The following is a 44,900-nucleotide window of genomic DNA, read 5'->3' as shown; positions in this document are numbered from 1 at the left end:
CCCGGGGGGGGCGGGGCACGGCGCGCAAACGAACCGTCGGAGCCCCCTCATCCGACCCTTCGGGCCACCTTCTCCCCGCTGGGGAGAAGGAGAGAAAGGCGACGTCGAATTCCATACGAGGCGGCCACGCGCCGCCCTGCAACACGATTTTCAACGGTGGTATCGACCATGGATAGCCGAAGCCGGCTGCAGGAGCTTTTGCCGAAGCTCGTGCTGGCACCCAGTTTCCTCATCGTGCTCGTCTTCGTCTACGGCTTCATCGCCTATACGGGCTTCCTGTCGCTGACGGACAGCAGGATGTTGCCGTCCTACAATTTCGTGGGGCTGAGCAACTATTACAAACTCTGGGCCCTGCCGCACTGGTGGCGGGCGGTTTCCAATCTTGCGATCTTCGCCTCGCTTTACATCGTCATCTGCTCGGTGCTCGGGCTGGCGCTCGCCATCCTGCTCGACCAGAAGATCCGCGCCGAAGGCATCCTGCGCCCGATCTATCTCTACCCGATGGCGCTCTCCTTCATCGTGACCGGCACCGCCTGGAAATGGTTCCTCGATCCCGGCATCGGGCTTGAGAACACCATGCATCTCTGGGGCTGGGAAAGCTTCGCCTTCAACTGGATCAAGGACCGCAACTACGCGATCTACTGCGTCGTCATCGCCGCCGTCTGGCAATCCTCCGGCTTCGTCATGGCCATGTTCCTCGCGGGGCTACGCGGCGTCGACAACGAGATCATCAAGGCCGCACAGATCGACGGCGCCTCCACCGCCACCATCTACCGCCGCATCATCATTCCGCTGATGCGTCCGGTCTTCCTGTCCGCCTTCGTCGTGCTCGCCCACCTCGCCATCAAGGCCTACGACCTCGTCGTGGCGCTCACCGGCGGCGGCCCCGGCCAGGCGACCGAACTGCCGGCGACCTTCATGTATTCCTACACCTTCACCCGCAACCAGATGGGCATCGGCGCCTCCTCGGCGATCATCATGCTGGTCATGATCTTCTCGATCATCATCCCCTACCTCTATTCCGAAATCCGCGGAGGCAAAGGCCGATGAGCGTTTCCAGCCCCGACAATGTCATCTCGCACAACAGGCTGACGCGCGCGCTGATCTACACCGCCCTCATCCTGTTCGCCGTCTATTACCTGCTGCCGCTCTATGTGATGCTGGTGAACTCGCTGAAGCCGCTGGAGGAAATCCGCCAGGGCGGCATGTTGAACCTGCCGCAGCAATGGACCATCGAGCCGTGGATTTCCGCCTGGTCGACGGCGCAGATCGGCGTGCAGCCAACCGGGCTGCGTCCCTTCTTCATCAATTCGATATTGATGGTCGTGCCGGCCGTGGCGATCTCCACCATCATCGGCGCGCTGAACGGCTACGTGCTGACCAAGTGGCAGTTCAAGGGCTCGAACGTCTTCTTCGGCCTGCTGCTTTTGTCCTGCTTCATCCCGTTCCAGATCGTGCTCATTCCGATGGCGCGCATTCTCGGCATGCTGGGCCTCGCCGGTTCGATCTGGGGCCTGACCTTCGTGCACATCATCTACGGCATCGGCTTCACGACGCTCTATTTCCGCAACTACTATGAGAATTTCCCGACCGAACTGGTGCGCGCGGCGCAGATCGACGGGGCGAGCTTCTTCCAGATCTTCTACCGCATCCTGCTGCCGTCCTCCGGCCCGATCATCGTCGTCTCGGTCATCTGGCAGTTCACCAATATCTGGAACGACTTCCTGTTCGGCGCCTCCTTCTCGGGCGCAAACACCACGCCGATGACGGTGGCGCTCAACAACCTCGTCCAGTCCTCGACGGGTGTGAAGGAATACAACGTGCATTTCGCGGGCGCGATCCTCGCCGCATTGCCCACTCTGATCGTCTATGTCGTCTCCGGACGCTATTTCGTGCGCGGCCTGATGTCCGGCGCCGTGAAAGGATAGCCCATGTCGTTCCTGAAAATCAGCAATCTGCGCAAGTCCTATGGTGCGCTGGAAATCCTCAAGGACATCAATCTGGAGATCGAGCAGGGCGGCTTCCTCGTGCTCGTGGGTCCCTCCGGCTGCGGCAAGTCCACGCTGCTCAACACGATCGCCGGCCTGGAGCCCATCACCTCCGGCGACATCGCCATCGATGGCCGCTCGGTTGCGGGCCTGCATCCCTCCAAGCGCGACATCGCCATGGTGTTCCAGTCCTACGCGCTTTATCCGAACATGACGGTGGGCGGAAACATCGCCTTCGGCATGGAGATCCGCGGCGTGCCGAAGGAGGAGCGCGACAAGGCCATCAAACAGGTCGCCGACATGCTGCAGATCGGCCATCTGCTCGACCGCAAGCCCGGCCAGCTTTCCGGCGGCCAGCGCCAGCGCGTCGCCATGGGCCGGGCGCTGGTACGCGATCCCAAGCTCTTCCTGTTCGACGAGCCGCTGTCCAACCTCGACGCCAAGCTGCGCGTCGACATGCGCACGGAAATCAAGCGCCTGCACCATCGCATGAAGACCACCATCGTCTACGTGACGCACGACCAGATCGAGGCGATGACGCTCGCCACCAAGATCGCCGTCCTGAAGGACGGTGTGTTGCAGCAGTTCGGTTCACCGGCCGAGATCTACAACAATCCGGCCAACACCTTCGTCGCCGACTTCATGGGCTCGCCCGCGATGAATCTCCTCTCGGCGCGCATTGAACAGAACGGCTCCGGGATGGCCGTGTCGCTCGCCCGCCACCAGGCCGAGCCGCTGGTATTGTCGGTGCCGAACGCCCCGGGCGGACTTGCCGCCTACAAGGGCAAGGACGTGATCTTCGGCATCCGTCCCGAGGCGCTGACCGACCCTGACGGTGCGGACCGCAACGCCCGTACCGTCGGCGAAGGCGATTGCCTGATCGAGGTGGTGGAGCCTGCGGGCGCCGACACCTTCGCCGTCACCCATCTCGGCGGCAAGGAGATCGTCGCGCGGCTTCGCGCCGACGTGCGCATCGCCGCCGGCCAGACGGCGCGCCTTGCCTTCAACCTCGACAAGGCCGTGTTCTTCGATCCCGCCAGCCAGCTTCGCATCGCCTGAGAAAAACCATGACCACGCAGCCGGACATCGTCATCATCGGATCGGGCATCGGCGGCTCCACCATGGCCGCCGCCCTGGCCCCGACGGGCGCCAGGATCGTCATTCTGGAGGCGGGCGACCATCTGCCCGATCGCCCGGAGAACCGCGACCAGCGTGCGATCTTCCAGCGCGGCCATTTCCGGCCGAAGGAGATGTGGTACGAGGCCGACGGCACCGCCTTCAATCCCGGCAACTATTATAATGTCGGCGGCAACTCGAAATTCTACGGCGCGGTCCTGGTGCGCTACCGCCGCGAGGATTTCGAGGAGATGCGCCATCGCGACGGCGTTTCTCCGGCATGGCCATTCCCGTATGACGAGCTGGAGCCGTGGTATTCCGCCGCGGAAAAACTCTACAATGTGCGCGGCGCGTTGGGCGAAGATCCGACGGAGCCGCCCCATTCCGCGCCCTATCCCTTTCCGCCCGTGCCGGACGAGCCGGCCATCGCCAAGGTACGCGCGAGAATGAAGGCGAACGGCCTTCACCCGTATTCGCTGCCGCTCGGCGTCGATATCGACCGCTGGCTCGCCAAGGCGAAGACGCCATGGGATGCACACCCCAACTGCAACGACGGCAAGATGGATGCCGAGAGCACGGCGCTGGCCGAGGCGCTGAAATATCCCAATGTCGAGCTGCGCACCAACTGCCGGGTGACGCGGCTTGCCACCGCCCCGCATGGCCGCACCATCTCGACGGTGCATTACATGCGCGGCGATCAGGCAGAGAGCATTTCGCCGAAACTGGTGATCCTGTCGGCCGGCGCGGTGCAGTCCGCCGTGCTGCTGCTGCGCTCGGCCTCGGAGGCCTTCCCGAAGGGGCTTGCCAACAGCTCCGACCAGGTCGGCCGCAACTTCATGAACCACAATTCGAGCGCCGTGATCGGCGTTTCTCCGTTCTATCGAAACACCTCCGTCTATCAGAAGAGCTTCGGCTTCAACGACTATTACCTTTCGGATGGCAACGGCGGCCCGCCGCTCGGCAATGTCCAGCTCCTCGGCCGCGTGTCGGGCAAAATCCTGAAAGCCAACCTGCCCTCCGCGCCGGAATGGCTGCTGGAGCAGGTCGCCGCCCGTGCCATCGATTTCTACGCGATGAGCGAGGATCTGCCGCATCCCGAAAGCCGCATCACGGTCGATGGCGAGAAGATCGTCATGAAATGGACGCGGACCAACTGGCAGGCCCATCTCGACCTTGTGACCAAACTGAAGACCGCGCTGAAGCAGGCCGGCTTCCCCATAGTGCTCGCCCGCGCCTTCGACAAGCGCACGCCCTCGCATCAATGCGGCACGGTGCGCATCGGAAATGACCCGGCGACGGCCCCTCTCGACATCTGGTGCCGCGCCCATGACCATCCGAACCTCTTTGTGGTGGATGCCTCCTACCTGCCGACCTCGGCGGCGGTGAACCCGGCGCTGACGGTCGCCGCACAGGCCCTGCGTGTCGCCGATCACATCCAATCGAGGGATCTGGCCGCATGACGACCCCGGACCGTCCCGTCGCCATCGTCACCGGCGGCCGCCGCGGCATCGGCCTCGGCATCGCCCAGGCCCTGGCATCCGAAGGCTTCGACATTGCCATAACGGGCATCGGCGATGGCGATGTGACGACGGACAACGTGATCGCCGGCCTTGCCACACTCGGCGCCCGTGCGATCTACCTCAAGGGCGACCTTGCCGATCTCTCCGGCCATGCGGCGACTGTCGCTGCCATTGAAGACCGGCTCGGCGCGATTGCCTGCCTCGTCAACAATGCCGGCATCGCCTCCGTCGTGCGCGGCGATTTCCTCGATCTTTCCCCGGATCACTTCGACACGATCGTCTCGACCAACCTGCGCGGCACCGTCTTCTTCACCCAGGCCGTGCTGAAGACGATGCTAGGCTCCAAACGGGCCGCCGGCCCCCGTTCGATCATCAACATCACCTCCGTCTCGGCCGGCCTGACCTCTCCCGAACGGCTCGATTACTGCATGACGAAGGCAGGCCTCGCCGCCTTCAGCCAGGGGTTGGCGCTGCGGCTCGCGGATACCGGCATTTCGGTCTTCGAAATCCGCCCCGGCATCATCCGCTCCGAGATGACATCAGGCGTCTCCGCCAAATACGACGCGCTCATCGAAGGCGGCCTGGTGCCGATGAAGCGCTGGGGCGAGCCGGACGATGTCGGCTCCGCGGCAGCAGCGCTGGCATCCGGCAAATTCGCCTTCGCCACCGGCTCGGTGATCAATCTCGACGGCGGGCTGTCGATCGGCCGGCTGTAAGCACGCGGGGTTACCCCTCACCCCGCCCTCTCCCCGCAAGCGGACGAGGGAGACGAGAGGGCGCGACATATTTCTTTCGCCCCGCTTGCGGGGAGAAGGTGCCGGCAGGCGGATGAGGGGCGTCTCTCCCGGCACCGCGATGAACCATTCTGAGGATTGACGCATGACCTACGACTACATCATCACCGGTGCCGGCCCGGCGGGCTGCGTTCTGGCGAACCGGCTTTCCGAGGATCCGAGCGTTCGCGTGCTCCTGCTCGAAGCCGGCGGCGGCGACTGGAACCCGCTGTTCCACATGCCGGCCGGCTTCGCCAAGATGACCAAGGGCGTCGCCAGCTGGGGCTGGGAGACCGTGCCGCAGAAGCACATGAAGGGCCGGGTCCTGCGCTATACGCAGGCGAAGGTCATCGGTGGCGGCTCCTCGATCAACGCGCAGCTCTATACCCGTGGCAACGCCGCCGATTACGATCTCTGGGCCAGCGAAGACGGCTGCGAGGGCTGGAGCTACCGGGAAATCCTGCCCTATTTCAAACGTGCCGAGGACAACCAGCGCTTCGCCGACGACTACCATGCCTATGGCGGGCCGCTCGGCGTCTCCATGCCGGTCTCGGCGCTGCCGATCTGCGACGCCTATATCCGCGCCGGCCAGGAACTCGGCATTCCCTACAACCACGATTTTAACGGCCGCCAGCAGGCCGGCGTCGGCTTCTACCAGCTCACCCAGCGCAACCGCCGCCGCTCCTCCGCGTCGCTTTCCTACCTCTCGCCGATCAAGGATCGCCGCAACCTGACGATCCGCACCGGTGCCCGCGTCGCCCGTATCGTGCTCGAGGGCACGCGCGCCGTCGGCGTCGAGGTGGTGACGGGTAACCGCGTGGAGACGATCCGGGCGGAACGCGAAGTGCTCGTCTCGTCAGGTGCCATCGGCTCGCCGAAACTGCTGCAGCAATCCGGCATCGGCCCGGCGGACCATCTCCGCGCGGTCGGCGTTCAAGTGAAGCACGACCTGCCGGGCGTTGGCTCCAACATGCAGGACCATCTCGATCTCTTCGTCATCTGCGAATGCACCGGCGACCACACCTATGACGGCGTGGCCAGGCTGCACCGTACGCTCTGGGCCGGCCTGCAATATGTGCTGTTCCGCTCCGGACCCGTCGCCTCGTCGCTCTTCGAGACCGGCGGCTTCTGGTATGCCGATCCTGAGGCGCGCTCGCCGGATATCCAGTTCCATCTCGGCCTCGGCTCCGGCATCGAGGCCGGCGTCGAAAAGCTGAAGAATGCCGGCGTGACCTTGAACTCGGCCTACCTGCATCCCCGCTCCCGCGGCACCGTGCGGCTCGCCTCGGCCGATCCCGCCGCCGCACCGCTGATCGACCCGAACTACTGGGAAGACCCGCACGATCGCAAAATGTCGATCGAGGGCCTGAAGATCGCCCGCGAGATCATGCAGCAGGCTGCGCTGAAACCCTTCGTCATGGCGGAACGGTTGCCGGGGCCGAGATTCGTCACCGACGAAGACCTCTTCGATTACGGCTGCGCAAATGCCAAGACGGACCACCATCCGGTCGGCACCTGCAAGATGGGCACGGGTGCAGATGCCGTCGTCGGGCTCGACTTGAAGGTCCATGGGCTTGACGGCCTGCGCGTCTGCGATAGCTCCGTCATGCCGCGCGTTCCCTCCTGCAACACGAACGCGCCGACGATCATGGTGGGCGAAAAGGGTGCCGATATCATTCGAGGCCTGCCGGCGCTGCCGGCCCAGGTTTTTCAGCATGAGCGCAACGATGCACGCCCCAGAGCGCGCGCCAATATCCGATAGGAAAGACCATGATACGCCACTGCGTTTTCATCCGCTTCAAGCCGACCATCTCCACCGCCTACAAGACGGAACTGTTCAACGAGATCGATGCCCTGAAGGACCGCCTGCCGGGCATGCTTGCCGTCCACATCGGCACCAATGTCAGCCCCGAAGACGGCATGGACAAAGGCTTTTCCGACGGCTTCATCGTCGATTTCGCCGACGGTTTCTCGCGCGACACCTATCTCGATGACGCGGAGCACAAAGCGACCGGTGGCCGGCTCGTCGCCGCCGCCGAGGGCGGTATTGCCGGCATCCTCGTCTACGATCTCGAAACGGACGACTAGAGCGTTTCCGCATTGTCCGACGCCGAAGCGATCCCGCTTGGGCTGGAAATGCTCTAGACCCGACCAGCCCGGCGTGCGAGCGCACGTTCGACGGCCGAGAAGGCATCGTAGATCAGCACCGCCAGCACCGCGACGACGACACCGCCCTGCAGCACGAAGGCCAGGTTGTTGGATTGCAGCCCGGCGATGATGACCTCGCCCAATGTCTTTGCCGCGACCGTGGAGCCGATGGTGGCGGTAGCCAGGCTGATCGTCACGGAAAGGCGAATGCCGGCCAGGATGACAGGCAGCGCCAGCGGCAGTTCCACCCGCGTCAGCTGCTGCCAGGCCGTCATGCCCGTGCCGCGCGCCGCCTCGACGATCGCCTTCGGCAGCGTGGAAAGACCAGTCATGGCATTCTCGAAGACCGGCAGCAGGCCATAGAGAAACAGGGCGATCAGCGTCGGTTTCTCACCGAAACCGACGATCGGAACCGCCAACGCCAGCACGGCGACCGGCGGAAAGGTCTGGCCGATATTCACAAGGCTGCGCGAGAGCGGCAGGAACTCCGCGCCCACCGGTCGCGTCACCAGCACGGCAAGCCCGACGGCAACGAGGGTTGCGGCGAAGGTTGCGGTGAAGACCGTGGCGAGATGCGACAGGGTCAGCGAAAGCAGGCTGCCCTGATTGTAGATCGCCGGCGCGTTCGCCTGCACCAGCGGCTTCAGCAACGGCTCGAAAAGTTCCGGCCGCACCAGAAAGGCAATCAGCAGGATCAGCGCTGCGAGCCGCAGCAGATTGGGCAGGAACCGCTTCATTGCGGCCTCGCGGCACGCCGGGCAAGACCGGCAAGCGTGACACGCCCGAGCGAGGCGCCATCCGCGCCGACCACCGGCAGGGCCTCGCGGCCCGACCAGAGCAGCGAAGACAAGGCCTCGCGTTGGCTGACCGAAGCGGCGATCGGCTCGCCTTGCGCCTCGCCCGCCTCGGCGGCATCCGCCGCGGTGCCGATGGACAGCAGCCGGAACGGCCGCTCCTCGGCGCCGATCAGGGTTTCGACGAAATCCGTCGCCGGGTTGACCAGCATCTCCTCCGGCGCCGCGCACTGCACGATCCGGCCCTTGTCCATCACGGCGATCTTGTCGGCGAGATGGAACGCCTCCTCCATGTCGTGAGTGACGAGAACGATGGTGGTGCCGAAATGCTTCTGGATCGCCAGAAGATCGTCCTGCGCCTTGGCGCGAATGACAGGGTCGAGCGCACCGAAGGGTTCGTCCATCAGGAGGATGTTCGGCTCGGCGGCGAGCGCACGCGCCACGCCGACCCGCTGCTGCTGACCGCCCGAGAGCTCATGCGGATACCGCGGGCCGAAGGCGGCGGGATCGAGCTGGAACAGCGTCAGCAGCTCCTCGACCTTGGCGGCGATGCGCTTCTTGTCCCAGCCGAGCAGTGTCGGAACCGTCGCGATGTTTTCGGCGACCGTGCGATGCGGGAACAGGCCGTGGCCCTGGATCGCGTAACCGATGTGGCGGCGCAGTTCGTAGCCGGGGATCGAGCGATTGTCCGCGCCGTCGATGCGGATCATGCCCTCGCTCGGTTCGACGAGGCGGTTGATCATGCGCATCAGCGTCGTCTTGCCGGAGCCGGACGTGCCGACGATGACGGTAATCGTGCGCGGCTCGACCGTCATCGAGACAGTGTCGACGACCGTGTTGTCGCCGTAGCGCTTGGTGATGTTCTCGATCTCGATCATGCCGCCCTGCCGCGTTTGGAATTGGAACGTTCGGTCGCCGCATCGAGCACCACGGCGGCGGCGAAGGCGAGCGCCACGGTCGGCACCGCGCCGAGCAGCACGAGATCCATGGCGGTCTGGCCGATGCCCTGGAAGACGAAGACACCGAAACCGCCGCCGCCGATAAGCGCCGCGATGGTCGCGAGGCCTATGTTCTGGACAAGCACGATGCGGATGCCGGTGAGAATGACAGGGAAAGCCAGCGGCAGCTCCACCCCGAAAAGCCGCTGGCGGTCTGTCATGCCGATACCGCGGGCAGCATCGTTGGCGTCACGCGGCACGCCGGCAAGACCGACCACCGTGTTGGCGACGACGGGAAGCAGCGAGTAGAGGAAAAGCGCCACGAAGGCCGGAGCGGCGCCGATGCCGCGGATGCCGAGTGCAGAGGCTCCCGGCACGTTGAGCGCGATCCAGCCGAGCGGCGCGATCAACAGGCCGAAAAGCGCGATGGACGGGATCGTCTGGATGATATTCAGCCCGTTCAGCACGCCGGCGCGCAGCGAGGGAACGCGGTGGCAGAGAATGCCGAGCGGAAGGCCGACGAGGCACGCCGCCGCAAGCGAGCCAAGCGCCAGAACGACGTGACGCCCCGCCTCCAGCCAGAAGGTCTCGGCCCGGCTGCCGTATTCCTTGAGGATCGAAAGCCCGTCCCAGATGCCGGACACGAGAAGGCCCGCGACCGTGGCGGCGACGGCCAGCAGCAGCGCGATCCGGGCGAGCGGCGAAAGCCGCAGCCGCGCCAGCGCATCGGCCGTCAGCAACGCGAAAGCGAAGCTCGACAACCAGAAGCCGGAGGCCGGCGAGACACGGGCATAGGTGTTCTCGGGCGGCGTCAGATGCCCGGCGGAGACGCCGATGAGGACGGCCAGGGCAAGCAGCGCGACAAGGCCGAGCACCAGCCGGAAAAGCGTCGGGGTTTTCAGGATGATGAGAGCGATGGCAACCGCGATGAAGGCAAGTAGCGCCGCGCCGTAGCCCGCCGGCAGCGCCTCGATAATCCACCGCGCCTCGCCCGGCACGATACGGTTTGCGCGGAAATTAGCGAAGGGCGCCAGAAAGCCGCCATAGGCCAGCAATGCGGCGATCACCACGCCGAGCTTGTCGATCCTGAACCCCATGCGCCCCTTTCGGATAGGCCCTCCGCCCGGGCGGGCGGAGGGCAAGTCGGATTACTTGATGAAGCCGTTCTTCTTCAGGAAGTCCTCGGCAACCGCCTTGGCCGGCTCGCCGCCGACCTGCACGCGCCCATTAAGGTCCTGCAATGTTACGAGATCGAGCTTCTCGAAGACAGGCTTCAGCAGCTCCTCGATCTGCGGGTTGGCCTTCAGCACCTCCTCACGGATGATCGGTGCCGGCTGGTAGACCGGCTGCACGCCCTTGTCGTCCTCGAGAACGACGAGGCCCGAGGGTGCGATGCCGCCGTCGGTGCCATAGACCATGGCGGCGTTGGCACCGTTCGTCTGGTTGGCAGCCGCGGCGATGGTCGCGGCCGTGTCACCGCCCGAAAGCGTGATGAGCTGATCCGGCTTCAGCGTGAAGCTGTACGTCGTCTGGAAGGCCGGCAGCGCCGCGGCGGAGTTCACGAATTCGGAGGACGCCGCCAGCACGATCTTGCCACCGTCGGCAACGTATTTGCCGAAATCCGTCATGGTCGCGAGCTTGTTGGGCTCGGCAACATCCTTGCGCAGCGCGATCGCCCAGGTGTTGTTGGCCGGCGAAGGCGTCAGCCAGACGATCTTGTTGGCATCGAAATCGAGCGTTTTGGCGAGCTCGTAGGCCTTGCTCGCATCCTTCCACGCCGGGTCGTCCGCCTTCTCGAAAAAGAAGGCGGCATTGCCGGTATATTCCGGATAGATGTCGATCTCGCCGGCGGTGATCGCCTGCCGCACGACGGGCGTCGCGCCCAGCTGAACGCGATCCGTCGTCTGGATGCCGTTGGCATTCAGAACGGCAAGGATGATGTTTCCGAGAACGCCGCCTTCCGTGTCGATCTTCGACGAGACGACGACCTGGGCGTTTACTGCACCGGCCGTAAGGCTGAGGGCGAAAGCTGCTCCGATGAACTTGACGACTGGGCGCATGTGAAACCTCTCCGTATTGCAAAAACCCGTGACGGCATTTTCATCACGTTCGGGAATGCCCGTCCCGGCAAAGCATTCCATATATGGCAGCAAATGACAAAAAACAGACCGCTCCGGAACGTTCGGACGAATGTTTGTGCAACCTTCCAAACAAAAGGAAAATCAGGCGCTCGCCGGTGATGCAACTGCCTGGCTCGGCAGAAGTGAAATGAGCGTATCGGCAACCACGCTTCCATCGTGCTGGCCCCGCTGCCAGGCGTCCTCGAATTCCCCTACAACCGCCTCCGCGCCCAGCCGCGCGCAGGTCTCCTCCAGCGCGCCGTTGCCGAGATAGGCGAAGGCGCCCGCGCTCTTTTCGAAGGGCAGCAACTGGCGGTTCGCCAGCACATGTGTGAAGAGGCGCATCTCCGAGCCGCCCTGCGCGTGCCACACCTGCGCCGTCACATCCAGCATGCGCGCCAGGTCCATTCCACGCGTCTCGCGACATTGCAGGATGTTGCCGATGAAGATGCGTCTTGCATGTACATTGCGGACGATGGCCGCAACGATACCGTCCACCAGGAAATGCGGAAGCACGCTCGTGAAAAAGCTGCCCGGCCCGAAGACGATGGCGTCAGCGCTTTCGATGCTCTCGATCACCGCGTCATTGGCCGGCGCGCCATCGTCTCCCGCCGATAGCACGATCTCGCGGATGCCCGCCGCGCCTTCTTCATCGGTCAGCGCTGTCACGCGATGCTGCCCGTCGACCACCCTGCCGTCCTTGAGCCGGGCCGAAAGCGTGACACCCGGCGAAACCGTCGACGGCCAGACATGGCCCGTAATGTCGCAGAGCTTGCGGAACACGAAGATGGCCGTGTTGATATCGCGGTTATGGGCAAGATGCGCCCCGGTCAGGATGAAGTTGCCGATGCTGCCATTGCGCAGGTCGAAGTCATCGCCGACTGCGGACTGGAACGTGCGCAGATAGTTCAGGATCGCACCCCGCAGGCCGGGCTCCATTCGCTCCAGCAGCGGGTGCCGCCCCTCCGCATAAAGGGCGAACTCGGTGCGGGCGTCCTCCAGCGCACCGGTGGTAAGCCGCGCATTGCAAAGCTTCACCACGTCGCCGGATCGCCCCTCGCCATAGGCCATGGTGATCAGCGCCTGCCTGATATCACCGACAGCAAGGAGGCCGAGGCTTTCGCGGATGACCTTGGAACTGCCGCCGCTATCCCAGGCGGGCACGATGCGCGTCAGCCGCACCGGCTTGGAACAGAGCGCAAGGTTGGTCGAGCGGCAGGCCGTGCCGCCGGAAAAGAGAACGATATGCGGCAGGCGGCCCTCGGCCATGCGGTCTCCCATACGTTTCGGCTCATCGCGCTGTGTTGAACGCCGCACCGATCAGAACCTTGGTATAGTCCGCCTTCGGCGCGCTGGAAATGGCATCCGTCAGCCTCTCCTCGACAATCCTGTAGCCCTTTGAGGATGAAAGCGGACCGGGCCCATCGTCTGCGACCACCCTGGAAACGGCAAACGCAGAGCCCATATCTCGTTTCTCCGCGCCGTCCGAAAAGAGTTGCGCGCGACAGGGAATGAGAAAAATATTTGCATTTGCCGAAACTATTCGCAGTTTTCTGCCCATCGCTTTGCAATGTTTTCTGCGATTGATCGCCCATCGAACATCCAAGCCAGAAACGGAGTCCCGAGATGAACTGGTTGAAGACACTTGCCGCCGCCGCAGCCCTTCAGGCGGCCGTCCTGGCCCCGGCCCATGCCGGCGAAAATCTGGCCGCCATCCAGTCGGCCGGCGCGCTGAAGATCGGCACCGAAGGCACCTACGCGCCCTTTACCTACCATGATACGGACGGCAAGCTGGTCGGCTTCGACGTCGAGATCGGCGAAGCCATCGCCAAGAAGCTCGGCGTGAAGGCCGAGTTCCTCGAAGGCAAATGGGACGGCCTGATCGCCGGCCTCGACGCCAACCGCTACGACGCCGTGATCAACCAGGTCGGCATCACCGAGGCGCGCAAGCAGAAATACGATTTCTCCGAGCCCTACATCGCCTCCAAGGCCGTTCTGATCGTTCGTGGCGACGACGACAGCATCAAGGGCTTCGCCGACCTCAAGGGCAAGAAGTCCGCCCAGTCGCTGACCAGCAACTTCGGCAAGATCGCTGAAGGTGCCGGCGCGGAACTCGTCGGCACCGACGGTTTCGACCAATCCATCCAGCTCGTGCTGACCGGCCGCGCCGACGCGACGATCAACGACAGCCTGTCCTTCCTCGACTTCAAGAAGCACAAGCCCGACGCGAATGTGAAGGTCGTCGCCGAGCAGGCCGATGCCGATTATTCCGGCGTGATCATCCGCAAGGGCGAGCCGGAACTGCTCGAGGCGATCAACAAGGCGCTGGCCGATATCAAGGCCGACGGCACCTACAAGACGATCTCCGACAAGTATTTCGGTCAGGACGTCTCCAAGTAATTCTGCCCAGGCCGCTTCGCGGCGGTCCTTTCCTCGCATATAGATAGGCGTTCCGACTGGCCGGGGATTTCCCCCGGCCAGTCGCATTTCCGGAGGTTTCGCCGTGCCGCCGTGGCTTCAACTGATGCTGGACTCGCTTGCGCCCCTGCTCTGGGCCGCGCTCGTCTTCACCATTCCGCTCACCCTTCTTTCCTTCGTGCTCGGCCTGGCGCTCGGCCTGCTGACGGCCGTCGTCCGGCTCTTTGCGCCACGCCCCTTCTCCGACATCGCCCGCTTCTATGTCTGGGTGTTTCGCGGCACGCCGCTTCTGGTGCAGCTCTTCGTCATTTTCTACGGCCTGCCGAGCATCGGCATCCTGCTCGATGCCTTCCCCGCCGCACTCATCGGCTTCACCCTGAATGTCGGCGCCTACACCTCCGAGATCATCCGCGCCGTCATTTCCTCCGTACCGCGCGGTCAGTGGGAGGCGGCCTATTCGATCGGCATGACGTGGTCGCAGGCCATGCGCCGCACGATCCTGCCGCAGGCGGGCCGCGTCGCCGTGCCGCCGCTATCCAACACCTTCATCTCGCTGGTGAAGGATACGTCTCTCGCCGCCGCCGTCACCGTGCCGGAGCTCTTCCAGACGGCGCAGCGCATCGTCGCCACCACCTATGAGCCGCTGATCCTCTATATCGAGGCAGCCCTGATCTATCTGGCGCTGAGCTCGGTTCTTTCGGCGCTGCAAGTGCGGCTGGAGAAGCGTTTCGCCCGCTATGGCGGCTTCCTGGAGGCCAGGACATGATCGAACTCGAACACATCGAAAAGCGCTTCGGCGACAACCTTGTCCTGCGCGACATCAGCCTTCAGCTGGCCGAAGGCAGCGTGACGGCCCTGGTGGGACCCTCGGGCGGCGGCAAGAGCACGCTGCTGCGCTGCATCAACCTCTTGGAAATCCCGACTTCGGGTTCGATCCGCCTCGGCACCGAGAAGATCGATTTCGTCCCCGGAAAACCGGTGGGCTGGGATGCCATCCAGAAGCTGCGCCGCCAGACCGGCATGGTGTTCCAGAACTTCCAGCTCTTCCCGCACCAGACCGCCATCGGCAATGTCATGGAAGGTCTCGTCACCGTATTGAAATGGCCGGCCGACAAGGCCCGCGCCCGCGCGATGGAACTCCTGGAAAAGGTCGGCATGGCACACAAGGCGGATGCATGGCCGGCAACGCTTTCCGGCGGCCAGCAACAGCGCGTGGCGATTGCGCGTGCGCTTGCGCCATCGCCCCGCGTCCTGCTCTGCGACGAACCCACCTCGGCGCTCGATCCCGAGCTCGCCGAAGAGGTGGTCGAGGTCCTGAGCCGCCTTGCGCGCGAAGGCACGACGATGGTGATGGCCACCCATGACCTGCGCCTTGCCTCGCGGGTGGCCGACACGGTGGTTTTCCTCGATGGGGGCGTCGTGGTGGAACAGGGCGGGCCGCGCGGCATCTTCTCGACGCCGCAACAGGAACGCACGAAGAAGTTCATTGCATCCTTGAGCGCGCCACACAGTTACGACATCTAGAGGACACGCCGCCTCACGTTACGGTAGCGATGAAATTACCTTGTAACAGTTGCATCGGCCGGGCGATTCAAGCAGAGTGGTCTGGATTATTATGACCACGACATGCCCCGGGGCATGATCACGGTGGAGAAAGCTCTCATGAACAAGAAGACCCCCAATCCGATCGACGTGTTCGTCGGGTCCCGTGTACGCCTGCGCCGCCTGATGGTCGGCATGAGCCAGGAAGCCCTTGCAGACCGCCTCGGCGTGACGTTCCAGCAGGTGCAGAAGTACGAGAAGGGCACGAACCGCATCAGCGCCAGCCGTCTCCAGGCCATTTCGGATGTCTTCCGTGTGCCGCCGAGCTTCTTCTTCCAGGATGACGACACTGCGGGTGCGACCACGGGCGCCGGCCACGATACCGGTGACGTCTCCACCTTCGTCTCGTCGAAGGAGGGCCTCGACCTCAACCGCGCCTTCCTGAAGATCGAGGACGCAGGCGTGCGCAAGTCGATCATCTCGCTCGCCACCGCGCTTTCCAAGGCCAGCGAACTGTCGGGCGAACGCACGGAGACCGCGCCGGAACAGCGGATCTGATTGCCGCATGCCGGCCCGGCTGAAGACGCTTGGCCATCTACGCCTGCTCGATGAGAGCGGTGAGGATATCGTCTTCCCGGAAAAGGCGCTGCTGATCCTGAGCTATCTTACAGCGCGCGGCCTGCCGGACATACCGCGGGCCGACGCTGCCGCCCTGTTCTGGGACGACACCAATCCGGCTGCCGCCTATGCGAGCCTGCGGCAGACTCTATCGCGCGTGCAGAAGCGCCAGCGCGAACTTGCGCGCAGCTTCCTCACGATTACCGATGGCACGATCGCGCGCGGCCCAGAAGCCATCGAGAGCGATCTCGATGCGATAGACGGCAATGCCCCGCTCACGCTGCTTGCCGAACGGCTCACCGAAGACTTCCTGAAAAACATTCGGCCGGTCACGCAGACCCTGGCCAAGTGGATTGCCCTGCAAAGGGCCTCCCACATGGCCCTGCTGCGAGACGCCTTGCTCGATAGAAGCCGGCAGCAGGCCGATGCCCCGCGTCAGGTTCGGTCCGCCGCGGCGTTGCGGCTGCTGGAAACGAATCCCGACGACGATGAGGTCCGCAGCGTCCTGACAGGCCGCGTCGTTACGCGCCCTGCCATCATGACTGTGCAGCAGCCCTCCGCTTGTTTGCCCGTTCAGGACCATATCGAGGTGGTGCCGGCCCGCCAGAACCCGCCGCGCATCGTCCTGCTGCCGCCTGCCACGAACCACTCGTCGCGCGCGGCCACCGGGTTTTCCGAAGCCCTCATCGAGGATGTGACGATCGGGCTTTGCGCGTTGCGGTCCATATCGATTATCGCGCCGCACACGGCCGCACAGATTGCCGGCCAGACGGATCGCGCGGCGACCTATGAGCGCCACAAGATCAGCTACATCCTCGAGACCCGGTTGCGGGACGAAGGGGCCGGCCACACGCTCTTTGCCCAGTTGATCTTCTTCGGCAGCGACGAGGTGATCTGGGCCGAACGATTCCCGCTGTCATCGGATGGCCTCCTGCGGTCGCGCCAGATGATCGCCCACCGGATCGCCGGCGCAATCGCCACGGGGATCGAGGACAACGAACTGGTGCGCAACGACTACGAGGGCGATGCGAATGCCTATCGCAACTTCCTGCTCGGCCAGGGTCAGCTGAAAAACCTCGACCTGCGGGATATCCGTCGCGCCCGCAAGAGCTTTCGCGACGCCCTGCAATTGCAATCCGGCTTTGCGCCCGCGCTGAGCGGCCTTGCCCGCAGCTTCTTCCTCGAATGGCTGGTGACGGCCCGGGGCGACGAGGCGCTTCTCCATCAGGCCGAAATGCACGCGCAGGATGCCATTCAAGCCGATGACCGTCTGCCATCCGGATACCGTGAACTCGGCGTCGTCAAACTCTATTCCCGGCAGTTCGATGAAAGCGCGCACTATCTGGACCGCGCCGAGGCGCTCAGCCCGCATTATGCCAATGTCATCGCGAGTTATGCCGACACGCTTGTCCAGGCTTCGCGGCCGGATGACGGGTTGAAGAAGATCGAGCACGCGATCGAACTCAATCCTCTCCCGCCCGACGAATATTTCTGGACGGCCGCGGGCGCCGCCTATTCGCTCGGACGGTATGAGGAGGCGCTCGCCTATATTTCACAGATGAAGGACAAGGATCCGGTACACCGGCTTTCGGCTGCCTGCTGGGCCATGCTCGGCGACATCAAGAAGGCGCGGCTCTTCGTTCGGCGTACCTATGACATCAATCCGAATTTCGATTTCGATGCCTGGATGGCGGTGGTGCCGATCAAGGAAGAATGGCACCGGCAGCACTACCGCGAGGGCTTGAAAAAAGCAGGTTTCAAGTAGGCGTTTATCACCAAGTGAAAAGGAAAGATTTAAATGGCTAAAATCGTTGTACTCGGCGTGGAAGGTGACGCCGGTCTCTGGATTGCGGATCTCGATGCCGGAACCGTATCCAAGATCACGTCGCCCGCAACCGGCGACCTGAAGGCGGCCGACGATCTGCGCAAGGCCGGCGCCGTCGTCGTCAAGGGCGTCAATCTCGCAGCGCTCGCCAAGTCGGCCGATTCCGTTTCCGGCGGCTTCCTCGACGTTTCCGGCGGTTTCCTGGACAACTAAGCCGGTGCCGCATTATTCGGACCGCATCTGCGGCCCCGAACAGACCTGGAGCCGGATCGAGGCCTTGCTGCCTCGGTTCGGCATCACCCGCATCTCCCGCCTCACGGGGCTAGACCACCTCGGCATCCCCGTCTGGAATGCCGTGAACCCGAACGCCCGCTCGATCGTCATCAATCAGGGCAAGGGCATTTCCGATATCGATGCGAAAGTGTCCGCCGCCATGGAGGCGCTGGAACGGGCGATCGCAGGCGAGCCGCTCGCGCCCAGCCGCTTCGCCGCGCGGCGGGATTTCGCCGAGGCGGGTGAAACCTGCCTGCCGCTCGATATCTTCATCTCGACCGGTCGACCGTTCCTGAGCGAGGACGAAACGCTGGACTGGCTCGCAGGCCGCGATGTCGTGACCGGCGAGCGTATCTGGGTTCCGAAGGAAGCAGTCTGCCTGGACAGGACCGACTTCACACCGCGCTTCTGGCAATCCTCCGATGGCCTGGCGTCGGGCAACTCGGAAACGGAGGCGGTGCTACACGGCCTGCTCGAACGCGTCGAGCGCGATGCCGATCGCCTGTGGCGCCTGCTGCCGCGGGAAAAACGCCTGTCGACCGCCATCGATCCTGCCGCTTTCGCCGATCCCGTCATCGACGACCTTATCAGCCGTTTTCACCAGGCGGGGCTGGCCTTGCGGCTGTTCGACGTGACCAGCGACCTCGGCATTCCCACCTATGCTGCCGTGCTTGGCAATGCCGGGCTCACCGGCAAAAGGCAGCCGCTCTTTCATGATGTGACGATCGGTTACGGCACGCATCCCGTCTCGACCCGAGCCGCGATCCGCGCGCTTACCGAAGTCGCGCAATCACGCCTTACCTATATCAGCGGCGCACGCGACGATCTGTTCGCGGAAACGTTCAACCGGCCGCTGGCCGCCGAAACGCTCGCCCTGTTCGACGCCGCGCCGGGGGCGCCCACCCATTACGCCGCGCCGGAGGGCGACGCCGCAGCGCTGCTCGACTGGGTTCTGGAAAAGCTTGCCGCGGCGCAAATCGCGCCCATCATCGCCGTGCCGCTCGGCGATCCCGCCTTGCCGATCTCCGTCGTCAAGGTCGTCGTGCCGGGCCTCGAGAGCCCGGAAGGTGCGAGACGCCAGAGCATCGGCGTCCGGGCGCTGTCCCGCATGGCCTTTGCACCATCATGAAAATCCTCTTCGCCGGCCCCAGCCTGCCGGATGCGGCCAAGCTCTGCGGCGACGTCATGGAGGTCCGCCCGCCTGCCGTTCACGGCGACGTTCTGGCGGCCGTGCGCGCCGGCGCAACGGCAATCGGCATCATCGACGGCGGCTTCGAACATGTCGCGCCCGTCTGGCACAAGGAAATCCTGTATGCCTTGCAGGAAGGCGTTGCCGTCTTCGGCTCAGCCAGCATGGGCGCCCTGCGCGCCGCCGAATGCGCTGCCTTCGGCATGGTGGGCATAGGACGGATCTACGAGGATTATGCGAGCGGACGCCGGTTGGACGATGCCGATGTCGCGCTTCTGCATGGCCCGGCGGAACTCGGATATCCCGCGCTTTCCCTCCCGCTCGTCAATGTCGATGCGACGCTCGACCGGCTGGAGGCGGATCGAACGATCGCCGGGCCTGAGGTTGCAAACCTTCGCGACGCCGCGCGCCGGATTTTCTACAAGGACCGCACATGGTCCGCGATCCTCAAGGCGCGTGAAAACGGGATGTCGTGGACGGCAACGACACAACTCCTGACCGAGCGGACCGTGAACCAGAAACGCGCGGACGCCCTGGCGCTGGTGCGGAAAATGACACTTTGGGCGGGCGAGAAGGCCGAAAAACGCGGTGATTGGGTGTTCCGCGCCACGTCGCTGTGGCGTATGGCGGCAGATCAATCTTAAACCGCTTTCGTCATACAATTTCGCATTCCGCGTGTGTCACGCCGGAGTCACGCGCCAAAGCCGGTCGCCACGCCTATACTCACAGGCAGGGGTAAAGTTCGACGCGGCGGGGGCCAGCACATATGAAAATCGATACGATCGAAATGGAAGACCGCAGCGCGGAACTGATGGCGCTGGCGCGAATGCTCGCCTTCGCCGTGGAGACCGCCAAAGGCCTCGACGTCGAGGCCGTCGAATATTGCCTCGATACGGCACTGCGGGCCGTGCTGAACGAGATCGACGAACCGTCCCGCATCATGCTGACGTCGAACGACATCATGCTGATGAACCGGTCCGCCCTCTGCTGAGCACGAATGCAAAGGCCGGACCGGCCGCCCATACCGCGATAAAGACTTGTCACGCCCTTTCCTAGGCCGGCCGTACCGTTTATCGGAGGCACGCGCGCATTCCGGCGCGCGGATGGAGAGCGGTATGACGGAGATGCCCGGATGAGCGCGCTTGCGGCCTATGGCGGCCTTTTCCTGGCCGCCTTCATCGCCGCCACCATCCTTCCGGCACAATCCGAAGCGGTGCTCGTCGGCCTTCTTGCCGCCGGCAGCCATTCACCCAGCCTTTTGATCATCGTCGCGGGAACGGGCAACGTGCTCGGCTCTGTCGTCAACTGGCTGCTTGGCCGTGGCATCGAGCGATACCGCCATGCGCGCTGGTTTCCGGTCAACGCCGCAAGCCTCGAGCGCGCCGGCAACTGGTATCGCAAATACGGCTGGTGGAGCCTGCTTCTCAGCTGGGCACCGATCATCGGCGATCCCCTGACTGTCGCGGCCGGCATCATGCGCGAGCCGTTTTTTCGTTTCCTGCTCGTCGTCTCCATCGCCAAGTTCGGCCGCTACCTCCTGCTCGCCGCCATCGTTCTCCACTGGCTCTGATTTTTTTTGGCAGCCGATGGAATGGAAGCCGCGCGGCTCTCGTATATTGGGGCATGAACGCAAAGACACCCGGCTTCAACGTGATCGGACAGCTTGCGGCGCTCAGGCGCTACGCACTTTCGCTCGTCCGCAATCCGGATGATGCCGAGGACCTCGTGCACGACGCGCTGGTGAAGGCCTATGAACGGCAGGGCACGTTCCGCACCGGCGCGAATGTCCGCAACTGGCTGATGTCGATCCTGCACAATGCGCATGTGGACCGCTTGCGCCAGCGCCGATCGATGCAGCGCCGCCACGATGGCGCGGCCGAAATCGCAGAGACTGCGATACCGGCCAATCAGGATCATTCGGTGCGCCTCACGCAGCTGCGCAACGCCTTCTTCACGCTTCCCGAAGAGCAACGCGCGGCCCTGCACCTCGTCGCCATCGAGGAGCTTTCCTACCAGGAAGCGGCGACCGCCCTCGGCATTCCCGTGGGAACGCTGATGTCACGCGTTGCCCGGGCGCGCGAACGCCTGCGCACATTCGAACAAAGCGGCCCGTCCGCGACCGTCACGCATCTCAGGATTGTCGGAGGCACTGGCGATGACCAGCAATGACCCCATCCTCGAAGCCGATCTCAACGCATATGTCGACGACCAGCTGGCCGTCGGACGGCGCATCGAGGTGGAGGCCTATCTGTCGGAACGCCCGGCCGTCGCCGCGCAGATCATGAAGGACCTGCGCGTGCGCGACGAGCTGCGCCTGGCGCTTGCAGACCACCGCACCGTGATCCGGCAGGAGACGCGCGAGGCCGCGCGCCAGCTGGAGCGTTCGCTGTCACGCCGCCGCATCCTTGCGGTCTTCCGCCGGGCTGCCGCGATCGCGCTCTTCGTCGCGGCAGGCTGGGTCGCGCATGCCGTCTTCGGCCCCTTCGGCGCGACCGAGGTCATCGCCTCGGTGCAGCCGCCGGCCTTCGTGGAGGAGGCGGTGCGCGCCCACCGGACGACGCTTCTGCGCGACACGATGGCATCGCAGCCGGAGACGGAAACGTTCGACCGTGCGGAGATCCGCTCGGCCACCGCCATCGTCCTGCCGGACCTGCCGAAAGGCTGGACCGTCCTCGATACGCAGGTCTTCCCCTCGGCCTATGGCCCGAGCGTCGAGCTGGTGCTTCAGCCGGAGGCGAACGAACGCCTCTCGCTCTTTGCCGTGCGCCCGGGCTCGTTTGCCGTGCAGCATGTCCTGCTGTTCCACGCCGACAATGCCAAGGCCGCCTACTGGCAGATCGGCGACGTCGCGTATGCCCTGGTGTCCGAAAGCCGCAAGGCCGACGACCTGACGCAAACCGCGCGCGAACTTTCGCGCACGCTCTACTGATCAACCGTTTCCACAAGGAGATATGAGATGGAACCCGTACAACAGCGATTTGGCTACGGCGCACAGGCGCAGTCCGCTGCCCTCTTCGACGAGGGCCTGCGCCAGCACATGCTGCGCGTCTACAACTACATGGGCGCCGGCCTTGTTATCACCGGCCTCGTTGCCTTCATCGTCGGCTCGACGCCGGCGCTCTACGTGCCGATCTTCTCGTCGCCGCTCAAGTGGGTGGTGATGCTGGCGCCGCTCGCCTTCGTCTTCTTCTTCTCGTTCAAGATCCAGACGATGTCGGCCAGCACGGCACAGATAACCTTCTGGGCGTTCTGCGCCGTCATGGGCCTCTCGCTCGCATCGGTGTTCCTCGTCTTCACCGGCATGAGCATCGCGCGCACCTTCTTCATCGCCGCAACCATGTTCGGCGCCACGAGCCTTTACGGCTATGTGACGAAGCGTGACCTGTCGAAGTTCGGCTCGTTCCTGATCATGGGCCTGATCGGCGTCGTGATCGCTTCGATCGTCAACATCTTCCTGGGCTCCAGCGCCCTGCAGTTCGCGATCTCCGTGATCGGTATCCTCGTCTTCGTCGGCCTGACGGCCTGGGATACGCAGAACATCAAGGAACAATATGCGGAGAACATCGACCAGGAATCCCAGCAGAAGATGGCCGTGTTCGGCGCGCTCTCGCTCTACCTGAACTTCGTCAACATCTTCCAGCTGCTGCTGAATTTCACGGGCGAACGCGAGTAGTAACCAGAGCGGCTGACTCTTGATCAGCGGGTCTGATTGAACGGCGAGGCATAACCTCGCCGTTTCTTTTTGCCCGCAACCAGGACACACTCACTACCGTCATCTTCGGGTCATGCCCAAGGACGACGGGGGAGGCTGCATGCATCATTTGCACGCCAATCAGTAAGCATCACCTTACACAAATAACCCCGTTGACAAATCGGCCCATAGCGTTTTTGCTTAAGGCATTCACCAGGGGGGTCCCGACAAGGGGCTGAGATACTGCTGGCTTTCGCAGCGCAGTGACCCGTTGAACCTGATCCAGTTCATACTGGCGTAGGGACGGTGCAAGCGCTGTGGCAGGATATCCGTGAAGCCGGATTCCGTGTGCGGCGTCCTTCCATCATTCCGGCTCTAGGACTGGGTCTCCAAACCGAACTTGGAGCCTCACGATGAATATTGCCGCCCAGAAGCTTACCCCAACCGTCACGACCGGCGCCCTGCCCGCCTCGCGCAAGATCCACATTGCCGGCGAACAGTATCCCGAAATCCGCGTGCCGATGCGCGAGATTTCCCTCCACCCGACCTCCGGTGAACCGCCCGTCATCGTCTACGACGCCTCGGGCGCCTATACCGACCCCGACCACATCGTCGCCATCGAAAGCGGCCTGCCGCGGCTGCGCGAAAGCTGGATCTCCGCACGTGGCGATACCGAAGACTATGACGGCCGCCACATCCGCCCGGAAGACAATGGTTTTGCCACCGGCGAGCGGCTGACCCCGGAATTTCCGGTCCGCAACCGCCCGCGCCGGGCGAAGGATGGCAAGGCCGTGACCCAGCTTGCCTATGCCCGCGCCGGCATCATCACGCCGGAGATGGAATTCATCGCCATCAGGGAAAATCTCGGCCGCAAGGCCGCGAAGGATGCGCTCGTCCGCGACGGTGACAGTTTCGGCGCGCATATTCCCGATTTCGTCACACCGGAATTCGTCCGCCAGGAGGTCGCCAGCGGCCGGGCGATCATTCCCGCCAACATCAACCACCCGGAAGCCGAGCCGATGATCATCGGCCGCAATTTCCTGGTCAAGATCAACGCCAATATCGGCAATTCGGCCGTTACCTCCTCCATGGCCGAAGAGGTCGAGAAGATGGTCTGGGCGATCCGCTGGGGCGCCGATACGGTCATGGACCTGTCGACCGGCCGCAACATCCACAACATCCGCGAATGGATCGTTCGCAACGCGCCGGTTCCGATCGGCACCGTGCCGCTCTATCAGGCGCTCGAGAAGGTCAACGGCATCGCCGAGGACCTGACCTGGGAAGTCTTCCGCGACACGCTGATCGAGCAGGCCGAACAGGGCGTCGACTATTTCACCATCCACGCCGGCGTGCGGCTGCATTACATCCCGCTGACCGTCAACCGCGTCACCGGCATCGTCTCGCGCGGCGGCTCGATCATGGCCAAGTGGTGTCTTCATCACCACCGCGAGAGCTTCCTCTACGAGCATTTCGAGGAAATCTGCGACATCTGCCGCGCCTATGACGTTTCCTTCTCGCTCGGCGATGGCCTGCGCCCCGGCTCGATTGCCGATGCCAACGATGCTGCGCAGTTCGCCGAACTCGAAACGCTCGGCGAGCTCACGCAGATCGCCTGGGCCAGGGATTGCCAGGTCATGATCGAAGGCCCCGGCCATGTGCCGATGCACAAGATCAAGGAGAACATGGACAAGCAGCTGAAGACCTGCGGCGAGGCGCCGTTCTACACGCTCGGCCCGCTCACCACCGATATCGCGCCCGGCTACGACCACATCACGTCCGGTATCGGCGCGGCGATGATCGGCTGGTTCGGCACGGCCATGCTCTGCTACGTCACGCCGAAGGAACATCTCGGCCTGCCCGACCGCAACGACGTCAAGGTGGGTGTCATCACCTACAAGATCGCCGCCCATGCTGCCGATCTCGCCAAGGGGCATCCGGCGGCGAAGATCCGCGACGACGCGCTGTCGCGCGCCCGCTTCGAATTCCGCTGGGAAGACCAGTTCAACCTCTCGCTCGACCCGGAAACGGCCCGCTCCTACCACGACGAGACGCTGCCCAAGGAGGCGCACAAGGTGGCGCATTTCTGCTCCATGTGCGGTCCGAAATTCTGCTCCATGCGCATCTCCCACGACATCCGTGCCGAAGCGCAGAAGGAGGGACTGGAGGCGATGGCGGCGAAGTTCCGCGAGGGCGGCGACCTCTACATGCCGCTTGGCACGACATCTGCGGGAGAATGACCATGCGTATCCTGGTCAAGGGGGCCGGCGTCGCCGGCCTCACCGTCGCATGGCAGCTTTACCGCCATGGCTTCGACGTCACCGTGCAGGAAAAGGCCGGCGCTGTCGGCACCGGCGCATCCGGTTTTGCCGGCGGCATGCTGGCGCCGTGGTGCGAGCGCGAGAATGCCGAAGAACCGGTGCTCTCGCTCGGGCGGATGGCGGCCGACTGGTGGGAGGCCGCCCTGCCCGGGCAGGTCCAGCGTCGCGGAACGCTCGTGGTCGCCGGCGGGCGCGATACGGGCGAACTCGACCGATTCGCCTCGCGCACCACCGGCTGGGAATGGCTGGACGAGGCGGCGATCGGCGCGCTCGAACCGGATCTCGCCGGCCGGTTCCGCAAGGCGTTGTTCTTCCGCTCAGAGGCGCATCTCGATCCGCGTCGGGCGCTCTCCGGCCTGACTGCAGCGCTTGAGGAGGCGCGCATGCGCTTCCTCTTCGGCGACAGCAAGGACAAGGGCGCTTTCGACCGTATCGTCGATTGCACCGGTGCCGCCCGCATCGGCCAGTTGCCGGACCTGCGCGGCGTGCGCGGTGAGATGCTCTATCTCGAGACCGGAGAGATAAACCTCTCCCGTCCCGTCCGCCTCCTCCATCCGCGTCACCCGATCTACATCGTGCCGCGCGAGAAGAACCGGTTCATGGTCGGCGCGACCATGATCGAGACGGATGATGCCGGCCCGGTGACGGCCCGCTCCATGATGGAACTGCTGAACGCCGCCTACGCGCTGCATCCAGCCTTCGGCGAGGCGCGCGTGGCGGAAACCGGCACGGGTATCCGCCCCGCCTACCCCGACAACCTGCCGCGCGTCACGGCGCTCGGCGAGACCATCCATGTCAACGGCTTTTACCGCCACGGCTTCCTGCTGGCGCCCGCCATGGCGGGCGAGGTCGCCCGGCGCCTGCTGGCGGAAGCCCCGCAACCGGAGAGGCTGGCATCATGACCTTCATCATCAACGGCGAGGAACAGGACGTGGCGGCGACGACGCTCGCCGCCCTGCTCGATGTCCTCGAATACGAGGGCGAATGGCTCGCGACAGCGGTGAACGGAGAGCTCGTCCACCGCGAGGATCGCGCCGCCTTCACGCTCGGCGAGCGGGACCGGATCGAGATCCTCTCCCCCATGCAGGGAGGCTGACATGCTGAAACTCTACGACGTTACCGTCCGGTCCCGTCTTCTGCTGGGCACGGCCCGCTACCCCTCGCCCGCTATTCTTGCCGAAGCCGTGCGGCGCTCGAAGACGGAAATCGTCACCGTATCGCTGCGCCGCGAGACGGCAGGCGGCAAGGCGGGCGGCGCGTTCTTCGAGATGATCCGCGCGCTTGGCGTTCGCGTTCTGCCCAACACGGCGGGATGCCACAGCGTGCAGGAGGCCGTGCTGACGGCCAAGATGGCGCGCGACGTGTTCCGCACCGACTGGATCAAGCTGGAGGTCATCGGCCACCACGACACGCTCCAGCCGGATGTCTTCGGTCTCGTCGAGGCGGCACGCATCCTGACGGCCGAAGGGTTCCAGGTTTTCCCCTACATGACGGACGATCTCGTGGTGGCGGAAAAACTGCTGGAAGCCGGCTGCCGTGTGCTGATGCCCTGGTGCGCACCGATCGGCTCGGCCATGGGGCCGGTCAATCCGCAGGCGCTGCGCAGCTTCCGGGCGCAATTCCCCGACGTGCCGCTGATCGTCGATGCCGGCATCGGCCGCCCCTCACATGCGGCAACCGTCATGGAACTCGGTTACGATGCCGTCCTGCTCAACACCGCCGTTGCGAACGCCGGCGACCCGGTCGCCATGGCCGAGGCCTTCGCGCTTGCGCTCGAAGCAGGGCGGCTGGCGCATGCGGCCCGTCCGCTAGAACCGCGCGACATGGCGGTTCCCTCCACCCCCGTCATCGGAAAGGCCGTCTTCGCATGAAACTCGATCCGTTCTACCTGATCGTCGACAGCGCCGACTGGATCGAGCGCCTCGTGCCCATCGGCGTCAAGCTCGTGCAGCTGCGCATGAAGGATGTCTCGGAAGACGACCTGCGCCAGCACATCCGTCGTGCCAAGATCGCCTGCGCCGCGCACGGCTGCGTGCTTGTTATCAACGACTACTGGCAGACCGCCATCGAAGAAGGCTGCGACTTCGTGCATCTCGGGCAGGAGGATCTCGCCGATGCCGATATTAAGGCCATCCGCGCCGCCGGCCTGAAGCTCGGCCTGTCGAGCCATGACGAAACGGAGCTGGAAACCGCGCTCGCCGCACAGCCGGACTATATCGCCCTGGGCCCTGTCTGGCCGACGATCCTCAAGAAGATGAAATGGGCGCCGCAGGGCGTGGAACGGCTGAACACATGGAAGGCGCGCATCGGCACCATGCCGCTCGTCGCCATCGGCGGGCTGAACCCGGACCGGCTTGCGGCGGTGTTCGAGAACGGTGCGGATGTGGCAGCCGTCGTCACCGACATCACGCTGAACGCGGATCCCGAAGCGCGGACGCGTGAATGGATCGCGCGCACCGCACGCTGGCGCTGACCGTCCCCATGCCGAAAAAGGCGGCATCTCCTGCGACAGCACGCCACGCCCGGGACCGCCAGCCTGTTTGATCAACGTCAAAGAAGGCCGCCTCGCGCGGCGGTACCTCTTGCGCAGGAACGAGAGACGTTCGTCATCAAGGAGAATTCCAGTGCGTATCATGGCAAAGAGCATCGTCGGCGCGGCAGCGGTCATCCTGGCATTGGCGCTTCCGGCAGCGTCGGCGGATTTCGAGGTGCACATGCTCAACAAGGGGGCCGCGGGCGCCATGGTGTTCGAGCCGGCCTTCGTGAAGGTCGCGCCGGGGGATACGGTCACCTTCATCCCGACGGACAAGGGGCACAATGTCGAGACGATCAAGGACATGATCCCCGAGGGGGCCGCGGCCTTCAAGAGCAAGATGAACGAGACCTACAAGGTCACCTTCGACAAGGCCGGCGCCTATGGCGTCAAGTGCACGCCGCATGTCGGCATGGGCATGGTTGGCCTCGTGGTCGTCGGTGACGCACCGGCCAATCTCGATGCGGTCAAGACCGGCAAGCTGCCGAAGAAGGCGCGCGAACGCCTGGATGCCGAGATCGCTGCGGCGGGTCTCTGAACGGCTTTCTTTGCGGCGGGGGTTGGGCCCGGTGCGGAGCGATCCGTGCCGGGTTCTCCGTATCAGGGGATAGCAATCGGCCGTTCGGACTTTCACGATGCGAATGATGGGGATTTATATATTTAATTTTCTAATGCCCCTCATGCCTGCTAGCTTTCCCGCCCATACGTCAACGGGATCATGCATGCTGAAATCCGTCCTGCTCTTCGCCTGGCTTTTTCTTGCAGTGCTTTGCCATCCCCTTCTCGCCGCCGGAAACGCCATGACCTCCGACCTTCACAAAGCTGCCGCCGCAAACGACGCTGCGGCAATCGCCACGCTTCTGAAAGAGGGAGCGGAGATCGATGCGCGCGATGAGAACGGCGCAACGCCGCTGCTCGTGGCGACGCACGGCAACAAAGTGGAGGCCGCGCGGGCACTGATCGAGGCCGGTGCCGACGTCAACGCCAAGGACGCGATCAGCGACAGCCCTTATCTGTATGCCGGCGCACGCGGTCACCTCGACATCCTCAAGCTGACACTGACCCATGGAGCCGACCTCAAGAGCATCAACCGCTATGGCGGCACCGCCCTCATCCCCGCCGCCGAACGCGGGCATGTCGAGACGGTCGACACGCTCATCAAGGCCGGTGTCGATGTCGACCACGTCAACCGCCTCGGCTGGACGGCGCTTCTGGAGGCGATCATCCTCAGCGATGGCGGCCAGCGCCATGTCGATATCGTCGACCTGCTGATCAAGGCCGGCGCGAACGTCAATCTTGCCGACAATGACGGCGTGACGCCGCTCGCCCATGCCCGCAGCCGCGGCTACGCCGCCATCGTGGCGCTGCTGGAAAACGCCGGCGCGACGTGACGGCTGCATGAAGCGCGCAAGCGCTTCCACGACAAACTGAAAACACGCAACACCAAGGGCCTGAGACGACGATGCAACGCAGCTACTATTCCTCCCTCGGCGGCCACCCGCCGCAAAGCGACCTTCTGACCGGACGCGCCGTGTTTACCGAGGCCTATGCGGTGATCCCGAAGGGCGTGATGCAGGACATCGTCACCAGCTACCTGCCCTTCTGGAACGACACGCGGCTCTGGGTCATCGCCCGCCCGCTCTCCGGCTTCGCCGAAACCTTCTCGCAATACATCATGGAAGTGGCACCGGGCGGCGGCAGCGACCGGCCGGAACAGGACCCCGAGGCCGAAGGCGTGCTGTTCGTCGTCGATGGCGCGGTGGAACTGACGCTGCCGTCCGGCACGCATGTTCTACAGCCGGGCGGCTACGCCTTCCTGCCGCCGGGCCTGAAATGGTCGCTGCACAATCGCTCAGGCGCGCATGCCCGCTTCCACTGGATCCGCAAGGCCTATGAGGCCGTCGAAGGCCTGCCGCATCCCGAGCCGCTGATCCTGAACGACAAGGACATCACGCCCAACGCCATGCCGGGCACGAACGGCGCCTGGGCGACGACGCGCTTCGTCGACCCCTCGGACCTGCGCCACGACATGCATGTGACGATCGTTACGCTTCAGCCGGGCGCCGTCATCCCCTTTGCCGAAACGCACGTCATGGAACATGGCCTCTATGTGCTGGAGGGCAAGGCGGTCTATCGCCTCAATCAGGACTGGGTGGAGGTCGAGGCAGGCGATTTCATGTGGCTGCGCGCCTTCTGCCCGCAGGCCTGCTACGCCGGCGGCCCCGGCCCGTTCCGCTATCTCCTCTACAAGGACGTCAACCGCCACATGGCGCTCCGGCCCGGCGGCCTTCGCCGCTGACATCAGCCGATCCGATCCAGCCCGCGCCATTCCCGGCGCGGGTTTTTCACGGCGTCGACGGCATGGCCTGCGGATAGGATCGCGGGTCGAGGCGCAGGTAGAGCAAGGCGGTCACCAGCACACAGCCGAGATGCAGCGCCCAGCCGGCGGCAAACCCGCCCGTCCGGTCGTGCAGCACGGCCATGGCGTAAGGCCCGAGCGCCGCGACGAGAAAGCCGCCGCCCTGCATCAGCGCCGCCAGCGCACCGGCCTGTTCAGGGCGCGGCAGATGATCGAGCGCCGCAACGATGGCGAGCGCGAAACCGCCGCCGAGACCCGCACCGCACAGACCGGCCCAGGCCACCGGCGCGAAAGAGGGAAAGGCCGACAATCCGGCAAAGCCCATGGCCTGCAATGCGATCGTGAGAAACAGCCACGGGCGGCGATCGATCTTGCTGCGTGCGAGCATCGGAAGCCCCAGAGCGGCAAAAGCCTGACAGACGGCCATGACCGCGACGAGGCTGCTGCTGTCGCCGCTCGTCCAGCCCTGCGCCTGGTAATAGGGCGAGAGCCACGCGATCATCGACGTGTAGCCGGCATTGACGAGGCCGAACGCCGCCATCAGCAGCCAGGTGCGCGGCCGTCTCAACAGGTGCCGCGTGAGCGCGTCGTCCGGCATGCGCGAGCGAACGTCCGGGAGGATACGCCAGGCCGCAACGAGTGCGATCGCCACCGGCACCGCGAGCCAGGCGAGCGCCGCCCGCCAGCTGTAACCCGCCTGTATGAAGGCCGGCATCAGCCGCGCCCCGAAGGCGCCGCCCGTCATGATCATCGCGGAGTAGAGGCCCGTCACGACGGGCACGCTGGCGGGGAACGACGCCTTGATGATGCCCGGAAAGGCCGCCTGTATGAAGGCGACGCCGATGCCGCACAGCGCCGCGGTCAGGATGAGGGACACGCCGTCATGGGCGGCGAGACGCAACGCGGAGCCGGCAAGAAGAACGAGGAGCGCAGCCAGCAGACCACGGCGCGTTCCGATCCGCGCCTGTAAACCCGGCGCGGCGAAGGCGCCGAGCCCCATCAACACCATCGGAAGCAGGGTGAGCATGGCGATACCGCCGTAGCCCAAGCCCGTATCGGCGACGATGTCGGCAAGCAGCGGTGCCGGCGCAGCAAGGAACGGCCGCAGATTGAGCCCGATCAGGACAACCAGCACCAGCATGGCGATATCAGGTCCGGGGCGTGGCTGCGTCATGTCCGGTGTCTCGTCTGAATGGATGCGCCCGGAGAATGTCTCCGGCCGATCGGACAGCGCTACCATTCGCTTGAATCATGCGCAAATTAGATGTTCAGATAGATATCATTCCCGATTGCGATGGAGATGCCATGCTCGATCCGCGCCTTCTCCGGGCCTTCGTGGCCATTGCCGATTCCGGCAGCTTCACGGCCGCGGCCGATCGGCTGCACATGACCCAGTCGACGATGAGCCAACAGATCGCGCGTCTCGAGGAAGCTGTCGGGCGCCCTCTGGTCGATCGCGCCGCGCGCCCGGTGCGCCTCACCGTCACGGGCGAGCGCCTGCTCGGCCATGCCCGGCGGATCCTGACACTGCAAACGGAGGCGCTGACGCTGGCGGCGGAGATGTCCGGAACGACGTCCGTGCGCATCGGCATGCCTGATGATATCGCGACACCCGAAATGGCCCGCGCTTTCGCCGCCTTCACGCGACGACACAAAGAAGCGCGCCTGGATGTCACGACCGGCCTGCGCTCGGACCTGACGCGACGCTACCGTTCCGGCGAACTGGATATCGTCGTTCTGAAGGAAGACACGCCCAGTCCGGATAGCTGGGCAAGCTTCGTCGAACCCATCGCCTGGTTCACCGCGGGCGACGCGCCATTGGAGCAATCCGATTCCGTGCCGCTTGTCACCTTCCCGCCGGGCGGGCTCTATCGCGACGCGATGTTCGAAAGGCTGGAGCGCAAGAGCCGGCGCTGGTACGTCGCCTTTACCTCCGCCAGCCTGCGCAATGTGCTGATGGCGGTGGAAGCCGGGCTCGGCCTGTCGCTCCTGCCAATCGATGCGACGAAGGGATGGCGCGTCCAGCAGGTCGACGATATCGGCCCCGAGCCACCGGTCGTCGCGTCACTTTATGCATGGGAGCGCACCGGTATCGTCGGCGAGCTCGCCCACGAGGTGCTCGATATCCTCAAGCGGCACTTTCAACGCCCGTGAGACGGTAAGGAGCTAGCGCAGCAGGCCCTGCCCGCCATCGATCCACAAGGGCGTACCGGTGATGTGGCGCGCCTTGGATGAGGCGAGAAACAGGATGGCATCAGCGACATCATCCGCCGTTCCCGGCTTGCCGTGCGAAACGGGGATATCGCCTTCCGGCCAGATGACGGGAATGCCCGAGGTTCCAGCCCCCCGCTGCTCCGTATTTTCATCGATGCTGGTTTCGATTGCGCCGGGACAGACGGCATTGACGCGAACACCGTCCTTGCCGAGCTCGAGCGCAAGCTGCTGCACCATGGCGAGCTGCGCGGCCTTGGTCGCAGAATAGGCAAGCGCACCGGGCGTCGTGAACGTACGGGTCCCATTGATCGATGAGACGACGATGATCGAACCTTCGGCAGCCTTCCTCAGATGGGGTACCGTCAAATGGAGCGTCAGGAAGGTGCCGCGCAGATTGATGGCAATGGTTTCGTCCCACTCGGACGGTTTCAGATCATCCACCGGCGCCCAGACACCATTCACACCCGCATTGGCGACGACGATATCCACGCCACCGAAAGCATCGACGAGAGCCTCCACTGCTTCGCGCATGGCGCCTTCATCCTTGACATCCGCAACGAACGGCAAGGCCGATCCGCCGAGCGCTCGGATTTCCGACGCGACATGCTCGATCTCCTCTGCGGTTCGCCCGAGAATGCCGACGCTGGCGCCGTGACGGGCAAAGGCATGGGCGGATGCCCTGCCGATCCCGGATCCACCGCCGGTGACCAAGGCGACCTTGTCGGCAAAGAGCATGGCTGTTCCTTTCCCAAACGCGTACCAACGAACACAATGTCCCGCAGGCGTGTGGGTTCCCGAAATTATCGCGGAACCAAGCCGTATCCGTAGCGTTAGGGTCCGTAATCAACCTTCCGCAGGAGTGCACCGTGCGTCAGAAAAAGAAGCCGCTCGCCCGCAAACCCGAAGTTGATCGCGAGGCGGACCCCCGCAAGGCTTATGCAAGGCGCAACGCGCTTGAGCCGCAGGTCATGATGCCACATCGCTCCGACATGCCGCTTGCCCGTCCGGAAAAGGACGAAGTCGTCGTCCCCGCCATGGTGACGGGAAAAAGCCTCATCAGCGGACGTCACTGAGAGGGCCGGCAGATGCAGGTAAAGGACGTCATGTCCGCGCAGATCGTCACGGTCTCGCCCAGCGACACCGCGCAGTCGGCGGCCCGGTTGATGCTTGAAACCGATGTGGGGGCGCTGCCCGTCGAGGTGCCGGGTGTCGGCGCCATCGTCGGCATCATCACGGATCGCGACATCGTCGTGTCCGTCCTCGCACGCGGTTTGTCCACCTCGACCACGATTGCGGAATTCATGACGGTTTCACCCGAGGTCTGCGATGAACGGGACGACACCGACACCGTTGCCGAGCGCATGCGTGAGCGCGGTGTGCGACGCCTCGTGGTGGTGAACGCGGACCACCGTGTGGTCGGCATCGTGAGCCTTGTCGATCTGTCCGCGGGCGGAGCCGGGAAGGAGAAATGGCAATGACGATCTTCCCCACCGACCGCCTGTGGGACGAAGCCGTGGTGCTCGAGGGCGAAAGGCAGGTGCTGCGCGTTCAGAGCACGCGCGACGCGCTGCTGTGCCTCAAGAACCATTGGCCGGTGGATCGCACCGATGCGGTTTCCGAAGCCATGAGCGCATGCGAACGGGGTCTAGGGACCGATGACGACCCCTCGCTCGCCCGGCAAGCCTTGATCGAGGCAGCAAAGGAGGCGGGCTTCCGGGTCAATTCCTGGACAACGACATAATGACGCAGTGAGGCGGAGGCATAATCCGCAATAGACTGAAGACCGGCATAATAAAAATCACCGCCATCCGAAGGGACAAGTTCGTGAGCGAAGAACGTCAGGAATGGATCAACAAGCGTGCCTACAGCCTGTGGGAACAGCATGGCCGCGAGCATGGCCACGATCGGGAGCACTGGGAACAGGCGACACGGGAGCGTGATGAACTCGAGCGCATCGCTTTGCCGCATCATCTCAAGAAGACCGGATCGGGCGAGGTCGATGATGCGACCCGAAAGGCTATCAACGTCACCCGAAACACATCGCCCACCCCGCCGAAGAAATCCAAGCCCACCATAGGCCGCGGCAACGTCGTCTAACTGAACGCCTCTTAAGCAAAAACACCGACTGCGGGAAATCCAGTCGGTGTTTTTCCATGCCTCTTCTAAAATGGGCGATCAGGCCGGTTCGAAGGCGACGACGCTGGCGCCATAGACCATGGCGGGGCTTTCGGCGGGATGCTCAGCAAAGCCTTCCTCCGCCGCGCCGGTGTCCAGCACACGCTTCCACGCCTGAATCCCGTTCACGTCCGGCAGCGTGACCTCGCAGTCTCCACCCGCGTTGAAGACCAGGAAGAGCTGGTCGGAACGCTCATCGTCGACAGACTTGCAAAGGAAGAGCCCGAGCGTGCGCAACTCGCCATCCTGCCACGTGGCGTCGTCCATGGCCGCCCCGTCCGGACGATACCAGCCGATCTCCACCGTACCGTCCTCGGCGGGTTCGCCCGTCAGGAACCGCTCCTGTCGAAGGGCGGGGTGAGCCTTGCGGAAGGCGATCGCACCCTTGCAGAATGCCAGGAACGCATCGTCCACGCCGCTCCAGTCGGTCCAGCCGATTTCGTTGTCCTGGCAATAGGCGTTGTTGTTGCCGCCCTGGCTGTTGCCGAGTTCATCGCCGCCAAGCAGCATCGGCACGCCCTGGCTGAGCATCAGCGTCGCGATCATGTTGCGCCGGCGGCGATCGCGTGCGTCCCGGATACCCTGATCGTCCGTCGGGCCTTCCGCGCCCATATTGTGCGAGTGATTGTCGGAATGGCCGTCGCGGTTTTCCTCGCCATTGGCATCATTGTGCTTGTTGTCGTAGGAAACCGTGTCCATGAGGGTGAAACCGTCATGGGCGCTGAGAAGATTGACCGACGACGTTGCGCCGCGGTCTGAATGATTGAACTGCTGCGCAGACCCGGTAAGGCGTGCGGCGACGCCTGGCACGAGCCCGCCGTCGCCCTTCCAGAAGCGGCGGACGTCGTCGCGGTACTTGTCGTTCCATTCGCGGAACGGATGGGGAAAGCCGCCGACCTGATAGCCGCCGTCACCGACATCCCAGGGTTCCGCGATCAGTTTCACGCCTGACAGGATCGGGTCCTGCCGGATTGCGTCGAAGAAGGTTCCTTCGCGGTCGAATTCGATGTGCCGTGTGCGGCCGAGCGTGCTGGCGAGGTCGAACCGGAAACCGTCGACATGCATCACGCCAACCCAGTAACGCAGGCTGTCCAGCACCATGCGCAGCACCATGGGATGCGCGATGTTGACCGTATTGCCCGTGCCCGTCGTATCGTAGGAGTGACGCGGATCGTCGGGCGAAAGACGATAGTAGCTGAGATTGTCGAGGCCGCGGAAGCTCAGGGTCGGGCCCCGCTCGGAACCCTCGGCGGTGTGGTTATAGACCACGTCCATGATCACCTCGATGCCGGCCGCATGGAAGCGTTTCACCATGGTCTTGAATTCGGTGACCGCACCTGCCGAAAGGAAGCGCGGCTGCGGGGCGAAGAACCCGAGCGTCTGGTAGCCCCAATAATTACGCAGGCCTTTTTCCAGGAGGAACCGGTCATCGGGGAAATACTGGATCGGCAGCAGTTCGATTGCGGAAATGCCGAGGTCGACGAGATGTTCGATAACGGGATCGCTCGCCATGCCGAGGAAGGTGCCGCGCAGCTCGTCCGGGACACCCGGATGGGTCATCGTCAGCCCGCGCACATGCGTTTCGTAGATGATGGTCTCGGTCCATGGCCGGCGAATGGCGGAATCTCCGGCCCAATCGAATTCCAGATCCTGCACCACGCCCTTGACCATGAAGGGCGCGCTGTCGCGATCATCGAAGGACAGATCCTCCTGGGGATCGCCGACCTTGTAGCCGTAGAGCGCATCGTCCCACTGGAGTTCTCCCATCACCTGCTGGGCATAGGGATCGAGCAGCAGCTTGTTGGGGTTGAAACGGTGCCCGGCCTTCGGATCGTAGGGCCCGTGAGCCCGGTAGCCGTAGACCGTGCCGGGCCGTAGTCCCGCGATGTAACCGGACCACACATCGCCCTCACGCTTCGGCAGCGCCAGACGCGCGGTCTCCTCTTTTCCATCATCGCTGAAAAGGCAAAGCTCGACCTGTTCCGCATGGGCGGAGAAGACCGCAAAATGCGTGCCCTCGCCCGTAAAGGCGGCCCCGAGCTCCGGTTTCATGAAATCGAGCTCGGAAAACGAATAACTCATGTCGTGTGTCCCCTTCATTCGGCCGGCGGCATCGCGGGGGAGTCAGGTGCCGCCCAGCGCGAAGTCCCGAGGAAGTTTAAGTGTGCTCGTGTGCGGTTCTGCTGGAGGCAGTCGAAAGAGCGATGGTGCAACGCGAAAAGAGCGAGATTGTTCCGGAACCTTTAAGGCCGGCCCCGGTTGCAGCCCTGCCCTGAAACGAAAGGAAGGCTGCGATGTCACCATCACCGACGCGACGAACCTGGGGGCCGAGCATGATGCAGGATGGTCATGTAAGGTTTCGGCTATGGGCACCGGCCGAGGACAGGGTCACGCTCATTTCGGGCGGACATGAAATCACCATGCACACACAGGCGGATGGATGGCACGAAGTCGAGACCGACCTTGTGAAGCCCGGTTCCCCCTACCTTTACCGCCTGGCGGACGACAGTGAAATCGCTGATCCGGCCTCCCACGCGCAGCTGGCCGATGTTGAAGGCCCCTCGATCGTTACGGATCACGAAAGCTACGCCTGGCGCAACGCAGGCTGGAAAGGACGGCCCTGGGAAGATGCCGTCATCTATGAACTTCATATCGGCACGTTCACGCCGCAGGGGACCTTTCGCGCGGCAATAGAGCACCTGCCGCACCTGCACGATATCGGCATTACGGTTATCGAGATCATGCCGGTCGCCCATTTCTCCGGCCGGCGCGGCTGGGGCTATGACGGCGTGCTGCATTACGCGCCGCATCCCGCCTATGGCACGCCCGATGACCTGAAGGCGCTGGTCGATGTGGCGCACGACCATGGCATCATGGTGCTGCTCGACGTGGTCTACAATCACTTCGGTCCGGTCGGAAACATGCTGCACCGCATCGCGCCTCCCTTCTTCCACCCCGAACGCCATACGCCCTGGGGCGCGGCACTCGCCTTCGAACGGGAACCGGTACGGCGCTATTTCATCGACAACGCGCTGCACTGGCTGCTCGACTATCGCTTCGACGGCCTGCGCTTCGACGCCACCGAGGAGATCGTCGATGAAAGCAACCATCATGTGCTGCTCGAAATGGCCGCCACCATCCGGCAGACCGTGACCGACCGGCAGGTCCATCTCGTCGTCGAGGACCAAGCGAAACGCAAGAGCCTGCTGAACCGTGACGGCGGCAATGTCCATCATTACACGGCCGCCTGGAACGACGTGTTCCACCACGCGCTGCACATCATCGCCACCGGGGAAGACGGCGGCCACTATGCCAAATATCGTGACAACACCGATGACGTGCTGCGCCGGGCGACTGCCCGGGGCTTCGTCTCGGAGGATCGGGAAAGCGACCGGGTCGGCCCGTTGCCGCAAAAGCCGCTGCCGCAGCAGGTCAACGTCAATTTCCTGCAAAACCACGACCAGGTCGGCAACCGCGCCTTTGGCGAGCGCCTGCTGACGCTGACCGATCCCGCGCTGTACCGGGTGATGAGCGCGCTCCTGTTTCTGGCCCCGCCCGTGCCGCTGCTCTTCATGGGCGAGGAGTTCGGTGAGCGCCGCCCATTCCACTTCTTCGCGGATTTCGATGGCGAGCTTGCCGAAGCGACACGCGCGGGCCGTATCGACGAAGCCGAGAATTTCGGAGGCCTGCCCGATGGGAAGACGGCGGACGACCTGCCGGATCCGAACGACGAGCAGACCTTCCTCGCGTCAAAGCTCGACTGGAACCATGCCGCATCGCCGGAAGGGCAGCGGCATGGCGCGTTCGTACACTCACTCATCCGGCTTCGGCAGGCAAAGATCAGGCCGCTGCTCGCCGAGGGCGAAGCGCCTGAACCGTCCATCCTCGCTTCAGACCCCGGAACTCTCGCGATAGACTGGCACTTTGCCGAAAAAACCCTCTCCATTCGCGCGAACCTCACCCACGACAAACGGAACTGGCCCTCCTCGTCAGGCGAGACGGTTTTCGAAATTCCGGCTGTTGGTGACGCCGGTCCTTCCATTGCCGTCTCGATCCGCCCGACGTGACAGAACGGGAACCAAACCCCCGGTTGATCTGTTTACATCGGGAATTCGAGCACGAGGCAGCCATGCAGATCCACGAGATCATGAGTCGTCACATCCACCTCGTCCGGCCGGAGGAAACGTTGCAGTCTGCCGCGAGTATCATGGCGGAGCGCGATGTCGCCTTTCTGCCGGTGGTCGATGCAAGCGGCCTCGTGGGCACGTTGACCGATCGGGATGTGATCCTGAGGGCGGTCGCCCCCGGCTTGAATGCCGAAGCCACGCTCGTCTCCGACATCATGACGACGGATATCACCTACTGTTTCGATGACGAGGCCGCCCGCACCGTATTGGCCAACATGCAGGCGCTGCATCTGCGCCGGATCGCCGTGCTCGACCGGCAGAACCGGTTGGTCGGCGTCGTTTCGCGGACGGATTTCGCCCGACACGGCCTCTAGAAGCAGGCGGAACCAAGCGGACCTGCACGCGTTTCAGGCCGCCCATCCGGCGTTCCCATCCGGCGATCAAGGACAGCATGACCCGCCTTCTCTCGACCTATCGCCTCCAGTTCCGCAACGGCATGACCCTCGGCAAAGCCGTCCGGCTCGTGCCCTATCTCCATGCGCTCGGCATCAGCCACCTCTATGCATCTCCCTTGATGACGGCGGTCAGCGGCTCCACCCATGGCTATGACGCCACGCGGGTGGATGAAATCGATCCCACACTTGGCGGTATCGACGCCCTGCGGCAGCTCGCGGCCGAACTCCATGCACACGACATGGGCCTGATCCTCGACATCGTGCCGAACCACATGGCCGCAAGCCTGGAAAACCCCTGGTGGCGCAGCCTTGTCCTCTGGGGCTCGGAAAGCCCCTTCGCGCGCCACTTCGACATCGACTGGACGGAGAAACTCACCCTTCCCTTCCTCGGCAAGGACTTCGCCGAGGAATTGGCGGATGGAACGATAACGCTCGCGCTGGAGCCCGGTTGCGACGCTCTGGCGCTTCGCTATCACGATAGCTACTACCCTCTTCATCCCGATACCTACCCACATGTGCTGGACGCAGCCGACGCATTTTTCACCAGCGCCACGCCTTCCACGGACCCGCAGGGGCGAGCGATCCTTTCCGACGTTCTCGGATCCGGATCCGCGCGCGCCGATCTTGAGGCGCAGCTGGCGGCCGTTGCATCCGACCCCGCCCGCATCGCCACCGTCCACGATGCGCAGCCGTGGCGGCTGGTGAACTGGAAGACGGCGAGCGAAAACCTCAGCTACCGGCGCTTCTTCGAGATCGCCGGCCTTGCCGGCCTGCGCGTCGAGGACGACAGGGTGTTCGAGGACAGTCACCGACTCATCCTGGACCTCGTTCGCGACGGCACGGTCGACGGCCTGCGGATCGATCATATCGACGGCCTTGCGGATCCGCAGGGTTATCTCGAGCGTCTGCGCGCGGAAGTCGGACCTGATGTCATCATCCTTGTCGAGAAAATTCTGGAACGGCAGGAGCACCTCCCCTCCGACTGGCCGATAGCCGGCACGACAGGCTACGAATTCATCACGGCTATGGCCGACGCCTTTGCCGACGAGAAGGAAGACGGGCGACTGGCCGCAGCGTTCAACGCACTGAAGAGCGATGACGACCGGCATGCCTATTCGGATGAGATGTATGCCTGCAAGCGGCAGATGCTGGCCGACAATTTCCAAGGCGAAGTGCGCCGCCTCGGCAGACTTGCTAAGCGCGTGGCCGACCGCTTGAACGCCGATTTCTCGCGGAGCGCGCTGACCGAGGCGATTTGCGCTGTGATCATCGCCTTTCCGGTCTATCGCACCTATCTCGCATCCGGGCGAAGCATCGATCCACGCGATCATGACATCCTGGCAACGGCGCGGTGCGAAGCGCAGGTGCGCGTGCGCCCGGAAGTGCGCGAGGCGATCGACCTCATCTGGGAACTGCTGACCGATGAGAAGACCTGCGAAAAAATACCGGACTGCATCGAATTCCGCACTCGCTTCCAGCAATTGACCGGGCCGATCATGGCCAAGGCGCTCGAGGACACCCTGTTCTACCGCGAGAATGCCTTTATCGCCCTCAACGAGGTGGGCGGCGATCCGGGACACCCTCCGGGGGGATCGGCTGCATTCCACGCAGCGATGCAGGATCGCGCCGGGAACTGGCCGCTGGGCCTCTCCGCAACCTCCACGCATGACACGAAACGCGGGGAAGATGCGCGCGCGCGCCTCTATACATTGAGCGAGGCACCCGAAGAATGGGTAGCGGCGACGCAGCGCTGGCGCGCCCTCCCGCACCACGAAGGGACAGCACCCGCAGCCGATATACAATGGCTGATCTATCAGGCCCTTGCCGGTATATGGCCGATCGATGGACGCGATGACCGCGCCGCGATGGCGGCGCTGCCGGAGCGCATGACGGCCTATGTCGAGAAGGCGCTTCGCGAGGCGAAGCGACAGACGAACTGGAGCGGGCCGGATCCCGCCTACGAGGCGAGCGTCACCGGATACGTGGAGAACCTGCTGTCGGACACGGCATTCATCAAGGACTTCACGCAGACGCTTTCGCCCTTCATCGATGCGGGACTATCCAATGCGCTCGCCCAGACCCTGGTGAAGCTGACGGCTCCGGGCGTTCCCGATATCTATCAGGGAAGCGAACGCAGCGATTTCTCGTTGGTCGATCCGGACAACAGGACAACGCTCGCGATAGAGCCCCTGCGCATACCCTCGAAGCCCGTCCCTTCGCGAACCCATTTTGCCGACTACAAACAATGGCTGACGGCTAAGGTGCTTGGCTGCCGCATGCGGTTTGCAGAGGTCTTTCACGGCCCATACGAAGCACTCGAGCTCTCGGACGGCGGGCATCAAGCCTTGGCATTCCTGCGCGGAAACACGGAGGCCTTTGCCATCACCGTGGTTCCGCGCCTCGCTTTCGGAAAGATGAGTGCGGAAACACTGTGTCTCTCAGAGGCTGCGATCCGCGATATATCGCTTGCGATTCCGCCCGCATTCGAAGGCCGCACAGTCCGCTCGGTCCTGGATGACCGAACTTTGACACTCGGCAGCGCGCTGCCGCTGTCGGACATTCTCCGTACGGATCCGGTCGCGCTACTGATCTCCGCGTAACATCACGCGATAGCCGGGTGCCGAGCAGGTCAGCCCTTGGCGAAGAGCTGGACGAGATCCACCGCGCCCGTCTCGGGCGAGCCGAGCTGAAGATGGCTTTCGATATGGCGCAGATGCAGCGTCATCATCCACGCCGCCTTTTCGGCATCCCGCGTGCGGAAAGACCCGACAATGGCCGCGTGGTCGTCGTCGCGACAGTTGCTGACGCCAGGCGCCCCGAAGATCCCGATGATCAGCGACGTCCGCGTCACAAGTTCCTTCATCGTGCGCAGGAGAACGGCGTTGCCGGCGATCTGCGCCATCAGGGTATGAAACTGGCCGGACAGGCGGATGGCATCATGCCGGTGCCGCTCCTTGTGAGCGACATATTCCATTTCGAGATGCCGGTTGAGCTGCGCGATATCCTCATCCGTCGCGCGCTGGACGGCGAGGCGGGCGATGTTGGGCTCCAGCGCCAGGCGCGCCTCGAACACCTCCCGCGCCTGCTCGGCGGTCGGCGACGCGACGAAGGCGCCGCGATTGGCGTGCAGTTCCACGACTTCGCGGCTCGCGAGCAGAAGCAGGCTGCGGCGAATGCGCATGCGCCCGACGCCGAACGCCTCGCACAGCGCGGACTCGGAGAGCTTCGTTCCCGGGGGCAATCTCTGCTCGATCACCGCTTCGAAAATGCGATCGACGATATCGCCCTCGTCGATCTCGTCCGCTTCGACCAGGTCGTCCCTGTCTACATTCACCACCGATTTCACCTCATGCGCCTCGGGATCGCATATCTCTAAATAGGTCCGATTTGGTTCACCAACAAGCGTCCATTTCGTCAACACTGCGTCGTATGATTTGTTTACACCCACTTGACAAGATTGTTAACAATACGCTCAATGTTCAGGCCAAGGCTGAGCATGACCGCCATTCGCGGCCCGCTTGCCGATAGAAAATAATTAATGGCCCAGAGGAAGAACATCATGCACAAGCGTACATTCCTGAAATTTTCCGCCCTCGCCGCAGCGACCGTCCTGTCGATGCCGCTGATGGCCCATGCCGAAAACGCCACCTTGAAGATCGGCTTCGTCGGCGTCACCTCCGGCCCGGCTGCGGCCTGGGGCATCTCCAACCAGCGCTCCATGGAGACGCGTGCCGCCTGGCTGAACGAACTCGGCGGCGTGAAGATCGGCGACAAGACCTACAACATCCAGATCGTGCCCTTCGACGACCAGAAGGACCCGAAGCGCGCCATCGCCGGCATGGAGAAGATGGCACAGGACGGCGTGCACTATGTCGTCGGCCCGAACGTCGATGACGGCGCGGCCGCCGTTCGCCCGGTCGCCGAGCAGAACGGCATCATGTATTTCCCCTACGCCTTCCCCAAGGAACTCTTCACCGCGCCGGCGTCCAATGCGATCCTCGGCATGGTGGCGAACTACCAGTCCGGCCCGGCGATCTATAAGTACCTCAAGGAAAACAAGGGCGTGAAGAAGGTGGCCTTCGTTGCCGCCAACGAGTCCGATCCGCTCAGCCAGCGTGAATCCGGCATTGCAGCCGCACAGGCGCTGGGCCTCGAAGTGGTGTCCGGCAACGTGACCTACCAGGTGGATACGACGGACTTCACGCCGGTCCTGCTGCCCGTCATCCAAGCTTCGCCGGACCTGCTCGTGCTCTCGGGCGTCTCTCCCGCCAACGCGCCGCAGCTCATCCGTTCCGCCCGCGAGCTGGGCTATACCGGCTTCATTTCCACGGAGACGGGACAGGATGCCACGGTTCTGCAGGAAGGTGCCGGCGAGCTTGCCGAGGGCTTCATCTCGGTCGGCGGCGCATCCACGCCGGAACTCGCCAGCGATACGATGAAGGAATTCGTCGACCGCTACACCAAGATGTTCGGCGAGTACAACGACGAGTCCAACACCAAGGTCTATGCCCTCGAATACATCATCGAAACGCTGAAGGCGAACCCGGCGGCAATCGACAATGTCGAGGAATACAAGAAGACCATGGACACGTTCGAGGCCGCCAACCCCTTCATGAAGGGCGACGCCAAGCTGAAATATGTCGGCATGACCTCCTTCGGCCAGAAGCGTCAGGTTTCCGTTCCCCTCGTCGTCAACGAATTCAAGGGCGGCAAGTTCGAAACGCTGTTCGTCGGCCAGGTCGACTGATCAGAGCCCAGGCATCCCAAGAACGGGACCCGGAGCGCACGCGCAGTCCGGCCGGGTCCCACCTTGCCTGAACCTTCCATTGGAGGCTCACGATGGAACAGATAATCGCCAACGGTTTGTACCTGGGCGCGCAATACGCGCTGATCGCCCTCGGCCTGACCCTGATCTTCTCGCTGATGAACGTGCTGAACTTTGCCCATGGGCAGATGTACGTCTTCGGCGGCTTCGTCACCTATACGGTCGTGGTGCAGCTCGGCCTGCCCTTCATCGTCGGCCTCTTCGCTTCGGCCATCGTGCTGGCAATTCTGGGCGCCGCCATCGAGAAATTCCTCTTCGCGCCGGTCATACGACGGTCCAAGCGCGATGAATCGACCATGCTGCTCGCCGCCGGCATCGCCTTCTTCCTCGATGCCGTCATCCTGCTCGCCTTCGGCGAAAAGCAGCGCGGCGTGCCGAAGATCGTCAACGGCGTGTTCAACTGGGACATGCGCATCATCATGCCCTACGACCGTATCCTGATCGGCGTCCTCGCCATCCTGCTGATCGTCGTCTTCATCGCCTTCATGAACTATTCGCGCACCGGCCGCGCCATGCGTGCCCTGGCGCAGGACAAGATGGCCGCCCAGCTCATGGGCGTGAATGTCGCGCGCTATTCCATGATCGGCTTTGCGCTCGGCGCCATGCTCGCCGGCCTCGTCGGCGGTCTGCTCGTCACCATCACCGGCGTCAATCTCGGCATGGGCGGACCGACGTCCGTCAAGGCCTTCCTCATGATCATGATCGGCGGCGCCGGCGTCATTTCGGGCGCGATCGCCGGCGGCTTCATCCTCGGCATGATGGAAAGCGTGGGCCTGACCGTGCTCTCGGCCTATGGCGACATCACCTATCTCGTCATCTTCGCCACGCTGATGGTGTTCCTGGCCGTCCGCCCGCAGGGGCTGATGGGCAAGCCGTGGGGTTGAGACCATGAACGCGAAAAAACTCCTCGGCTTCGCCGCTTTCCTTCTCGCCGTCTTCGT

Annotated in this window: 49 protein-coding genes and 1 riboswitch (1 of these 50 cut by a window edge); of the genes, 39 read left to right on the top strand and 10 right to left on the bottom strand. The window is 63.9% G+C overall.

Annotated features, from left to right (window positions below; genetic code table 11):
* The first annotated feature begins 168 nt into the window (after nt 1–168).
* The 7 genes from GR158_RS22165 to GR158_RS22135 all read left to right on the top strand — a co-directional run bounded on the left by GR158_RS22165 (nt 169) and on the right by GR158_RS22135 (nt 7,485).
* Complete coding sequence (locus GR158_RS22165) at nt 169–1,050, top strand: carbohydrate ABC transporter permease (protein WP_160872627.1); 882 nt, start codon at nt 169–171, stop codon at nt 1,048–1,050.
* Nucleotides 1,047–1,928 (top strand): carbohydrate ABC transporter permease, encoded by an 882-nt coding sequence (locus tag GR158_RS22160; protein ID WP_160872626.1) that lies wholly within the window; start codon nt 1,047–1,049, stop codon nt 1,926–1,928. Before GR158_RS22165 ends, GR158_RS22160 begins: the two co-directional genes overlap by 4 nt.
* A 3-nt stretch (nt 1,929–1,931) precedes the next feature.
* A complete protein-coding gene (locus tag GR158_RS22155; RefSeq protein WP_160872625.1) occupies nt 1,932–3,047 on the top strand; it encodes an ABC transporter ATP-binding protein in 1,116 nt (371 codons plus the stop codon).
* A gap of 8 nt (nt 3,048–3,055) precedes the next feature.
* Complete coding sequence (locus GR158_RS22150; RefSeq protein WP_160872624.1) at nt 3,056–4,564, top strand: GMC oxidoreductase; 1,509 nt, start codon at nt 3,056–3,058, stop codon at nt 4,562–4,564.
* The gene (locus tag GR158_RS22145; protein WP_160872623.1) at nt 4,561–5,340 is read left to right on the top strand and encodes a 3-ketoacyl-ACP reductase; all 780 of its coding nucleotides are present in this window, start codon (nt 4,561–4,563) and stop codon (nt 5,338–5,340) included. Before GR158_RS22150 ends, GR158_RS22145 begins: the two co-directional genes overlap by 4 nt.
* A gap of 163 nt (nt 5,341–5,503) precedes the next feature.
* On the top strand, nt 5,504–7,159 hold the full coding sequence (locus GR158_RS22140) for a GMC family oxidoreductase (RefSeq protein ID WP_160872622.1): 1,656 nt from the start codon (nt 5,504–5,506) through the stop codon (nt 7,157–7,159).
* Nucleotides 7,160–7,167: 8 nt separating this feature from the next.
* Nucleotides 7,168–7,485 carry a Dabb family protein gene (locus tag GR158_RS22135; protein ID WP_160872621.1) on the top strand — a complete coding sequence of 106 codons (318 nt, stop codon included), beginning with the start codon at nt 7,168–7,170 and terminating at the stop codon, nt 7,483–7,485.
* Between the two features lie 53 nt (nt 7,486–7,538).
* Here the strand turns inward: GR158_RS22135 and GR158_RS22130 are convergent, their stop codons facing one another.
* The 6 genes from GR158_RS22130 to GR158_RS25215 all read right to left on the bottom strand — a co-directional run bounded on the left by GR158_RS22130 (nt 7,539) and on the right by GR158_RS25215 (nt 12,862).
* Nucleotides 7,539–8,282: an ABC transporter permease gene (locus GR158_RS22130; RefSeq protein ID WP_160872620.1), complete on the bottom strand. Its 744-nt coding sequence runs from the start codon at nt 8,280–8,282 to the stop codon at nt 7,539–7,541.
* Nucleotides 8,279–9,217, bottom strand: a complete 939-nt coding sequence (locus GR158_RS22125) for an ABC transporter ATP-binding protein (protein WP_134646119.1) — start codon at nt 9,215–9,217, stop codon at nt 8,279–8,281. The genes GR158_RS22130 and GR158_RS22125 overlap by 4 nt, the downstream gene beginning before the upstream one ends.
* Nucleotides 9,214–10,374 (bottom strand): ABC transporter permease, encoded by a 1,161-nt coding sequence (locus GR158_RS22120; protein WP_160872619.1) that lies wholly within the window; start codon nt 10,372–10,374, stop codon nt 9,214–9,216. Before GR158_RS22120 ends, GR158_RS22125 begins: the two co-directional genes overlap by 4 nt.
* Nucleotides 10,375–10,425: 51 nt before the next feature.
* Nucleotides 10,426–11,337 (bottom strand): ABC transporter substrate-binding protein, encoded by a 912-nt coding sequence (locus GR158_RS22115; protein WP_160872618.1) that lies wholly within the window; start codon nt 11,335–11,337, stop codon nt 10,426–10,428.
* Nucleotides 11,338–11,499: 162 nt separating this feature from the next.
* Nucleotides 11,500–12,666: a gluconeogenesis factor YvcK family protein gene (locus GR158_RS22110; RefSeq protein WP_246665751.1), complete on the bottom strand. Its 1,167-nt coding sequence runs from the start codon at nt 12,664–12,666 to the stop codon at nt 11,500–11,502.
* 22 nt (nt 12,667–12,688) lie between these two features.
* Entirely contained in the window at nt 12,689–12,862 is a 174-nt protein-coding gene (locus tag GR158_RS25215; RefSeq protein WP_202402400.1) for a hypothetical protein, read from the bottom strand.
* Between the two features lie 161 nt (nt 12,863–13,023).
* On the opposite strand from GR158_RS25215, the gene GR158_RS22105 reads away from it, so the two are divergent.
* The 21 genes from GR158_RS22105 to GR158_RS22005 all read left to right on the top strand — a co-directional run bounded on the left by GR158_RS22105 (nt 13,024) and on the right by GR158_RS22005 (nt 30,103).
* The gene (locus GR158_RS22105) at nt 13,024–13,797 is read left to right on the top strand and encodes an amino acid ABC transporter substrate-binding protein (RefSeq protein ID WP_160872617.1); all 774 of its coding nucleotides are present in this window, start codon (nt 13,024–13,026) and stop codon (nt 13,795–13,797) included.
* 103 nt (nt 13,798–13,900) lie between these two features.
* Nucleotides 13,901–14,581 (top strand): amino acid ABC transporter permease, encoded by a 681-nt coding sequence (locus tag GR158_RS22100; RefSeq protein ID WP_160872616.1) that lies wholly within the window; start codon nt 13,901–13,903, stop codon nt 14,579–14,581.
* On the top strand, nt 14,578–15,339 hold the full coding sequence (locus GR158_RS22095) for an amino acid ABC transporter ATP-binding protein (RefSeq protein WP_160872615.1): 762 nt from the start codon (nt 14,578–14,580) through the stop codon (nt 15,337–15,339). Before GR158_RS22100 ends, GR158_RS22095 begins: the two co-directional genes overlap by 4 nt.
* Before the next feature lie 138 nt (nt 15,340–15,477).
* Nucleotides 15,478–15,915: a helix-turn-helix domain-containing protein gene (locus GR158_RS22090; RefSeq protein WP_134646131.1), complete on the top strand. Its 438-nt coding sequence runs from the start codon at nt 15,478–15,480 to the stop codon at nt 15,913–15,915.
* 7 nt (nt 15,916–15,922) lie between these two features.
* Complete coding sequence (locus GR158_RS22085) at nt 15,923–17,740, top strand: hypothetical protein (protein WP_160872614.1); 1,818 nt, start codon at nt 15,923–15,925, stop codon at nt 17,738–17,740.
* 33 nt (nt 17,741–17,773) lie between these two features.
* A complete protein-coding gene (locus GR158_RS22080) occupies nt 17,774–18,013 on the top strand; it encodes a hypothetical protein (protein ID WP_160872613.1) in 240 nt (79 codons plus the stop codon).
* A 4-nt stretch (nt 18,014–18,017) separates the two neighbouring features.
* Nucleotides 18,018–19,202, top strand: a complete 1,185-nt coding sequence (locus GR158_RS22075; RefSeq protein ID WP_160872612.1) for a YcaO-like family protein — start codon at nt 18,018–18,020, stop codon at nt 19,200–19,202.
* Complete coding sequence (locus GR158_RS22070; RefSeq protein WP_160872611.1) at nt 19,199–19,906, top strand: TfuA-like protein; 708 nt, start codon at nt 19,199–19,201, stop codon at nt 19,904–19,906. The genes GR158_RS22075 and GR158_RS22070 overlap by 4 nt, the downstream gene beginning before the upstream one ends.
* 122 nt (nt 19,907–20,028) lie before the next feature.
* Nucleotides 20,029–20,253 (top strand): hypothetical protein, encoded by a 225-nt coding sequence (locus tag GR158_RS22065; protein ID WP_160872610.1) that lies wholly within the window; start codon nt 20,029–20,031, stop codon nt 20,251–20,253.
* 141 nt (nt 20,254–20,394) lie between these two features.
* Nucleotides 20,395–20,832 carry a YqaA family protein gene (locus tag GR158_RS22060; protein ID WP_160872609.1) on the top strand — a complete coding sequence of 146 codons (438 nt, stop codon included), beginning with the start codon at nt 20,395–20,397 and terminating at the stop codon, nt 20,830–20,832.
* Between the two features lie 53 nt (nt 20,833–20,885).
* On the top strand, nt 20,886–21,431 hold the full coding sequence (locus GR158_RS22055) for a sigma-70 family RNA polymerase sigma factor (protein ID WP_160872608.1): 546 nt from the start codon (nt 20,886–20,888) through the stop codon (nt 21,429–21,431).
* Nucleotides 21,418–22,191 carry an anti-sigma factor gene (locus GR158_RS22050; protein WP_160872607.1) on the top strand — a complete coding sequence of 258 codons (774 nt, stop codon included), beginning with the start codon at nt 21,418–21,420 and terminating at the stop codon, nt 22,189–22,191. Before GR158_RS22055 ends, GR158_RS22050 begins: the two co-directional genes overlap by 14 nt.
* 27 nt (nt 22,192–22,218) lie before the next feature.
* A complete protein-coding gene (locus GR158_RS22045; RefSeq protein ID WP_134646149.1) occupies nt 22,219–22,935 on the top strand; it encodes a Bax inhibitor-1/YccA family protein in 717 nt (238 codons plus the stop codon).
* Between the two features lie 223 nt (nt 22,936–23,158).
* Nucleotides 23,159–23,275: riboswitch (TPP riboswitch) on the top strand.
* Nucleotides 23,276–23,366: 91 nt separating this feature from the next.
* Nucleotides 23,367–25,190 (top strand): phosphomethylpyrimidine synthase ThiC, encoded by a 1,824-nt coding sequence (gene thiC, locus GR158_RS22040; RefSeq protein ID WP_160872606.1) that lies wholly within the window; start codon nt 23,367–23,369, stop codon nt 25,188–25,190.
* Between the two features lie 2 nt (nt 25,191–25,192).
* Nucleotides 25,193–26,173 (top strand): glycine oxidase ThiO, encoded by a 981-nt coding sequence (gene thiO, locus GR158_RS22035; protein WP_160872605.1) that lies wholly within the window; start codon nt 25,193–25,195, stop codon nt 26,171–26,173.
* Complete coding sequence (thiS, locus tag GR158_RS22030; protein ID WP_160872604.1) at nt 26,170–26,367, top strand: sulfur carrier protein ThiS; 198 nt, start codon at nt 26,170–26,172, stop codon at nt 26,365–26,367. The genes thiO and thiS overlap by 4 nt, the downstream gene beginning before the upstream one ends.
* Nucleotide 26,368: 1 nt before the next feature.
* Nucleotides 26,369–27,142, top strand: coding sequence for a thiazole synthase (locus tag GR158_RS22025; protein WP_160872603.1), 774 nt, complete (start codon nt 26,369–26,371; stop codon nt 27,140–27,142).
* Entirely contained in the window at nt 27,139–27,744 is a 606-nt protein-coding gene (locus GR158_RS22020; RefSeq protein WP_160872602.1) for a thiamine phosphate synthase, read from the top strand. Before GR158_RS22025 ends, GR158_RS22020 begins: the two co-directional genes overlap by 4 nt.
* A gap of 151 nt (nt 27,745–27,895) precedes the next feature.
* A complete protein-coding gene (locus GR158_RS22015) occupies nt 27,896–28,342 on the top strand; it encodes a pseudoazurin (RefSeq protein ID WP_134646161.1) in 447 nt (148 codons plus the stop codon).
* A 184-nt stretch (nt 28,343–28,526) separates the two neighbouring features.
* Nucleotides 28,527–29,195, top strand: a complete 669-nt coding sequence (locus GR158_RS22010) for an ankyrin repeat domain-containing protein (protein ID WP_246665750.1) — start codon at nt 28,527–28,529, stop codon at nt 29,193–29,195.
* 71 nt (nt 29,196–29,266) lie between these two features.
* Nucleotides 29,267–30,103 (top strand): bifunctional allantoicase/(S)-ureidoglycine aminohydrolase, encoded by an 837-nt coding sequence (locus tag GR158_RS22005; protein WP_160872601.1) that lies wholly within the window; start codon nt 29,267–29,269, stop codon nt 30,101–30,103.
* A 46-nt stretch (nt 30,104–30,149) separates the two neighbouring features.
* Here the strand turns inward: GR158_RS22005 and GR158_RS22000 are convergent, their stop codons facing one another.
* Nucleotides 30,150–31,337 carry a cyanate transporter gene (locus GR158_RS22000; RefSeq protein ID WP_160872600.1) on the bottom strand — a complete coding sequence of 396 codons (1,188 nt, stop codon included), beginning with the start codon at nt 31,335–31,337 and terminating at the stop codon, nt 30,150–30,152.
* Between the two features lie 131 nt (nt 31,338–31,468).
* On the opposite strand from GR158_RS22000, the gene GR158_RS21995 reads away from it, so the two are divergent.
* Nucleotides 31,469–32,317, top strand: coding sequence for a LysR family transcriptional regulator (locus GR158_RS21995; protein WP_160872599.1), 849 nt, complete (start codon nt 31,469–31,471; stop codon nt 32,315–32,317).
* A 12-nt stretch (nt 32,318–32,329) separates the two neighbouring features.
* On the opposite strand, the gene GR158_RS21990 is transcribed toward GR158_RS21995, so the two are convergent.
* On the bottom strand, nt 32,330–33,112 hold the full coding sequence (locus GR158_RS21990; RefSeq protein ID WP_160872598.1) for an SDR family NAD(P)-dependent oxidoreductase: 783 nt from the start codon (nt 33,110–33,112) through the stop codon (nt 32,330–32,332).
* A gap of 131 nt (nt 33,113–33,243) precedes the next feature.
* On the opposite strand from GR158_RS21990, the gene GR158_RS21985 reads away from it, so the two are divergent.
* The 4 genes from GR158_RS21985 to GR158_RS21970 all read left to right on the top strand — a co-directional run bounded on the left by GR158_RS21985 (nt 33,244) and on the right by GR158_RS21970 (nt 34,474).
* A complete protein-coding gene (locus GR158_RS21985) occupies nt 33,244–33,450 on the top strand; it encodes a hypothetical protein (RefSeq protein ID WP_134646171.1) in 207 nt (68 codons plus the stop codon).
* A gap of 12 nt (nt 33,451–33,462) precedes the next feature.
* Nucleotides 33,463–33,855, top strand: coding sequence for a CBS domain-containing protein (locus tag GR158_RS21980; protein ID WP_134646173.1), 393 nt, complete (start codon nt 33,463–33,465; stop codon nt 33,853–33,855).
* 2 nt (nt 33,856–33,857) lie between these two features.
* Nucleotides 33,858–34,118 carry a DUF982 domain-containing protein gene (locus GR158_RS21975; protein WP_134646251.1) on the top strand — a complete coding sequence of 87 codons (261 nt, stop codon included), beginning with the start codon at nt 33,858–33,860 and terminating at the stop codon, nt 34,116–34,118.
* An 83-nt stretch (nt 34,119–34,201) separates the two neighbouring features.
* Nucleotides 34,202–34,474: a DUF2934 domain-containing protein gene (locus GR158_RS21970; protein WP_160872597.1), complete on the top strand. Its 273-nt coding sequence runs from the start codon at nt 34,202–34,204 to the stop codon at nt 34,472–34,474.
* A gap of 78 nt (nt 34,475–34,552) precedes the next feature.
* Here GR158_RS21970 and glgX read toward each other — a convergent pair whose 3' ends face one another.
* Entirely contained in the window at nt 34,553–36,634 is a 2,082-nt protein-coding gene (gene glgX, locus GR158_RS21965; RefSeq protein ID WP_160872596.1) for a glycogen debranching protein GlgX, read from the bottom strand.
* Between the two features lie 212 nt (nt 36,635–36,846).
* Here glgX and treZ point away from each other — a divergent pair, with 212 nt between their 5' ends.
* The 3 genes from treZ (at nt 36,847) to treY (ending at nt 41,734) form a co-directional block, all read left to right on the top strand.
* Nucleotides 36,847–38,619, top strand: coding sequence for a malto-oligosyltrehalose trehalohydrolase (gene treZ, locus GR158_RS21960; protein WP_371731773.1), 1,773 nt, complete (start codon nt 36,847–36,849; stop codon nt 38,617–38,619).
* A 62-nt stretch (nt 38,620–38,681) separates the two neighbouring features.
* Nucleotides 38,682–39,053 carry a CBS domain-containing protein gene (locus GR158_RS21955; RefSeq protein ID WP_160872594.1) on the top strand — a complete coding sequence of 124 codons (372 nt, stop codon included), beginning with the start codon at nt 38,682–38,684 and terminating at the stop codon, nt 39,051–39,053.
* A gap of 77 nt (nt 39,054–39,130) precedes the next feature.
* Nucleotides 39,131–41,734 carry a malto-oligosyltrehalose synthase gene (gene treY / locus GR158_RS21950; protein ID WP_160872593.1) on the top strand — a complete coding sequence of 868 codons (2,604 nt, stop codon included), beginning with the start codon at nt 39,131–39,133 and terminating at the stop codon, nt 41,732–41,734.
* A gap of 29 nt (nt 41,735–41,763) precedes the next feature.
* Here the strand turns inward: treY and GR158_RS21945 are convergent, their stop codons facing one another.
* Nucleotides 41,764–42,468: a GntR family transcriptional regulator gene (locus GR158_RS21945; protein ID WP_210253303.1), complete on the bottom strand. Its 705-nt coding sequence runs from the start codon at nt 42,466–42,468 to the stop codon at nt 41,764–41,766.
* Between the two features lie 225 nt (nt 42,469–42,693).
* Here GR158_RS21945 and GR158_RS21940 point away from each other — a divergent pair, with 225 nt between their 5' ends.
* From GR158_RS21940 to GR158_RS21930, 3 genes are all read left to right on the top strand, one after another.
* The gene (locus GR158_RS21940; RefSeq protein WP_246665749.1) at nt 42,694–43,881 is read left to right on the top strand and encodes an ABC transporter substrate-binding protein; all 1,188 of its coding nucleotides are present in this window, start codon (nt 42,694–42,696) and stop codon (nt 43,879–43,881) included.
* Between the two features lie 92 nt (nt 43,882–43,973).
* Nucleotides 43,974–44,843: a branched-chain amino acid ABC transporter permease gene (locus GR158_RS21935; RefSeq protein WP_160872591.1), complete on the top strand. Its 870-nt coding sequence runs from the start codon at nt 43,974–43,976 to the stop codon at nt 44,841–44,843.
* A gap of 4 nt (nt 44,844–44,847) precedes the next feature.
* Nucleotides 44,848–44,900, top strand: the 5' portion of a protein-coding gene (locus GR158_RS21930) for a branched-chain amino acid ABC transporter permease (RefSeq protein ID WP_160872590.1). 919 nt of this gene lie beyond the right edge of the window; the window shows 53 of its 972 coding nt (coding positions 1–53); its start codon is at nt 44,848–44,850; its stop codon lies beyond the right edge, outside the window.

The organism is Shinella sp. AETb1-6 (assembly GCF_009826875.1).
Classification (GTDB): Bacteria; Pseudomonadota; Alphaproteobacteria; order Rhizobiales; family Rhizobiaceae; genus Shinella; species Shinella sumterensis.
The sequence above is the reverse complement of the archived record's forward strand: the minus strand, read 5'-3'. Positions and strand labels throughout refer to the sequence as shown.

Bases quoted from the DNA above. Each gene is read 5' to 3' on its own strand.
- thiO (WP_160872605.1), top strand. From the start codon at position 25,193: ATGCGTATCCTGGTCAAGGGGGCCGGCGTCGCCGGCCTCACCGTCGCA.
- treZ (WP_371731773.1), top strand. From the start codon at position 36,847: ATGTCACCATCACCGACGCGACGAACCTGGGGGCCGAGCATGATGCAG.
- GR158_RS21935 (WP_160872591.1), top strand. From the start codon at position 43,974: ATGGAACAGATAATCGCCAACGGTTTGTACCTGGGCGCGCAATACGCG.
- GR158_RS22105 (WP_160872617.1), top strand. From the start codon at position 13,024: ATGAACTGGTTGAAGACACTTGCCGCCGCCGCAGCCCTTCAGGCGGCC.
- GR158_RS22045 (WP_134646149.1), top strand. From the start codon at position 22,219: ATGGAACCCGTACAACAGCGATTTGGCTACGGCGCACAGGCGCAGTCC.
- GR158_RS22095 (WP_160872615.1), top strand. From the start codon at position 14,578: ATGATCGAACTCGAACACATCGAAAAGCGCTTCGGCGACAACCTTGTC.
- GR158_RS22080 (WP_160872613.1), top strand. From the start codon at position 17,774: ATGGCTAAAATCGTTGTACTCGGCGTGGAAGGTGACGCCGGTCTCTGG.
- GR158_RS22135 (WP_160872621.1), top strand. From the start codon at position 7,168: ATGATACGCCACTGCGTTTTCATCCGCTTCAAGCCGACCATCTCCACC.
- GR158_RS22000 (WP_160872600.1), bottom strand. From the start codon at position 31,337: ATGACGCAGCCACGCCCCGGACCTGATATCGCCATGCTGGTGCTGGTT.
- GR158_RS22085 (WP_160872614.1), top strand. From the start codon at position 15,923: ATGCCGGCCCGGCTGAAGACGCTTGGCCATCTACGCCTGCTCGATGAG.
- thiS (WP_160872604.1), top strand. From the start codon at position 26,170: ATGACCTTCATCATCAACGGCGAGGAACAGGACGTGGCGGCGACGACG.
- glgX (WP_160872596.1), bottom strand. From the start codon at position 36,634: ATGAGTTATTCGTTTTCCGAGCTCGATTTCATGAAACCGGAGCTCGGG.
- GR158_RS21990 (WP_160872598.1), bottom strand. From the start codon at position 33,112: ATGCTCTTTGCCGACAAGGTCGCCTTGGTCACCGGCGGTGGATCCGGG.
- thiC (WP_160872606.1), top strand. From the start codon at position 23,367: ATGAATATTGCCGCCCAGAAGCTTACCCCAACCGTCACGACCGGCGCC.
- GR158_RS21955 (WP_160872594.1), top strand. From the start codon at position 38,682: ATGCAGATCCACGAGATCATGAGTCGTCACATCCACCTCGTCCGGCCG.
- GR158_RS22145 (WP_160872623.1), top strand. From the start codon at position 4,561: ATGACGACCCCGGACCGTCCCGTCGCCATCGTCACCGGCGGCCGCCGC.
- GR158_RS22025 (WP_160872603.1), top strand. From the start codon at position 26,369: ATGCTGAAACTCTACGACGTTACCGTCCGGTCCCGTCTTCTGCTGGGC.
- GR158_RS22055 (WP_160872608.1), top strand. From the start codon at position 20,886: ATGAACGCAAAGACACCCGGCTTCAACGTGATCGGACAGCTTGCGGCG.
- GR158_RS22065 (WP_160872610.1), top strand. From the start codon at position 20,029: ATGAAAATCGATACGATCGAAATGGAAGACCGCAGCGCGGAACTGATG.
- GR158_RS22115 (WP_160872618.1), bottom strand. From the start codon at position 11,337: ATGCGCCCAGTCGTCAAGTTCATCGGAGCAGCTTTCGCCCTCAGCCTT.
- GR158_RS22005 (WP_160872601.1), top strand. From the start codon at position 29,267: ATGCAACGCAGCTACTATTCCTCCCTCGGCGGCCACCCGCCGCAAAGC.
- GR158_RS22020 (WP_160872602.1), top strand. From the start codon at position 27,139: ATGAAACTCGATCCGTTCTACCTGATCGTCGACAGCGCCGACTGGATC.
- GR158_RS21995 (WP_160872599.1), top strand. From the start codon at position 31,469: ATGCTCGATCCGCGCCTTCTCCGGGCCTTCGTGGCCATTGCCGATTCC.
- GR158_RS22060 (WP_160872609.1), top strand. From the start codon at position 20,395: ATGAGCGCGCTTGCGGCCTATGGCGGCCTTTTCCTGGCCGCCTTCATC.
- GR158_RS22130 (WP_160872620.1), bottom strand. From the start codon at position 8,282: ATGAAGCGGTTCCTGCCCAATCTGCTGCGGCTCGCAGCGCTGATCCTG.
- treY (WP_160872593.1), top strand. From the start codon at position 39,131: ATGACCCGCCTTCTCTCGACCTATCGCCTCCAGTTCCGCAACGGCATG.
- GR158_RS22150 (WP_160872624.1), top strand. From the start codon at position 3,056: ATGACCACGCAGCCGGACATCGTCATCATCGGATCGGGCATCGGCGGC.
- GR158_RS22125 (WP_134646119.1), bottom strand. From the start codon at position 9,217: ATGATCGAGATCGAGAACATCACCAAGCGCTACGGCGACAACACGGTC.
- GR158_RS22155 (WP_160872625.1), top strand. From the start codon at position 1,932: ATGTCGTTCCTGAAAATCAGCAATCTGCGCAAGTCCTATGGTGCGCTG.
- GR158_RS22010 (WP_246665750.1), top strand. From the start codon at position 28,527: ATGCTGAAATCCGTCCTGCTCTTCGCCTGGCTTTTTCTTGCAGTGCTT.
- GR158_RS21980 (WP_134646173.1), top strand. From the start codon at position 33,463: ATGCAGGTAAAGGACGTCATGTCCGCGCAGATCGTCACGGTCTCGCCC.
- GR158_RS22070 (WP_160872611.1), top strand. From the start codon at position 19,199: ATGAAAATCCTCTTCGCCGGCCCCAGCCTGCCGGATGCGGCCAAGCTC.
- GR158_RS22160 (WP_160872626.1), top strand. From the start codon at position 1,047: ATGAGCGTTTCCAGCCCCGACAATGTCATCTCGCACAACAGGCTGACG.
- GR158_RS25215 (WP_202402400.1), bottom strand. From the start codon at position 12,862: ATGGGCTCTGCGTTTGCCGTTTCCAGGGTGGTCGCAGACGATGGGCCC.
- GR158_RS22050 (WP_160872607.1), top strand. From the start codon at position 21,418: ATGACCAGCAATGACCCCATCCTCGAAGCCGATCTCAACGCATATGTC.
- GR158_RS22165 (WP_160872627.1), top strand. From the start codon at position 169: ATGGATAGCCGAAGCCGGCTGCAGGAGCTTTTGCCGAAGCTCGTGCTG.
- GR158_RS21940 (WP_246665749.1), top strand. From the start codon at position 42,694: ATGCACAAGCGTACATTCCTGAAATTTTCCGCCCTCGCCGCAGCGACC.
- GR158_RS22140 (WP_160872622.1), top strand. From the start codon at position 5,504: ATGACCTACGACTACATCATCACCGGTGCCGGCCCGGCGGGCTGCGTT.
- GR158_RS22120 (WP_160872619.1), bottom strand. From the start codon at position 10,374: ATGGGGTTCAGGATCGACAAGCTCGGCGTGGTGATCGCCGCATTGCTG.
- GR158_RS22090 (WP_134646131.1), top strand. From the start codon at position 15,478: ATGAACAAGAAGACCCCCAATCCGATCGACGTGTTCGTCGGGTCCCGT.
- GR158_RS22110 (WP_246665751.1), bottom strand. From the start codon at position 12,666: ATGGCCGAGGGCCGCCTGCCGCATATCGTTCTCTTTTCCGGCGGCACG.